This is a genomic window from Niabella pedocola (assembly GCF_021044425.1).
Classification (GTDB): Bacteria; Bacteroidota; Bacteroidia; order Chitinophagales; family Chitinophagaceae; genus Niabella; species Niabella pedocola.
The window spans coordinates 2,191,150-2,248,820 of record NZ_JAJNEC010000005.1; the positions used below are offsets into that span (position 1 = coordinate 2,191,150).

The 57,671-nt window shown below is 41.7% G+C and carries 46 protein-coding genes and 2 pseudogenes (2 of these 48 only partly in view); 34 read left to right on the plus strand and 14 right to left on the minus strand.

Going from position 1 to position 57,671, the window contains the following annotated elements; all coding sequences use genetic code 11:
* The 7 genes in view from traM to LQ567_RS16685 are tightly spaced (at most 32 nt apart) and all read left to right on the plus strand, a layout consistent with a single transcriptional unit that may run on beyond the window.
* On the plus strand, positions 1–571 hold the final stretch of the coding sequence (traM, locus tag LQ567_RS16655) for a conjugative transposon protein TraM (protein WP_231006227.1). It extends 701 nt beyond the left edge of the window; the window shows 571 of its 1,272 coding nt (coding positions 702–1,272); the start codon falls outside the window, past its left edge; its stop codon occupies positions 569–571.
* 32 nt (positions 572–603) lie between these two features.
* Positions 604–1,491, plus strand: a complete 888-nt coding sequence (traN, locus tag LQ567_RS16660; protein ID WP_231006228.1) for a conjugative transposon protein TraN — start codon at positions 604–606, stop codon at positions 1,489–1,491.
* Between the two features lie 28 nt (positions 1,492–1,519).
* Complete coding sequence (locus tag LQ567_RS16665; protein WP_231006230.1) at positions 1,520–2,038, plus strand: hypothetical protein; 519 nt, start codon at positions 1,520–1,522, stop codon at positions 2,036–2,038.
* 29 nt (positions 2,039–2,067) lie between these two features.
* The gene (locus LQ567_RS16670; protein WP_231006232.1) at positions 2,068–2,937 is read left to right on the plus strand and encodes a hypothetical protein; all 870 of its coding nucleotides are present in this window, start codon (positions 2,068–2,070) and stop codon (positions 2,935–2,937) included.
* A gap of 21 nt (positions 2,938–2,958) precedes the next feature.
* A complete protein-coding gene (locus LQ567_RS16675; RefSeq protein ID WP_231006233.1) occupies positions 2,959–4,452 on the plus strand; it encodes a hypothetical protein in 1,494 nt (497 codons plus the stop codon).
* A 19-nt stretch (positions 4,453–4,471) separates the two neighbouring features.
* Positions 4,472–5,452 (plus strand): bifunctional DNA primase/polymerase, encoded by a 981-nt coding sequence (locus LQ567_RS16680; RefSeq protein ID WP_231006235.1) that lies wholly within the window; start codon positions 4,472–4,474, stop codon positions 5,450–5,452.
* Positions 5,452–6,264, plus strand: a complete 813-nt coding sequence (locus LQ567_RS16685; protein WP_231006237.1) for a DNA adenine methylase — start codon at positions 5,452–5,454, stop codon at positions 6,262–6,264. Before LQ567_RS16680 ends, LQ567_RS16685 begins: the two co-directional genes overlap by 1 nt.
* A 13-nt stretch (positions 6,265–6,277) precedes the next feature.
* Here LQ567_RS16685 and LQ567_RS16690 read toward each other — a convergent pair whose 3' ends face one another.
* The 6 genes and pseudogenes from LQ567_RS16690 to LQ567_RS16710 form a co-directional block, all read right to left on the minus strand.
* Entirely contained in the window at positions 6,278–6,631 is a 354-nt protein-coding gene (locus LQ567_RS16690; RefSeq protein WP_231006238.1) for a hypothetical protein, read from the minus strand.
* Positions 6,632–6,703: 72 nt separating this feature from the next.
* A pseudogene (locus LQ567_RS26310) lies at positions 6,704–6,955 on the minus strand (ATP-binding protein); the annotation flags it as partial.
* 25 nt (positions 6,956–6,980) lie between these two features.
* Positions 6,981–7,313, minus strand: a pseudogene (locus LQ567_RS26065) (ATP-binding protein); the annotation flags it as partial.
* A 316-nt stretch (positions 7,314–7,629) separates the two neighbouring features.
* Positions 7,630–8,706: a hypothetical protein gene (locus tag LQ567_RS16700; protein WP_231006246.1), complete on the minus strand. Its 1,077-nt coding sequence runs from the start codon at positions 8,704–8,706 to the stop codon at positions 7,630–7,632.
* A gap of 2 nt (positions 8,707–8,708) precedes the next feature.
* Entirely contained in the window at positions 8,709–10,355 is a 1,647-nt protein-coding gene (locus LQ567_RS16705; protein ID WP_231006252.1) for a hypothetical protein, read from the minus strand.
* 48 nt (positions 10,356–10,403) lie between these two features.
* A complete protein-coding gene (locus LQ567_RS16710; RefSeq protein ID WP_231006253.1) occupies positions 10,404–12,626 on the minus strand; it encodes a S41 family peptidase in 2,223 nt (740 codons plus the stop codon).
* A gap of 124 nt (positions 12,627–12,750) precedes the next feature.
* Here LQ567_RS16710 and LQ567_RS16715 point away from each other — a divergent pair, with 124 nt between their 5' ends.
* From LQ567_RS16715 to LQ567_RS16780, 14 genes are all read left to right on the plus strand, one after another.
* The gene (locus LQ567_RS16715; RefSeq protein WP_231006262.1) at positions 12,751–13,005 is read left to right on the plus strand and encodes a class I lanthipeptide; all 255 of its coding nucleotides are present in this window, start codon (positions 12,751–12,753) and stop codon (positions 13,003–13,005) included.
* Between the two features lie 269 nt (positions 13,006–13,274).
* Positions 13,275–15,440: a lantibiotic dehydratase family protein gene (locus LQ567_RS16720; protein WP_231006264.1), complete on the plus strand. Its 2,166-nt coding sequence runs from the start codon at positions 13,275–13,277 to the stop codon at positions 15,438–15,440.
* A gap of 15 nt (positions 15,441–15,455) precedes the next feature.
* A complete protein-coding gene (locus tag LQ567_RS16725; RefSeq protein WP_231007327.1) occupies positions 15,456–16,331 on the plus strand; it encodes a thiopeptide-type bacteriocin biosynthesis protein in 876 nt (291 codons plus the stop codon).
* Positions 16,328–17,545 carry a lanthionine synthetase LanC family protein gene (locus LQ567_RS16730; protein ID WP_231006266.1) on the plus strand — a complete coding sequence of 406 codons (1,218 nt, stop codon included), beginning with the start codon at positions 16,328–16,330 and terminating at the stop codon, positions 17,543–17,545. The genes LQ567_RS16725 and LQ567_RS16730 overlap by 4 nt, the downstream gene beginning before the upstream one ends.
* 59 nt (positions 17,546–17,604) lie before the next feature.
* Entirely contained in the window at positions 17,605–19,818 is a 2,214-nt protein-coding gene (locus tag LQ567_RS16735; protein WP_262909620.1) for a peptidase domain-containing ABC transporter, read from the plus strand.
* 11 nt (positions 19,819–19,829) lie between these two features.
* The gene (locus tag LQ567_RS16740) at positions 19,830–21,173 is read left to right on the plus strand and encodes an HlyD family secretion protein (protein WP_231006268.1); all 1,344 of its coding nucleotides are present in this window, start codon (positions 19,830–19,832) and stop codon (positions 21,171–21,173) included.
* A gap of 212 nt (positions 21,174–21,385) precedes the next feature.
* On the plus strand, positions 21,386–22,162 hold the full coding sequence (locus LQ567_RS16745; protein ID WP_231006270.1) for a glycosyltransferase family 2 protein: 777 nt from the start codon (positions 21,386–21,388) through the stop codon (positions 22,160–22,162).
* A 119-nt stretch (positions 22,163–22,281) separates the two neighbouring features.
* Positions 22,282–22,881 carry a glycosyltransferase family 25 protein gene (locus LQ567_RS16750; RefSeq protein ID WP_231006279.1) on the plus strand — a complete coding sequence of 200 codons (600 nt, stop codon included), beginning with the start codon at positions 22,282–22,284 and terminating at the stop codon, positions 22,879–22,881.
* 124 nt (positions 22,882–23,005) lie between these two features.
* A complete protein-coding gene (locus tag LQ567_RS16755) occupies positions 23,006–23,329 on the plus strand; it encodes a hypothetical protein (RefSeq protein ID WP_231006282.1) in 324 nt (107 codons plus the stop codon).
* A 226-nt stretch (positions 23,330–23,555) separates the two neighbouring features.
* A complete protein-coding gene (locus LQ567_RS16760; RefSeq protein ID WP_231006284.1) occupies positions 23,556–24,530 on the plus strand; it encodes a TraB/GumN family protein in 975 nt (324 codons plus the stop codon).
* A 148-nt stretch (positions 24,531–24,678) separates the two neighbouring features.
* Positions 24,679–25,242 (plus strand): hypothetical protein, encoded by a 564-nt coding sequence (locus LQ567_RS16765; protein WP_231006304.1) that lies wholly within the window; start codon positions 24,679–24,681, stop codon positions 25,240–25,242.
* 1,073 nt (positions 25,243–26,315) lie between these two features.
* On the plus strand, positions 26,316–27,107 hold the full coding sequence (locus LQ567_RS16770; RefSeq protein WP_231006312.1) for an MlaE family ABC transporter permease: 792 nt from the start codon (positions 26,316–26,318) through the stop codon (positions 27,105–27,107).
* A gap of 2 nt (positions 27,108–27,109) precedes the next feature.
* A complete protein-coding gene (locus LQ567_RS16775; RefSeq protein WP_231006314.1) occupies positions 27,110–27,883 on the plus strand; it encodes an ABC transporter ATP-binding protein in 774 nt (257 codons plus the stop codon).
* 3 nt (positions 27,884–27,886) lie between these two features.
* Positions 27,887–28,906: an MlaD family protein gene (locus LQ567_RS16780; protein ID WP_231006316.1), complete on the plus strand. Its 1,020-nt coding sequence runs from the start codon at positions 27,887–27,889 to the stop codon at positions 28,904–28,906.
* A gap of 61 nt (positions 28,907–28,967) precedes the next feature.
* Here LQ567_RS16780 and LQ567_RS16785 read toward each other — a convergent pair whose 3' ends face one another.
* The gene (locus tag LQ567_RS16785) at positions 28,968–29,921 is read right to left on the minus strand and encodes a hypothetical protein (RefSeq protein WP_231006318.1); all 954 of its coding nucleotides are present in this window, start codon (positions 29,919–29,921) and stop codon (positions 28,968–28,970) included.
* 430 nt (positions 29,922–30,351) lie between these two features.
* Between LQ567_RS16785 and acpA the strand changes: the two genes are divergently transcribed.
* Complete coding sequence (acpA, locus tag LQ567_RS16790) at positions 30,352–31,698, plus strand: acid phosphatase (protein WP_231006320.1); 1,347 nt, start codon at positions 30,352–30,354, stop codon at positions 31,696–31,698.
* Between the two features lie 39 nt (positions 31,699–31,737).
* Positions 31,738–33,570: a cytochrome-c peroxidase gene (locus LQ567_RS16795; protein WP_231006322.1), complete on the plus strand. Its 1,833-nt coding sequence runs from the start codon at positions 31,738–31,740 to the stop codon at positions 33,568–33,570.
* 115 nt (positions 33,571–33,685) lie between these two features.
* Here LQ567_RS16795 and LQ567_RS16800 read toward each other — a convergent pair whose 3' ends face one another.
* Complete coding sequence (locus tag LQ567_RS16800; RefSeq protein ID WP_231006327.1) at positions 33,686–35,869, minus strand: hypothetical protein; 2,184 nt, start codon at positions 35,867–35,869, stop codon at positions 33,686–33,688.
* 469 nt (positions 35,870–36,338) lie between these two features.
* A complete protein-coding gene (locus tag LQ567_RS16805; RefSeq protein ID WP_231006329.1) occupies positions 36,339–37,364 on the minus strand; it encodes an AraC family transcriptional regulator in 1,026 nt (341 codons plus the stop codon).
* Between the two features lie 86 nt (positions 37,365–37,450).
* Between LQ567_RS16805 and LQ567_RS16810 the strand changes: the two genes are divergently transcribed.
* The 3 genes from LQ567_RS16810 (at position 37,451) to LQ567_RS16820 (ending at position 41,598) form a co-directional block, all read left to right on the plus strand.
* Positions 37,451–38,803, plus strand: a complete 1,353-nt coding sequence (locus LQ567_RS16810; RefSeq protein ID WP_231006331.1) for a glycosyltransferase — start codon at positions 37,451–37,453, stop codon at positions 38,801–38,803.
* A 279-nt stretch (positions 38,804–39,082) separates the two neighbouring features.
* Complete coding sequence (locus LQ567_RS16815) at positions 39,083–40,801, plus strand: hypothetical protein (protein ID WP_231006333.1); 1,719 nt, start codon at positions 39,083–39,085, stop codon at positions 40,799–40,801.
* A gap of 53 nt (positions 40,802–40,854) precedes the next feature.
* The gene (locus tag LQ567_RS16820; protein ID WP_231006335.1) at positions 40,855–41,598 is read left to right on the plus strand and encodes a carboxypeptidase-like regulatory domain-containing protein; all 744 of its coding nucleotides are present in this window, start codon (positions 40,855–40,857) and stop codon (positions 41,596–41,598) included.
* Between the two features lie 154 nt (positions 41,599–41,752).
* Here the strand turns inward: LQ567_RS16820 and LQ567_RS16825 are convergent, their stop codons facing one another.
* The 5 genes from LQ567_RS16825 to LQ567_RS16845 are packed head-to-tail and all read right to left on the minus strand — an operon-like array spanning position 41,753 to position 45,630.
* The gene (locus LQ567_RS16825; RefSeq protein WP_231006337.1) at positions 41,753–42,922 is read right to left on the minus strand and encodes a type II secretion system F family protein; all 1,170 of its coding nucleotides are present in this window, start codon (positions 42,920–42,922) and stop codon (positions 41,753–41,755) included.
* A 2-nt stretch (positions 42,923–42,924) separates the two neighbouring features.
* Positions 42,925–43,443: a hypothetical protein gene (locus LQ567_RS16830; protein WP_231006339.1), complete on the minus strand. Its 519-nt coding sequence runs from the start codon at positions 43,441–43,443 to the stop codon at positions 42,925–42,927.
* Positions 43,430–43,834, minus strand: a complete 405-nt coding sequence (locus LQ567_RS16835) for a hypothetical protein (RefSeq protein ID WP_231006347.1) — start codon at positions 43,832–43,834, stop codon at positions 43,430–43,432. Before LQ567_RS16835 ends, LQ567_RS16830 begins: the two co-directional genes overlap by 14 nt.
* Positions 43,822–45,105: a hypothetical protein gene (locus LQ567_RS16840; RefSeq protein ID WP_231006356.1), complete on the minus strand. Its 1,284-nt coding sequence runs from the start codon at positions 45,103–45,105 to the stop codon at positions 43,822–43,824. Before LQ567_RS16840 ends, LQ567_RS16835 begins: the two co-directional genes overlap by 13 nt.
* 3 nt (positions 45,106–45,108) lie before the next feature.
* On the minus strand, positions 45,109–45,630 hold the full coding sequence (locus LQ567_RS16845) for a toxin-antitoxin system YwqK family antitoxin (protein WP_231006358.1): 522 nt from the start codon (positions 45,628–45,630) through the stop codon (positions 45,109–45,111).
* 535 nt (positions 45,631–46,165) lie between these two features.
* On the opposite strand from LQ567_RS16845, the gene LQ567_RS26200 reads away from it, so the two are divergent.
* From LQ567_RS26200 to LQ567_RS16880, 8 genes are all read left to right on the plus strand, one after another.
* Positions 46,166–46,924, plus strand: a complete 759-nt coding sequence (locus LQ567_RS26200) for a helix-turn-helix domain-containing protein (RefSeq protein ID WP_231006364.1) — start codon at positions 46,166–46,168, stop codon at positions 46,922–46,924.
* A gap of 399 nt (positions 46,925–47,323) precedes the next feature.
* Complete coding sequence (locus tag LQ567_RS16855; RefSeq protein WP_231006365.1) at positions 47,324–47,884, plus strand: hypothetical protein; 561 nt, start codon at positions 47,324–47,326, stop codon at positions 47,882–47,884.
* Between the two features lie 46 nt (positions 47,885–47,930).
* On the plus strand, positions 47,931–48,383 hold the full coding sequence (locus LQ567_RS16860) for a T9SS type A sorting domain-containing protein (protein WP_231006367.1): 453 nt from the start codon (positions 47,931–47,933) through the stop codon (positions 48,381–48,383).
* 76 nt (positions 48,384–48,459) lie between these two features.
* Entirely contained in the window at positions 48,460–55,014 is a 6,555-nt protein-coding gene (locus tag LQ567_RS16865; RefSeq protein WP_231006369.1) for an FG-GAP-like repeat-containing protein, read from the plus strand.
* A gap of 13 nt (positions 55,015–55,027) precedes the next feature.
* Positions 55,028–55,867 (plus strand): hypothetical protein, encoded by an 840-nt coding sequence (locus LQ567_RS16870; protein WP_231006371.1) that lies wholly within the window; start codon positions 55,028–55,030, stop codon positions 55,865–55,867.
* 562 nt (positions 55,868–56,429) lie between these two features.
* The gene (locus LQ567_RS26315) at positions 56,430–56,633 is read left to right on the plus strand and encodes a colicin D domain-containing protein (RefSeq protein ID WP_394800400.1); all 204 of its coding nucleotides are present in this window, start codon (positions 56,430–56,432) and stop codon (positions 56,631–56,633) included.
* A gap of 3 nt (positions 56,634–56,636) precedes the next feature.
* On the plus strand, positions 56,637–56,942 hold the full coding sequence (locus tag LQ567_RS16875; RefSeq protein ID WP_231006373.1) for a hypothetical protein: 306 nt from the start codon (positions 56,637–56,639) through the stop codon (positions 56,940–56,942).
* Positions 56,943–57,493: 551 nt separating this feature from the next.
* A protein-coding gene (locus LQ567_RS16880; RefSeq protein WP_231006380.1) for an RHS repeat-associated core domain-containing protein crosses the window boundary here: on the plus strand, positions 57,494–57,671 show its 5' portion. It continues 74 nt past the right edge of the window; only the first 178 of its 252 coding nucleotides appear in the window; it begins with the start codon at positions 57,494–57,496; its stop codon lies beyond the right edge, outside the window.

A 57,671-nucleotide genomic window follows, 5' to 3' on the forward strand; every position in this document is an offset into this window, starting at 1 on the left:
CACTAAAGAAATTAGCGATTTTTTTAGTGGTTCGGATGAACACCAATTAGATGAGCAACAAACCGTCAGTGGTTTTTACGATGAAGAGCCGGATCCAGCCGAGGAGCAAAATGCCCTTCGGGCAGTTGTGCATGAAAGCCAGACGTTGGTGAGCGGCGCCACTATCAAATTACGACTTGAACAGGATGCTTACGTTCAGGGACAACTGATTCCAAAAGGCAGTTTTGTGTTCGGCATCTGTACTTTAAGTGGTGAGCGGTTGGAGGTTGCCATAAACTCCGTAAGAAAAGGGAACTCTATTTTTCCTGTATCCCTGATAGCCTATGATCTGGATGGTTTAGCCGGCATCCGGGTTCCCGGAAGTATTAACCGGGATGCCTCCAAAGAAAGCTCAGAGCGTGCCGTTCAGGCCCTCAGCCTGGGAAGCATGGATCCTTCAATCGGCGCGCAGGCCGCTTCAGCTGGTATTGAGGCTGCCAAAAATCTTCTTTCCAGGAAAGTAAAACTCGTCAAAGTGGTAGTTAAAGCGGGTTATCCCTTACTAATCGCACCAGACAAAACCAACTCATAATTCAATATTCAAGTAAAAAAAACTATTAAGTCATGTTACATTATTTCAAAAAAAGCCTTTTATTATTCATCTGCTTGCCAGCATTGTTCTCTTTACGGGCCCAGGAGCAAGCCGGCTCCTTCTCGCCAATAGCCTCGGTGGAGCTCTCCATTACCAATAGCGAAACAAGCGTCCTGATTTTTCCTCATCCGATAAAAAGTGTTGACCGCGGGAGCAGGGATATCCTGACCAAGACCGTAAAAGATGTCAGTAACGTGTTGAAAGTGAAAGCAGCAACTGAAAATTTTCAGCCGACGAACCTGCATGTATTTACAGGCGATGGTAAGGTCTATGCCTTTGCGCTAAAATACAACCCGACTCCATCCAACCTGACGCTGGATTTAAGCAAGAGCCAAACATACCAGGCCAATACCACTCCGGTCCGGTTTACAGCGGATCGATCTAATGACGCAGTAATTGACCAATCACTGGAAACAATCGCCGAGTTAAAACCGCTACGCAGCGGTCCCCGATCTGCCAAAAAAGGGAATGCGCAGCTTACAATGAGAGGCGCGTATTTACGGAAAGGCGTTCTTTTCTTTCAGTTTACCCTTACGAACAAAGCGGGCATTCCTTACCACATAGATTTTATCCGTGCTTATATACGGGATAAGAAAAAGACCCGGCGCGCTTCTGTTACGGAGCAGGAGGTACAACCTTTATTTACAAAAGTAACCAACGATGCAACAGCTGTTCCCAGTCAGCCAGTGACCATCGTACTGGCATTTGACCAGTTCACGATCGCAGACGGAAAATATCTTGCGATTGAAGCATTTGAAAAAAATGGCGACCGCGTGCTGTCCTGTAAATTAAAAGGAGCCCATTTGCTAAAGGTAAAAAAGCTGGAACCGGCGGTGGCATCCTCCTCTTTCCCAGACTAAATCTAATTCTATCATTTAAAGAACCACTATGGAACAACAAGAACAAAAGAGCCGTATTGAGCGGGACATGGATGCATGGAAACGCATTGAAGATAAGCTGATCAACCGGTATGGTTCTAAAATCGCAAACGACCGGCATTTTCTAAAAGCGAAACGCCAAATTTATAAACACATTCACCGCAAATACAAAAACAAACGCCTGAACCAATATGAAAAGGCCGAACTGCGCGTTCTACGCGGACAGCATCGCCAGCTCCTCAGGCAGGCTTATCCAAACCCGGTTGTCAGGTTGATAAGAAACATCCTTGTATTTGCCGGTAACACCATAAAGCTGACCGGGGACATTGGGTGGAAGGCCGCGCGGTGGCTGGTGCCCCCTGACCGAACACAATCACCAGGCCCACCGGTCCTAAAGAACGCCCAGCAAAAGCCTCAAACGGGCCCAAGGCCTTCCGCAACCCGAAGCCAGGGTGTTGTAAGAAAAATGCCACGGCGACCAAGGGTGCAGATGCCTATGCCCCAGTCAAGGCAGCGAATACGCAGGTAACCTGATTATTCATTTTTAAAACATATTTTATGGAACCTATTCAAATTGAAAACCTTGATGCTGTTACGAAACGAGTATTTAATGCCGGTTTCAATACCAGTGTAGTCGGCGCTATTAGCGAGGGACTTGCCGCTGGTCAGACTGAGATTCGACCGTTTGTTTCGGAAGTCATTGAAAACAGGCGTATGGACTTTGAGCCTGAAATTATAATCAAAGAAAACAAGGGCTATTACAATGGCTTCAAAGCCACCTTCTATAATGAAGATGGATCAACAGTTAACCAATGGTTTAAAGCAGCCGACCGGATCACAATCAACGAAGCTTTTATCCTGATGATGGACCAGCAGCATCCAAGAGCAGTGCACAAAACTTATTATAACGATACGGGAGAAAAATATGGCCAGTGGATACAGCTCGATTTTTCGCAAAAAACCGAAAGCGGCAACTACCTGCTAAAGCGCCATGGAGACTTTGACCAGGTAGCTAAGCTGGGGGACTATGATTTTCTTGAACTGGATAACGAAAAGCAAAAAATCACAGCCGCCACCTATATGGCTGAAGGCAGGGAAATTGAACTCACCCCGGCAAACCAGGAAACCTACCCTAAAGTATATGTGCGGGCAAATCCTGAACGGAATACTTTCACGTTCATGGATGGCAACGGAACACTATTATACCACGACCAATTCAGAACACCGGCCGCCCGTGAGCGTATTCAGCAGGAAAAAAACAACAGGCAATCCAATGTAAGTTTTGTAAGAAAGTCTAAAGAAGGACCGTCCTCTGAGAAGACTGACGATGTAAAAAAAAAGTCTGAACCAGAACGGGAACAATTAAAATCCAGTAAGAAGCCCCGGCAGGTATTAGAAGCGGAAGCTAAAAAAGGAAAAACGCTGTAAGACGCATGAACTATATATGGTATGGAAAATGAATTTAACTATAAACTGGAGTTGGAAGGAAAAGATTATGGCAAACATGAGGGAAGCAACGGTGAGTATGTAGCTCACGTTCCTTTTAAAGAAACGAATTTCTTTATATCGATTGAAGAAGCTGTGGATTCGTTGATACTTAAAGACATTCGGTCCTTTGAAGAAATGTCGGAAAGGGCGCACAATAAGTACCATGAAATAGCATCCCTTCGTTCTTTTGAAAACGATGAACTTCTTCTTCAGGTTATCCGTATCTCGATTAATGAGTCCCCGGATGCGGCTCCCGCAGCCGGAATTTATTTCAGCTTTGACGACCGATCGGTTAAAGAGTTTGAAGCGCTTACCGGTTTTGACTTCACAGGCTTTAGCGACTATGATCCGGATTTCCCTTTTTTACTGTTGGGATCTTATTCATATGGATTTCAGAGCGGCTTCGAGATCGCTATCGACCAGGTTATTACTGATTGGGAGAATAGTTTGAAGTATTACGAGTTAGAGCGGGATTTTAAGGAAGCTGACTGGAAATATAAGGTTGAGATTATAGAGAATGTATTGGATGACAAATTGTGCCACGAAATTAAGCGCTACCATTTTCACGATTTATCCCCGGCTGCCAGGCTTTTGTTAAAAACTGATATCAATGGTTTAGATAAAGATCTTGCGGAGGGATTAGAGAGAAAAACATGGATTTCAAAGGCGAGTTTAAAAGAAAGAGGCGAACGACCTGTTGTTGATTTGATTGCAGTGAAAAGCCCCGACACCAACGAAATGGTACCGGAGCCCGGAATCCATTTGAAATTTTCCGTACCGATTACGGAATTTGAAGAGTGTGCCGATTTAGATCTATCGGGATTGAGCAACTACGGCGATAATGATAATTACTTGTTAATTGCAAATTATTATGTCGATCCTGGGTACAATAGCAACGACCATTTACATTACAGCGATTTATTGCCCCACCCAGGATATACCAGCTTGCTTATTCAACTTAATGACGAAAAGCAACAAGGTATTAGAGCTGAGGAACCTTCTCCTTTTCTTTTAAAGGTAATATGGGAAAAGGCTATCACTATTGGAAAAGATAGTTCCAGCGCGCCGGAACAATTGATGCGGGAAACACCCTATAACTCCCTTGATGAGGGGATCTCCGTGCTACTGGAATTAGAGCATAAATTTTTTGATCCACAGTCAATTGTTGAAAACCAATACCCTTTTTTTATCAGACGAGCTGAAGTTGTTGATAAGAACAAGAATTCGGTAGTGATATCGAAATATCAAAAGATTGGTGAATCGGGAAAGGGAATGTATATGAGCTTTGATAACGCAGACGAGTCGCTCAGCTTACTTCTGGCCTTAGATCTTGCATTTAAAAAGAAATTAGCCATCAAAGCTGATTTGCCTGGCGAAAACACAACACTTAAGCGAAAGTGGGTGCCATCTGAAAGACATATACACCCACCAGGTGCCGGCGGGCCTAAACTATAAACATAATAAATCGCTTACTATGATCAATCTATTGGATATAGCTATCGCATATCGGGATATGGGTCTTTCTGTAATTGCAACCGATGCTTTAAAACAAAGCATCGGAAAATGGAAAACCTTTCAGGAGCGGGTGCCTGGTTCCGAAGAATTGAGAAATATGTTTCACCACCCGGCCGCACAAGGCATAGCCCTTGTGACAGGAAAATCCAGCGGAAACCTGGAAGCTATAGACATCGATACCAAAAACTTCTCTGAAGGCTGTTTGTTTATCAGGTTTTGCGAAGCCATCGCACAGCACGATGCTGACTTATTTAAGAAATTGGTAATAGCGCAGTCACGTAGCGGCGGCTATCATATGTATTACAGATGCCGCGAAATAGAAAGCAATCAGGCCTTAGCCAGGCGTCCCGTAACGGAAGAGGAAAAACGCCGAAACCCTAAGGAAAAAGTAAAAGTACTTATTGAAACAAGAGGGATAGGCGGTTATATTGTTGTGGCGCCCACTCCAGGCTATAAATTAATCCAATCTGATTTTAGCCAACTCCCAGAGATACTACCATCAGAACGCAGGATTCTTTTAAATGCCGCCCGTGGCCTCAATGTAATTCAGGAAAAGAAAATTAAAAGAAGTCCCATCTTAACACGAATAGCTGGTTCGCCGAGCCCCCTGGACGATTATAACAAAAGAGGTGACGTTATTGGATTGTTACAAAAACATGGTTGGACGGTAACCGGTCAAACCAGTACCCGTACCTTTTTGAAGCGGCCGGGTGATACAGATAAGCGTAGTTCCGGCAGCTTTAACCATGAACTGAATTACTTTTCTGTTTTCAGCACCAGTACTGAATTTGTTCCACAGGCAGGGTACAGGCCCTACGCTGTATACGCCATGCTGGAATGTTCAGGAGATTTCAGTCTGGCATATAGGAAGTTGTCCAGCGAAGGCTTTGGTGGCACATCATACCTGAAAACACCACAATACAAACGTTTGAAGATATAATGAAAACACCGATAACCTATTATGGAGGAAAGCAAAAGCTGGCTCCCATTATACTGGACCTTATTCCCAGGCACATACTTTATGCTGAGCCATTTAGTGGCGGTGCTGCTGTTTTCTTTGCAAAAAAGCCTTCCGAGGTTGAAGTGCTCAATGACAGAAATGGCGAACTGATCAACTTCTACCAGGTAATAAAAGATCAATTCCCGGATTTATCAAAAGAGATCGAAAAAACATTGCATAGTCGTAAACTACATCACCATGCCTGGGTTGTTTACAACAACCCGGAGCTTTTTTCACCAATAAAAAGGGCTTGGGCTGTCTGGGTTCTTTCTTCTCAGGGGTTTTCCGGCCAACTCGCGCGAACATGGGGTTATGACATCGAAGCAGACAGTACGTCACGTAAAATTTATTTCAATAAATTGAACTTTACTGAGCTCTATAGTCGCCGGCTTGAAAAAGTACAATTGGAAAGCGCCGATGCCTTATATATTATACGCTCAAGGGATAATGCTGATGCCTTTTTTTATTGCGACCCTCCTTATTTTAATTCTCACCTAGGCCATTATAAGGGATATAGGAAAGAAGACTTTGAAGACCTGTTGCAAACCTTGTCAGCCATTAAAGGAAAATTTCTACTATCCTCCTACCCTTCAAAACTTTTGAAGGAGTACACATTAGAAAACCAATGGTCTACTATTCAGTTTGAACAACTGGTCACGGTAAACGTGAAACACCGAAATGATAAAAAAAAGATTGAAGTATTAACTGCTAATTACCCGCTTCAGCCACAGCCTCAACCGCAACTGTTTTAAGCATCCTAGCCTTTCAAAATATGAGTAGGCTGCAATAGTGTAGCCTTCCATGTTTCTCATCATCCAAGTCCCATAGCCCTCCCATCATTATATAAAATAAGCGCCGTGCCCTTGGTCCGTATTCATTTAGATATGATTGAATTTGATCTTCCTTTTGCTCTGCTTTCTGCTGCTTATCATTTACTTTAGCCTCGATAATAATATCAAATTCAGCAGATTGTATGAATAAATCAAGTTCTATATAGGTTGAATTATTTGTTCCAGCAGGATCCCAGTTTTCCCAGAAAGAGAAGGCTTCAATTTCACCACACACTTTTGGCAGCTTATTGTAACACCACTCAAATTGACCCCCTAAAAAAGGGTTCATTTTCCAAGGGATTTGATCCTCCTATAGATGAAGTAAAGAGCTATTGCAATTGAACAAAAATAAGTAGTAAAATCATGCCCGGATGATTTTACTGTTTTGTGCTGAGCTATCTGTTGTTTTTCCTTTCTTCCTCATGGATTCACAATACAGTTCTATACGGATGGATTGATGAACGATTCTGTCTAAGATAGCATCAGCGAGGGTTTTCTCTCCGATGACTTCATGCCATTTTCTAACAGGCAACTGAGAAGTGATGACCACGCTCTTTTTACCATGACGGTCTTCTATGATATCTAATAAAAAAGCACGGCTACCGGTATCTAATGGTTGTACGCCAAATCATCTAATATCAGTACATCCTGTTTTCGATTCGAGCCAGTTCTTTGAGATGTGTGCCGGCGGCCTTTGCTATCTTTAGCTGGCTCATCAGTTTAGCGGTACTTGCGTAGAGTACCTTAAAACCCCAAAGGCAGGCCTGGTAACCGATCGATGAAGCCAGAAAGCTTTTGCCGGTGTCGGTACTGCCGGTAATAAAGAGGTCTTCCCCTTTGGCAATAAACTCACAGGTGCTCAGCCGGGCAACCCTGTTTTTATCCATACCCCTGTCAACCGTGTAGTCCAGTTGTCCGATAGTAGCCGGGTAACGGAAATTAGCATTTTTGACACCTCGTTGTTGTGTCCGGTATCGGCGGTCATCCTGTTATGAAGTGGTAAAAAAATCTAAGTTTCGATAGTTTCGAAACAATTCTACTCTTCTATGCAGAATTTAAAAGCTATACCTAGTGTCTGTGTTGAAAAGGTAAAAAATTTAATAGCGCCTAAATAATGAAATGTTTAAAAAATGTGCAACTAACTCTCGTTAATATTTATTAATATGGGTAGAGCTCCAAACCATGGGTTTTCGCCAACTAGGATTTCCACTTGCGGGTTTTCGCTTGCTATCACTATCCAGTTTTCTGTAAATAGAGTTCTTTGTATTAAATTTGAAATTTGCAACATCAGTTATATATATATATTGAATTGTCTACAAGTTTGTTTTTAGATTCATGAATCAAGTACATTCCTAAACCGGCTAAACTAAAAAGTACATCAAGTTTTGTTTCATTTTTTGCAGTATTGTTTTGCTCTCTATCATTTAGCAGGTGTTTGATATAGTCGAATTGTAATTGTAATATGTGTAAAATTTCCTGTTTATTTCGAATGCTCGCTTTAATAGCGAGCAAATTCATTATTGTGCTGCATGTTCTACAAATTTTAGAATCTATTTCTTCTTGTTTTGCATGCTCTATAGAGTTATAGGATGAAAAAAAACGCAGGATAAAATCAAACTTTTCTTTTAACCTTTTCGGTGCATTACTGTGAGTCGAAAGCAAACATTTGTAAGATTTAACGAATAAATTTAAAATGTGATCCAAATTTATACTAGAAGAATTATTAGAATTTTTGTCTGAAACTATAGTATAGATTCCTAATATGGTGGATTCGAGAATTAAGTTAAAGCGATTCAGAACCTTTTTAAACTGCTTTTTAGCAAAATTTGCTTCAATAGCTTTTTTTGAAATTTGCGCTGCTAAACAGAGATTTTCATGATCTGAGAATATATCATAATCTTTAATTAAATACTCTTCCAAAGTGTTGCAAAGATTCAATGTTGCATCAAGAAAGTAAAGTAGCTGCATTTTTAATAATAAATCGCTTTCAATATCCTTGACATGAGGTAGAATTTCGAAAATTGAATGGACTAAACAAAACGTATATCGATTAACTTCAGATAAGTCTGACCATTTTAAGGTTAGTAAAAGATTTATTTTATCCTCTAAATAGTTTGAGTTTTCATTTTGACGTAGATTACATGACTGCAGAAGACAGGCGACTATCTCACCTTTGTTACCCTTTCCATGGTCGTAACTGTTCTTAAGCAACGAAGATTGCGTTGACTTAAGGATAGATGTTTTTTCAGTTAAATGAAGGAAACTTAGAATCCCAGTATTTCGAAATAGCGATCCTTTTTCGCTAACAGAATCAATATTTAATAAAATTTCATTTTGTATCTCTGATAAAATATAATTGAACATATTTACAAATTTTCATTCTCGAAATAGGTTATTAGGGTTTTCATTTTCTTTTCATCGATCTTTTTAATGGGGTTTTTGAAACTATATTTGTTTTTGAATATTGGTCCCTTTAGATTGGAAACATAATATTTTGAATTTTTACACAAAAAATAAAACATAATCTCGTCAAGATGAGTACTGGGGATTTGGGTTAAAGCAATCTTATAAAGCACATTTGTTTTGATGGCAAAACAACCAATGGCTGGATTATACTCAACCTGATTATCCAATTTAATTAGGTTAGTATTGATACGTGGGGTTTCATAGAAAGAAACATCTTCCATTGGGAAAACTCTGCCAGAATGTGCGTGGCAGATGTCGGTAAATTTATGTCTAATGGTTAAAACAGCCCTATAAATTTGCGTCGGAATAACAAGCGCTTCGATAGAAAATTTAAACACGATTTTTGTATTTATATTCTGCTGAAGTGTATCGCCTCTGTAAGGTTGAATTGTTTCTGATCGAACAAACAAATGCTTAACACTAGTTTGAAATTTCCAACTGCTAAGTTGAGACCTATCACCAAACTCAACTATTAATATTTGGGTGTCAAAAAATCTCAATATATAGTTTATACCTTTGTCTAAGATAGATTTTCCTTGATTCGTTATTTTGTCTATTACTATTAGAAATGTTGTATCCATTAAATTGTACCGCAGTTTCTTTTCGAAACTCTCTATTTCCGCCAGGTACATATAACTGCAGCTATCTTTTTTTATATGATTTTGATCGTAATAGTATGGATGATTGTCTGAATAAAGAGCTTTGTAAAAAAAGTGATCTTTTGTCAAATTAGTGATTCCTGCATTATGAAAAATCTTTTTGTTCCTCCACATTTCAATGGGATTAATAGGCCAACTGAAGTCTAATTCTTCATGTACTTTGATTTTTACTCCCAATTTTATGGCATTCCACAATAACGCCCACATATCTGCGCACCATGCAGTTATTGGCTTGTACTCTTCTTCAGAACAATTATTTTGCATCGAAAATTCTTTCGCATATCGAGCAGTGCTATTTTTTAAATGAGAATATAATTGTTCACAGTTGTTTTCTAATTTATCCCAAAAGTCATGCTTTACATACTTTAATAATACTTGCGCGCCACCAGCGTTACAGTCATTTTCGATTACTATCGACTCATCAATATCTACGATGGAGCACATCTCTTTTAGGACGCTATTACCGTGCAGCTTAATGTAGTTTGTATCTAAGTAGCTTCTTGTATCTGAAAAGTACCAACTGTCATCAGTAGTAAGTGATTCGAAATCAGGTAGCGCATGTGTAAAAACTATATCACAGTCGTGATAAAAAACGATTTCATTTTCAAGATATTGATGCTTTAAAAAATGTTGTTTAATTATATTTGGTCTAATAGAAGCGGAATATTTTTTTTTTATTCTCAAATCAGGATAACAAAAAAAGCAAGCCATTTGACTGAAGTTTTTAATTAAGTCTAGTGCATCATAACTGAGTCCTAGGTCCTGATTATATCCAATTAGTACATGAATATCCCGCTTACTAATTTTAAATTTTTTGAAATTTGAGAGCTGCACCTGTAGCTGCCAAACGAAGTATGAGTTGTCAGGTTGAGCGGATAGATATAGCATTGAATGTCTTCTTAGGAGATTATGGTAAATATACACTAGGGTAACTTATTAACGCCTGCTGTTGGTTAGGATATCGATAGCCTTCATCAATAAGGCATCCTGCTTCTCGGTAATATCCTTGATTGTTTCAAATACCTCAATATCTGGCTTTACCCCTATACGTTGCGTAGGAGACTTATCAGGATAGTAAACACCTTGGCTGGTAAAGCTGCTAGAGATATTGCCTGGCAATTTTATGTAGCTATTGGCGCCGTCGGCACCAGCAGTATTTCTTCCAACAAAAATTGCATTAGGGTTTAACTTCAAACGCATGGCAAAGTACTCGCCTTTGCTTAGTGTACTTTCGTCAATTAACACTATAATTTTGCCTCTGTAGAGTTTTGAAGAATCCTTAAGTGCAACAAAGCCCTCAGATGGTTCCAGGAATTTGAAAGTTCCGGGATATTTAATTTCCGCCACGGTAAACAACGCAGTCACTTCACTTTTGGGCAATATAAAGGAATCAAAAAAAGAGCTAAATGTCGCGTTTCGGGTTGGATATAATCTTGCATCAAGGATCAGCCCTTGCGTATCGGCAAATTTTTCGCGGATAGCAGGTAACATGGAGTCGGCATAGTTTTCCAAATTTATATACCCTATGCGGTTATGGACTTTGAAATAACTTGAATCTCGCTGATATGTATATAGATGCGCGTTAATATTTTTTTGGGCCGTATACGCTGGTTGTGGCACTACAGTCTGTGAATCTGTAACCTTGCCTCGCTGGTAGACTATTTGAACGGGTTGATTACCATTCGTACGAAGCAGGTTAAACCTTATTTTCCACTTCAAGGATAATCCCGTAGATGCGGAGGTAAACGGGGTTATCCGGTTTATTTTCTTCTGAATATCTTCCCCATCTATTTTTTTTATGAGATCACCGGCTTTAAATCCATTATTGTCTTGAGCCACCACCAAGTCTGTACCAATGAGCCTAACCGTTAGCGGAATGGCATTCATACCAAAATAATTGTTTAGAGTCGGACTATTTATTGATGTATGCGAGTCTTTAATTGTGGCAGTCAGTTCAGCCACAGCCAGGTGAAAATCGGTTGCGTTTTTTGCATTTATAATCCTAGGGATAAAATTGGCTAAAACCTCATCCCATTTAAGGGTTCTGTCCTTATATGGGTACCAATACTCAATTATATTCCAATAATTATAAAGGCAGAGTAACCTTAACATGTTATTGGGGAAATCCGTGGGGTATTCACGTTCATGCTTTTGAAGAAAGTACTTATGCTCCATGTAATAGTGGTCGTTTCCATGATACCTGTTGGTTTTAATAAGAGCCAGTAAGTCCATGACCCCCTTCGAAAATGTAGCACTATTTTTAAGCCAGTCGAGACCAGGACGTATCTCCGCATCCGCAAGAATGGCGTCACCACAATCGGCGCACGTTTCTATTGGTCCTAATTCTCTTATCCATGTTTCTAAAACGAGATTCTTTTCCGTTTTATTTTTTGCCGAAATATACTTGGGAATTATTTCGAATAGCTTATTGTCCCAATTGTATTTCCCTCCTCCAACCTGGGGATGGTAGTATTTAAGAAATCCCCATATCTTTCCCAGCCAGTACATATCCTCCACTTTGGACTTATCCATGCCATTTAAATCCTGTAGTTCATAAGACCTATCTGCAATATCCTCGTCTGCCGGATAAGTCTTGATGAGCGGCGCCTTACTGACATCAATGCCATCAAAGCTCACACTTGTTTTATCAAACCAAACATCCTGACTACCCGTTTTATAAAGTGCAATAATTATCGAACTTGCATTTGCAGGAATTGCTACAGTCAGGTATTTATGTTGCCATCCCTGAATTGGGTCTGGAACAGTTTTTTCTTCCAGAACCCGCGTATTTATCACCCCACCACTCCGATCCAGGAAGAAAACATGACTCCGAACGCCTTTAACGTCACCCCGGCAGAAATATTCAAAGGTTAGAGTTCTTCCCTCATAAATAGCCTGAAATTGTTGTGATAGAATAATTGTATTTTGCTTTACAGTTTCATTGCCATTCAACCGGATTGAATAAGTGCCTGAATATTTGGTTGTAGGGTCCTTTTCAAGATTAAATCCTTCACGAGTTTCCTGAGAACTAATTGTCCACGAATTGGCTCTGAGATAGAATACCTCGCTATCGGTCCATTCTTCAAAATCTAAGTTCTTCTGACCAAAAGAATGATTTATAAATAGGGTCAAAATCAGTAAAATAACAATCTTATTCATAACAGTTTAGCCAAATTTTCATTTTTTAAACAATCTAGATATAATATAAATAGAATAAATATAAATAGAATAAATATAAATAAAATGCCTAAATTCGAGAATTCCTAATTTTAAACATCAGTTCATGAAAAGAAAAAAACTTCAACTCAACAAGAAAATTGTAGCTAACTTATCAAATCTACAAAAAGCACGAATTATTGGTGGTGAAGATACTGCCTTAACAACTTCCTTTTTCCAATGCACCGGAAGAGGATGTTGCGAAGAAACAACTCCTCCAGAAACGAAAGCCAAGTCTTGCGGTGGTAGCTGCGCCCCAGCTGCAACATGCGGAGATCAGCCAACGTGTCCATTAAGTTGTCCACCCGTAATTTGCGTTTAGTTTTGCAATCTACTTGAAATACCTTTCAATTTTTTATTAATTCGTGAGGTATTTCAAGTAGCTTTAAATGCTCCAAACGTAGGTTTTTAACTATAAGATAATCTTTCCAGTTGTAGCTTAATAAGTACTGGTTCATGTGCCCTCTATGGAAACGGCGCTTGTAATATATTCACACTTATTGAATTAATTTTCTCTGGTAATTGCTTATACTGGTGCCTGGAGACTGGACCGTTGAATGAATACCGCCTAACGAAACTGTTGTTTATAAAATGAATATTGATAATTTTTATTCTACCTTTGATACCTTTGTTTTTAGAGCCCCTTTGCTCCCCATTACCGACACAAAACTCCGAAGAATTGACCGAGATATATTTAAGGAGGCTGTTTTCTTAGCGACGCCGGACTTACACGCCACGCATTATTCAAAATCTAACGGATCATTACAGTCAGTAACAAATTCAATAGTAAAATACTACAATCGTGCCTGCACGCGCCCAACGCCTTTCGGAATTTTTGCTGGTTGTGGTGTAGGGCATTTTGATACACACCCTAATAGCGATATAAAATTAGGCGAGATATGTTTACAAAATACTAGGACCAGGCTTGACATGAGTTTTTGCTGTCTTTTATTGGACCAACTAAATAGACAGGAAGAGATAAAAAGCAGGCTTTTATATTTTGTAAACAGCAGCATGTATAAGATTGGTAATAACTATAGATATGTTGAATGTAAAATTGTTGAAGACAAAAATCTATTTTATCAATCAGAAATTGAGTATTCAGTTTTTTTGGAAGATCTGTTTTCTGCGTTAGCAACTGGACTTCAATTGAAAGATATTAGTTCATTGATAAGAAAATATGAATATGAGGAGGAGGATATAAATGAATTCATTGACGAACTAATCTCTAACCAGGTCCTGGTTTCCGAGTTATCCCCCACAGTAATAGGAGACGACCTCCTAGGGAAAATCATCGACATCCTTAATTTGCGGAATATCGATCATTACTATGTTGAAAGGCTAAAAGTTATTGATGCAAAGTTAAAAAACATTGATAGTCAGCAGATTGGAAAAAGAAGTAGGGTCTATGAGGAGCTTTACAACTTGCTGAATAATTTTTCATTGCCTGTAGAAAAAAAACATTTTCTTCAGACTGATCTTTTTTTCAAAGAATCTGAGGCTGTAATAGGAACTAATCTTTTGAATAGCATCAAGGATGGGCTAACTGCTCTTAATAAATTATCAAGTCTGGCTAACCCAGCTATACTTTCATTTAAGGAAATCTTTAGAATAAGATATGAATCTCGAAAAGTTCCGTTAGTTGAGGTCTTGGATCCCGAAATAGGTATTGGATTTGGTGATCTCAACGTTTTGAATAATGATATAAATCCTCTAATTGATGATTTACCGCTATATGTTCAGAATAAGATCTCAGAAACTACGCCTTCGTCCAACAAGGATAAATTTTTGTATCAAAGATTTGTAAAATCTCAAATGGACGGTGCATATGAAATACTATTAACTCAAGAAGAGCTTATAGACCTTAAGGAAGAGTGGTCTAATTTACCCCCGACTTTTGCATCAATGGTATCAGTAATTTCCAATGATGACGACCCGTTGGTTTTTATGGATTCGGCTTGGGGTTCTGCAGGCTGTTTGATCTCCAGATTTGGACACTTAGATAATAGAATTAAAAATCTTCTTAGGGAAATCTCAGATAAGGAAGCCGAGGTTTATGGTCCGGATGAGATTGTCGCTGAAATTTTACATCTACCAGAGTTTAGAATGGGGAATATTTTATATAGACCTTCTTGCAGGGATTATGAAATTCCATATTTAGCATTTCCAACGGTCACCAACGAATTTCAGATTCCAATAACCGATATACTAGTATCAATCAATGGCAACAACTTGATACTAACATCACAAAAAACAGGCAAACGTATCATTCCACGTTTGACCTCTGCCCATAATTTTAGAAGTAGTTCCTTGCCTGTCTACGCTTTTTTAAGCTCGCTACAAAATGAAGGGGAGCGACGGAGCATTTTTTTTGATTGGGGAAATCTCGTAGGTAGTCAGAGCTTCTATCCCAGAGTTGTTTTTGAGAATGTCATAATAAGCCCAGCTACATGGAAATTAAATAGAAGGGAAACATTGGACGCTCCTTTGGATCCAGGTAATTTGGTCGAGTGGTCCAATGCTTTTAAAAAAGAAAAAAAGATGCCATCACAAATTTTATTAGTGATGGGGGACAACAAGCTATATTTCGATCTCGATGATGAAGAGTCGCTTGTACTTCTATTTTCAGAAATAAGAGGTAAGGATGCTAAATTGGAAGAATTTCTTTATAAAAGTAAAAATAATCTTGTAACAAACAGTGACGGCGATTATTTAGCTAATGAAATTATTATATCCTTTTACAAAAACAAAAAATAAATAAGTCCATCCGTGATGCGAAATTTTGAAGGTAAGACGGCCTATATTCCAGGTTCGGAATGGTTGTATTTTAAAATTCATAGTGGCCCAAAATTCCAGGAAGAATTTTTGATGGAACATTTGAGTGATCGAATTATCAACTACAAAAAAAGGGGGATGATTGACAAATTCTTCTTCGTTCGTTATTCAGATGAATATGGCCCTCATCTAAGATTAAGATTCAAGATATCCAATTCAGGGCACCTGTTGAATATTATCGAAGATATAAGTAAAACCACTGATTATTTTTTAAGTAATGGTTTGATCAACCGAATGAGCATTGACACTTATTTTCCAGAGCTCGATCGATACGGATCGAATAGTATGCAATTTGCAGAAACTATATTTTCTGTTAACAGTTTTTATATGCTTTATCTATTTGGAAAGACTCGTGATTATAATGACATTTGGCTCTCAAGTGTAAAAATTGCTGATAGCCTCTTAACGCAGTTTGAAATGTCATTACAGGACAAACATGTGTTTTATGAAAAGTGCTTTAAAGCTTTTGCTTTGGAAGCTAATTATAGAAAACTACCTAATGAATTAAAATTAAAGTTTCGAAATAATCGAAATTTAATAGAAATGATATTTTCCGAACACGCTGAAATTGATTGCTTTCAAAAAGAGCTCGCCATTGAGGAGAGCAATGCAGTTCAGGAAATACTTAAGTTAAAAACTGATGGTTGTTTGGAAATAGGCATTGAAGATTTACTTATGAGTTTGATTCACATGCACAATAACAGAGTGTTTCGAACTAACCCAAGATTGCATGAACTCGTAATATATTACATGATGAGTAATTATTATAAATCGAACGACGTCAGGGAAAAACAAAAAATGAGGAATAAATGAATAATAATTTAAAGGATCTGGTTTTCGAAAAAACCAGGATTCTAAATCAATATTACAATAATAGTGTTGAGCACTTGCTTAAACGTTTTTCAAGTATGCACACCGGCTCCCCGTATTCGGTGATGGTAGGGGTAGCTGGAGCTATTTTGGTTAAATCCGCAATTTACCAAATTGAACCAAATGAGACCGTCAAAGACGCGATTAACAATGACGTAGATTACCTGTTGCAAAAAATTTCAGAGAGTAATTCCTTAATCCCACACCATTGTGGTGGGATGTCCGGTTTTGCAACTTTATTACTCTATTTAAAAAAAATAAAATTAATTGGATTGAATAGAGATTTTTTTTATGAATTGGATATTTTTTTAGAAGATGAATTGGACAAGTGTATAAGAGGAAATAATATCGATATTCTGCATGGAGGTATGGGAATTGGATTGTACTTTATTCATAGACGGAAAAAACAGCCAATAAAGAAATTACTCGATTATTTAGATGATCATAAAGATAATTATAATGGAGCCTATATCTGGCACAGATATGATGAATATAGAGCAAAAGATTATATCTACGATTTAGGACTAGCTCATGGAAATGCCAGTGTAATGTATTTTTTGACACAATGTATTAAGTCCGGTTTATTCAAAAAAAAGAGCACCAATTTATTAAAAGGGTTGATGACGTTTTATCTTCAAATTGCAGAACCAGAATCGATGTCTTCCTTCCCGTCTTTTATTCTTAAACAGTCTTTTATAAAAAAGGTAAAAGATTACTCTTCGTCTCGTATCGCCTGGTGTTATGGTGACCTCGGCATTTTATACTCGATGTATTTCGCATCCGATATACTCCAAGACAACGATACTAAGAATAAATCAATAGAAATGTTGATAAAATGCTCTAAACGGATGGGAAAGGATAGTGGTGTTATTGATGCTGGATTTTGCCATGGCAGTATTGGGCCTGCTTACATGTTTAAAAAACTTTACAATGCATGCAATGTAAATGAGTTTAAAATCGCTGAAGATTTCTGGATATCGAAAACATTGGAATTTGGTACGGAACCTGGTGTTTTCGGGAATTATCTCTTTTTGACGGACAAAGGAGGAGCAGAACAGCATGACTTTCTCCAGGGAGTGCATGGTATTTCGATGGTTTTAAATAGTTACGTGTGTGATATTGATTCACATTGGGACAGTATGTTATTTTTATCTTGATATGATGTTCTACCAATTAGCCTGTTTTAAAATGACCTGTTTTTTTCCCCATTACTAGTATGAGCTCATTTCCTTTTTATCGACAATTAAATGCAATGGATTGTGGGCCGACGTGTATTCGTATGATTGCCAGATATTACGGAAAGGTTTATAGTGGCGAGACATTGAGAAATATGACTGGCTTTAATAGGGGTGGTGTCTCTTTGCTTGGCATAAGTGACACTGCTGAAAAAATTGGGTTCAGGACAACGGCCGCAAAAGTGTCTTTTGAACAGTTAGAGAGTGCTATATTTCCAGCGATAATTCATTGGAATGGAAATCATTTTGTTGTATTAACAAGTGTTGGCAAAAAAGAAGTGAAGATTGCGGACCCAAGCAAGGGTATAATAAGTTATACCGTTTCTGAGTTTTTGAAACATTGGACATCCTCAAAGGATAGAGATGGCATTGATGTAGGAGTTGTTTTATTGTTAGAGCCCACTCCCATATTTTATGAGTCTGAAGCGGAGAAAGAGCAAAAGCTGAGTTGGACAGTTGTTTCAAAATACCTACTTACAGCCAAATGGCAATTGATACAGGTGTTTATTGCCTTTATCATTACGTCCTTATTGACACTTATAGTACCATTTCTCACGCAAAGTGTAGTAGATGTTGGAATTAATGCGCAAAACCTTCAATATGTTGTTATCGTGCTCATTGCACAAGCAATGCTATTTTTTAGTCAAACGATCATTGGACTGATTAGAAGCCGTATTATGTTGCGGATTTCCAATATTCTGAACATCCAAATATTGTCAGACTTCTGGATTAAACTTACAAAATTACCTGTTTCTTATTTTGACATTCATCATACTGGAGATACGTTACAGCGCATTGGGGATCACGGGAAAATACAAGGATTTCTCTTGGGCACTGCACTATCAACTGTTTTCTCATTTTTCAATTTCATTATTTATGCAATTGTATTGATGATCTATAGCATCCAGTTATTTTTTGTTTTCAGCGTTGGAAGCATTCTATATTTTGTATGGGTTCAATTGTTTCTAAAAATAAGACGCAAAATAAACTATGAAACTTTTCATTTATCGGCTAAAGAGAACAACACTACTTTGCAGATGATACAAGGAATGCAGGAAATACGTTTGAATAATGCTGAAAAACAAAAAAGATGGGAATGGGAAAATATACAGGCCAATGTTTTCAAACTTGGATTTAAGAGTTTAAATTATAGCCAGATTCAATCAGCCGGAGCAATTCTTATTAATAATGTTCAAGGCATTGTAATCAGTTTCATTGTAGCAAAACTGGTAATCGACGGTAAACTTACTTTTGGTTCTATGCTGGCAATTCAATATATCATCGGTCAATTAAGTGGTCCTATACAGCAATGGGTGGGCTTTGTGCAAAGTTTTCAAGATGCCAAAATAAGCATGGAGCGCCTAAATGAAATTCATCAATTAGATGACGAAGAGGATAAAAACAAAAGTTATGTAACTCAATTACCAGAAGACAAAAGTATAGCTATTAACCGCCTTTCTTTTACCTATCCTGGCGCAGGCAATGAACCGGTGTTGGAGGGTATAGATCTGGTAATACCAGAGAAAAAAGTCACGGCAATAGTGGGAAGTAGTGGAAGTGGTAAAACTACCTTAGTGAAATTATTGCTAAAAGTATATGAGCAATATGAAGGCGAAATAAGAGTTGGATCTTCAACGGTCAATAGCAAAGAAGGCTTAAAATTCAACTTTCTCAGTCATCCTTTTTGGAGAAGCGAATGCGGAGCCGTTTTACAGGATGGGTACATTTTCAACGAAAGCATTGCCCGTAATGTTGCGGTAGGTGATGAAGAAATCGATTATAATAAACTAATTAAAAGTTGCAGTATCGCAAATATTCATTCTTTCGTCGAATCACTTCCCAACGGGTACTATACAAAATTAGGTGCGGAAGGCACAGGCATGAGCCAGGGACAAAAGCAACGATTACTGATTGCACGTGCCGTATATAAAGATCCAGAATATTTATTCTTTGATGAAGCAACCAATGCATTAGATGCCAATAATGAAAAAGAAATTATTGAGAACCTCGATCTGTTTTTTAAGGGTAGAACTGTAGTGATTGTAGCCCACCGATTAAGCACAGTAAAGAATGCTGACAAAATTGTTGTATTGGAAAAAGGAAAGATTGAAGAAGAGGGCACACACGATGAGTTATCTGCGTTAAAAGGCAAATATTACGAGTTAGTAAAGAATCAATTAGAGTTAGGCAATTAAATCTAAAACCTATGAGCGATAACAATGCTAAATTGCATGAGATTTATTCGCAGGATTTACAACATGTCTCGGTTAATAAGTCATTTGATGAACGATCCGAAGTGGCACAGGAAATCGTCAACCGAAAACCCGACTTTTATGAAAAATGGGCTCTATTGGTTTTTTTATTTTTATTATTGTTACTAGTGACCGGAACATGGTTCATCAAATATCCCGACATCATACAAACAAATGCTGTATTAACTAGCTATAATGCTCCTAAAGAAATTATAGCTAACAAAACTGGTAAGTTAACCGCTTTATTTGCTAAAAATAATCAGCAGGTAAGAGAGGGAGAAATACTAGGGTGGATTGAATCGAATGCTGATACTCAGGAAATAATTGAACTGTCAGGAAGATTAGATAGTAGTATAAGCATGTTGAAGAGTGTCAGGCCCGAACTAATTGTTGGTTTATTCAGCAAAGGTTTTTCTAGTCTCGGCGAATTACAGTCCAATTACCAAACCTTTATTACAGCTCTACAGCAATATAACGATTACCTGGTAAACGGGTTTTATTCAAAGCGCAAACAGCTACTAAACGGGGATATTGTAGCGTTGCAGAGTATGAGAAATAATGCTACCCAACAAAAAAAAATCACGTCAGAGGATAACGAACTGGCAAGAAAGACATTTGAAATGAATGAGATGCTTTACAAAGAAAAAATAATCTCAGCCGAAGAATATCGCCAGGCACAAAGCACACTGCTCAATAAACAAAAGACAGACCCTCAAATGGAAATGAATATCATTGCTCAACAAAATCAAATACGGGACAAACAAAAGGAAATAGACCAATTAAACCACGACATATTTCAACAACAACAAACGTTTGAGCAAGCATTACGAACATTGAAAAGCAATGTAGATATCTGGCTGAAGCTGTATACCATACAAGCACCTGCTGATGGCGTTGTGATTTTTGCTCTGCCTGTTCAGCAAAACCAATATTTACAAACAGGTAAGTTATTAGGTTATGTGAATCCACCTGATAATAAATATTATGCTGAAATACGGCTTCCACAAAATAATTTTGGAAAAGTAGATACAGGCATGAAGGTCCAACTACGATTCGATGCGTATCCTTACCAGGAAATTGGCTTTATACCGGGAACCTTGGATTACGTTTCCAATATAGCGGTAGACAGCTCCTTTCTGGGAACTGTGCGCCTAGATAACGGATTGAATACTAATCAGCATAAAGCAATACAATACAAAAATGGATTGAAAGCACAGGCTCTTATTATTACGAAAGAAATGAGACTTTTGCAAAGACTGTACTACTCTATTGCAAAGGCGACATCCTTAAATAAATAACTTATCGCATGAGATGTTTTAAGCGTGATTTACAAGCCATCAGTTTATTTTTAATGCATAATAGGGAGAATTTATTGTAATCGCGTGTAATATGTTTTCGCAGTTTAAAAATTGAGCCACTATTTAAAGTAACGTCGTAGTCTAAAGTGCATTTAAGGGTTCTACTTGCAAACTTTAAGATAGTATGAAGTAAGATTGTCAAACAATTTAAAATGAAAATATTGACCTTCAGCAATGACAAAGAAAAATTTGTAAATAATAAGATAATAGTGTTGGTGCCTTTTAGAAATGCAAGTTGGTATCTCATGGATTGCGTAAATTCAATAGTTAGCCAGCTATATTCGAATTATAAAGTGTACTTGTTGGACGATGGTTCTGAGGATAATTCAATTGATTTGATTGAACAAAATTTCGAAGGTGTTTATTTAATTAGACGTCAAACTAGGTTAGGAGCAATGGAAAATGTTTACCGTGCATTGACTGAATTACCCATTGGCGACGACGATATCATTTTATTAGTCGACGGGGATGACTTTCTTATTGGAGAATATGTTTTTAAAATAGTAAATGAAATTTATAATAGTAGGATCCTTCTTACTTATGGCCAATATATCAACAACTTTGGTTTAATAGGAATAGATTCTCCTTATTCAACTGAAGAGTTTAATAATTTGAGAAAAGCTCCTTGGAAGGCAACACACTTAAAAACCTTTAAATATAAACTTTTTAAAGCCTTGCTAGCACAGGATCCCAATGCTAAAAGCTTTAAATGGGATAATGACCGATTTTATACGACTACATCTGATCAGGCTATCATGATTCCATTAATGGAGATTGCAGGATTCGAGAATACAAGTATGATTTCAAATATCGTTTACTGCTATAGAATACATAGTAATAATGTTCATGCCTGTTCAAATAACGGCGCGCTTCAAAGAGAAGCAGAATTGCATATAAGAAATCGTCAACCCCTTGAAAGAGTATTTTAGGTAAAGTTTAAACATATGATAGCATGAATAAGGTCAATGGTAGCGGACGGATAGCAATATTTCACCCCCTGGATTTATACCGGGTTATCTATCCAATAAATTTCTGAAAAGTCTATTTTATGCTAAAATTAAAAAGCTACTGCATTAATCTTGTAAGAGCAAAGAAACGCTTACAACAATTTGAGGAACAATGGAGACCTATTTTAGGTGATTCTCTGGAGTACGTTGAGGCAATAGATCGCCGAGATATACAGGCCAGCGAATGTTTAACAGACGGGCAATTGGCGTGTCTTAGAAGTCACATGAAAACTATGAATCGAGCCCTTGAAACAGAGTTCGATTATTTTGTAATTTTTGAAGACGACGCCATTCCCGAATATGAAAACGTCCTTGAAATACTTGAAATGGTATATCAGAAAACAAAATGTGATATTATACATTGTTGTCTAAAAAAACATTTCTACAATATTGAAAGTATAAAAACTGATGAAATTGTAATTGTTAATGGCATGCCGCCCGAAGGCGCCTTTATGGTATTTTATACTAGAACAGGAATTAATCAATATCTCAGCACATTTTCATCGGAAAGGTATCCTGCAGATTGGTTTCGAAAATTGGATCTTGATGTGAAAACTTGTGTCATTATTCCTCCTTTAGCTACCCATATTAACGAGTACAGTTATATAAGTACCAACTATGGTAGAAGATTTTTACCATAGTTGCATCCTTGAATAAAACTCCTACATTTTGATATGAACACCTTGGTTTTTCAAAATGTAAGCTAAATTAATTCTAACTTTAGCCAAACGTAAAAGTGCTTAGTACAAATGCAAATAATTTTTTATGAATGAAATAGTTGCCCAGAAATTGAAAAAGACAAGATTATTAATTGGTGATAATCAACTAACTGCAAGCAATAAGAGAGGTGTTAGGCAAAAGGATGTTTCATTGATGAGTCAGGAAAAAAAATACATACCTATTGAATACCTGGTTTACATGCTAAATCATAAAATAGACCTTAATACTTTGGTAAACGAAAACACAGAATTAAAAAGGATCCAAAATTATCGACCTATTGATGAAATTGAAATCAAAATAAAAGAATTGTCCGAAGTAATTAATAACGTCATGGTAAGTGAACACGATAATGTACCCGGAACAATTTAATTTAATCCTTGAATTCTTAGGATCTGCTTAATTTACATTATTTATAGCGTAACCTTCGTTATCCCATATATAAAGTAATTATTAATCAAAACTTGGTTCAGGTAGAAATTAACATGCAATTAAATAACTTTATGTGCAATTGATAGATTTCTCAAATCAAACTCTTATAAGAATGCTATATGAGTCCTTGCATTTTTACTAACATCAATAATTTAAGGTAATAAAAGTGAAAATTTTTTCTTTAGTTCTTATAATAATCTTTTGCCAGCAGCTTTCTCTTGGCCAACAACCTAAGAATATTAGGTCCGTTTTATGGAAGATCCAATATCCCGGAGCTCGACATACTTCATATTTATTAGGCACCGATCATTCTTTTGGCCAGGAATGGACGAACAAGTTTCTCATAGTAAAAGGTTTAATTGCAACCTCTGATATTTTTTATAGCGAGACGGGCAATTCGACGGCCGAAGATTCTATATTGTATAGTGCAAACCTGCCACCTAAGAGGTTTTCTGATTTTTTCGGGAAATATTCAGATAGGATAGACAGTTTTTTTCTTTCCTATTTAAATGCCCCCTTTAAGCCTTCTGTGCTTATCAATGAAATGGATAACTTAAATAGGCAAAGGATGTTTATAATTGCCTTTTGTTCCATAGTGGAAAAAAAATATAAAGAGGAACTTTTGGGAATCCCCGTGTCCAAAGATTTTGAAAAGGATGCTTATGAAATCATGTTTTCCATGGACAGGGTACTTGAATTGTTTGCAGACTCCTCCAAAGTAAAAATAAGAGGTTTGGATGATCAACGATACAATAAGCAACATATTGTAGATAACGGTTCCGCAGACACCGCTTTAATCCAATTTGTAAATAGAATAATTACCTTTAAAAGCGGAAATATTTCGAGTGAGATATTGAAATCTCAAGAGAGGTATAAACGCTATTACGATGGTTTGTTGAATATGGACTACTTTAAGGCAGGCCGGTCGGAAATAGATTGGCCTACCAATGTTGCGAGAAATCGGCGATGGGCAAAACTACTTTTAGAAAATTTAAAAAATCAAAACTGCTTTATCGCTGTTGGTTTAGGGCACCTATTTTTAAACAATAGATACGGCCTTTTGGATCTTTTACAAAGAAGCGGGTTCAAAATAGCTCCTGTTTCCTTGGATAGTAAGATCAACGAGGCTGAAGCTATTTAATGCTGGAATAATTGTAAGGGCGGAAAATTTGAAGAACAAGAAGCTGTTTCAGTTGAGACTGTTTGCTTTGGGTAAGCGACAGGAGATATGAAGCGGCCTTCAACATAGTTAAATAATACCAGCCCACCTATTCCTAAATCGTTAGAATATGTATAAGAAAATATTTTGGTTATTCCTCATCGTCGCCATTACTGCTATATTAATCTCTTGTTGGAAAGAAGATTATAAAATCACCAATGTTCGGTTTTTAGCTGCTGACACAACCACCATAGGCAAAATCCTTTACTACAAGCGAGCAGACACGTTGAAAAAATCATTCAACTTCGCTATTGAAGTAGAAGGTGACTATGTAGCTCATAACAATGATGTTTTTATAACATCAGCTCACGCCATGAGAAGAGGTAAAAATATTCTCAATGACATTATTCAAAGCTCTTATACGATTTCACTCGACAAAGACTTTATCTATGCAGGCACCGTAATCAAAGCCAATACTAATTTATTCTCTATTCCTTCCATAAACAAAGAAATATCAGTCAGTAAAAATGAATGGGCTTACTTATTTTCAAGTCAGCACCGAGTTTTCAAATTTACAAGAACTTTTAACGACAATATTGCGATTGCCCAAGGGATATATAAAATTTTCTTCTCGTGTCAAACCACACAAAACGAAATTTTCAAAGATTCGATTCAAGTTTACATCAATCATTAAAAAGCATAACTGATGCAGGCCATTCGCCAGCATGCTAATCATACAAGAATCTCATTTAGTGTTTAAAATTCGCTCGCGTTTTTTGATTCAGATTTCGTTTCCCCAAAAAGGTAAACATTGATATTTAGGCATCTTGAATCCTGGTGATTACTAAAGACAGATTTTGGGCGCATACAAGTTTGGCTCCAATCTTTTTTTAAGTTACCAAGATTTTGGAAGTCTTCATGCGACAAATCAAGGCCTATACCACTAATGCGCTTGCCTACACAGAAAGCCGGGTTGATGCAGAAGAAATTGTTTAGGACATCTTTTTAAGGGCATGGATGAACCGACATAAAATCCCGGAAATAGAAAATATCGAAGCCTGGCTTCACACCATTGCCCGCAACAGTTCTGACGGTACTAAAAAGGATTGCAAAAGAAGGAAGGAGCAAGGTTAAAAACCTGGCTATTCAAACTGTTGTGTTTACCGAGATATTTTGTTTACAACTTGGTTTGAGGTTGGATACGGTAAATAAACGACAATTGTAAAGTATACCGACATGGAAGAGCAACAACAAATTTAAATATTTGTGAGAAATGGATGGCAATATGGACATTGAATATAACGGCCGTCGTCTTTTTACCGGAGCCTCATCGGGTGTCTGGTATTTCGGAAAAATCCAATAAATCCGCTACAATTTGGTTAGATAATTGTCCAGTAAGGGGAGCCTCACTATACAGCCTCGCAATTTTTGCGGGGCTTTTTTCTTGCAAACCCTTATCCAGACTGCATATAAGGCCAAAGGGAGCAAGTGAAAAAGTTGAGGCCATAAGTGTTGTGTTTTCGAGCGTTTGCTATAGAGAGGAACCAGGAATCTTTTGATGATTAAAACACCTCAGGCTCCGTCAGTCACCGCTACTTTAACAGCTCAGCAAAAAGTAACCCGGAATTAATTTTATTCTTGGTGCCGGTTGTGCTAAATTCACTATTGAAATAATAGCTATTCAGCGAATTGTACCAAGGTGCCGGTTCTTAGTGTATTTAATCAGGAAGCGTATCGTCCGCTGTTTTTTTAAGTTAAAACCAGGTAATGGAACCTATTGAACAATCAAAGAAACCGGTTATTTCGAGACAGGTCGACGGTTTCTTTATTACTGTTTACGAAATCTTCCGGTTTATCAGCCGGTTTTTCCGGGAAGTGCTGCGCCGTCCTTTTGAAACGCGGGAATTCATCCGCCAGTGTTTTTATATCGGCAACAGATCGCTGCCGCTGATCAGTCTTACCGGCTTTATTACCGGGCTGGTATTCACGAAACAGTCACGTCCTTCCCTGGCAGAGTTCGGGGCTACATCCTGGCTGCCTTCATTGATATCAATTGCTATCGTGCGGGCATTGGCTCCCCTGGTAACGGCGCTGATCTGTGCCGGCCGCGTAGGATCGAGCATGGGTGCGGAACTGGCTTCCATGAAAGTTACGGAGCAGATCGATGCCATGGAGGTTTCGGCCATCAACCCCTTCAAGTACCTGGTGATGACGCGGGTGCTGGCTTGTACTATATGCCTGCCGCTGTTGATGTGCTATAACGGGTTGATAGCGCTTGTTGGCGCTTTTGTGGACATTCACCTTAACGAGCAAACCAGCATGGAAACGTTTATACAAAATGCCTTTACCAATATTTCGTTCCTGGATCTTGCGGCCTCGCTGGTGAAAGCACTGGTGTATGGGTTTACGATCGGCATTGTTAGCTGTTATCAGGGTTTTCATGCCAGCCAAGGTACGGAGGGCGTCGGGAAATCCGCCAATGTATCGGTGGTGGTTTCCATGTTCCTGATCTTTATAGAAGAGGTGATTATTGTTCAACTCGTGAATACGATACGATAGCTATGAAATCTTTTATTCCCAATATAGACAAACAGCAAACGGTGATCTCTATCAGAGGCCTGTACAAATCGTTTGGCAGTAATCATGTACTGCGTGGGGTAGATCTGGATCTGCACCGGGGCGAGAACATCGTGGTGCTGGGGCGTTCCGGAACAGGGAAATCTGTTCTGATAAAAGTGATCGTGGGATTGCTGTATCCTGATGCCGGCACGGTACGTGTACTGGAACAGGAAGTTCCGGAACTGGGTGCCCACGCGCTGCGCAACCTACGCCTGAAAGTGGGTTTTTGTTTTCAGCATGGGGCATTATATGATAGCATGACGGTGGGCGAAAACCTGGCCTTCCCCCTGAAACGGAACGAACCGGGCATGACCCGTAAGGAGCGCGATAAACGTATAGAAATGGTACTGGAAGCCATCGGGCTTTCCCATACCATCCACCAGATGCCGGCCGAGCTATCCGGCGGGCAGCGCAAGCGCATCGGCATCGGCCGCACGCTCATACTCCGTCCGGAAATCATGTTATATGATGAGCCCACGGCCGGACTGGATCCTATCACCTGCACGGAGATCAATGACCTGATCAATGAAGTGCAGCACCGGTTCAAGACCAGCTCCATTATTATTACGCATGATCTTACCTGCGCGAAGTCTACGGGCGACACGATCGCCGTACTGAAAGAAGGGTGGTTTATACGGCAGGGCAACTTTGACGACGTGTTCAGTTCTGATGAAGCGCTGATCCGCGAATTCTATGAGTATAACTTTATTCAATAATGTATGAAAACAACTGATTCAAGAAGGGCAACTACCGTTGGCATCTTTATCATCTTAGGACTGCTCATTTTTGCCGCTGCCATCCTGTTTTTGGGCGGACAAAAGAAAGCGTTCATACAGTCAGTACAGGTAAAAGCCATTTTTCATGATGTGGGGGGCCTTTCCAAAGGCAACAACATCTGGTATTCCGGTGTAAAAGTGGGCACGATCAAAAAGATTACTTTTGTCGATCACAACCGGATCGAAGTGCTGATGAATATCGATAAGAATGCCCGGCCGTTTATTCACAAAGATGTTAAGGCTCGGGTAAGTGCGGACGGACTGGTAGGCAATAAGATCATCGCTCTCGACGGTGGCACCGCTCAAACAGCACCGATCGAAGACGGAGACGTGATCATCGTGGAACCCAGTATCAGTACCGACGAGATCATGAATACCCTTCAGGTGAACAATAAGAACCTGGTAGCTATTACCGGTAATCTCAAAGACATCATGGAAAATCTTGCTGCGGGCAAAGGCTCGCTGGGAAAGCTGATGAAGGATTCATCCGTTTACGAGCAATTAGACCGTACCCTTACCATACTGCATAAAACAGCCGGGAATACCCAACAGTTCACCAGGGACCTCACGGGATACACCGCCAGATTGCAACGCCCCGGCGTACTGGCCAATGACCTGGTAAGTGACACCATTGTATTCAGCAGACTCAGAAGTACCGCAAACCAACTCCAGGAAGTGGCAGCGCAGGCGAACCAGGTTGCGCGCAATCTTCAGTCGGTAACCACGGATGTAAAAGGCCGTCTTAACAGCAATGAATCAGCTGCCGGCGTGTTGCTGAACGATTCTGCTACAGCCCGGGAGCTGCAACAAACGATCCGCAACCTGGAAAGCAGTACCGGTAAACTGGATGAGAATATGGAAGCAGTGCGGCACAATTTCCTGTTCCGGGGCTACTTCAGGCGACAGGAAAAACAACGCAAAAAAGAGGAAAAACAGCGGCAAAAAGAACTGCAACGACAATAGAAAAGCCGCATCAGGCAAAAACACGCATAACTTTTTTGGGGTGTTGAAGGGTTCGCGCTTTTCAGGATTTAATTGGCCCGATGTATCTTTTGGCAATAACGAGGTTGGAAAATTTGATATGATGAGATGCACCTTTGGGTGTGGTATCGTCGTAAAATTCGATCCAGATATAATTGAGGGTTAGCTTTTCATTTGTTCTCCAGCGGAACCCTTCAAAGGGCTGCCCTGTTTTGTTATTTATCCAGGAATCAGCCAGCCATTTCCCGCGGGGAAAACCGGGCCCCCAGTGCCCAACCGCCGCCCCATCCTGCCAAACCTGCAGCTCACCGTTTGATGCGGTTGCGGGGTGGTTGAGCCGGATCATCAGTTCAACGCACATCCATGTATCCCAGGAGATCTTTTTGGATTGCGGACTGCCGTTGACCAGGTCATTGCCATAGCATTTTCCCCGGGCACCCGCCCGCATATCGCCCCAGTAAAGATAGGTGTCCATATCATCCCGGCTGCCAACGGGTTCATAGGCGATGGAGATCCGCTGATCTCCAAGTGCACAGGTGCCGGCGCGGGGATGCGGATACCGGGTGGCGGGATCATAGCCGCCGATCCAAACCGATTCATGATGAATGTACCCTTTCGAATCTGACGGGTATTTTACATAATATCGAATGTAGAGGACACTATCGAAACCCGGGTCAAACTGTCTAAATAAATGCCCGCCGTCGTTTTTTCCTCCCAGGTTGGTCATTTTAAGCGCTACGCAACCGTTGGCCGGAACATCTACGCTATCCAGGCTCATTCCTTCGCGGTTAAGAACATCGGTATACCGGGCCAGTATATTGGGCATACCATCATTAAATTTTTCGGTGTAAAGCACATCAGGGTCCTGCTCAATGCCGACATCATTGGGATATAGCGTCGCAAGGGCGTTGGCCGGGGGCTGCCGGATTGGCTCGTGTAGCGGCTTGAATCCGGCAATGCCGGCCAGTACGATCAGGATGCAGGTAAATTGTTTCACTGTTATAAATAGTATCGGAACTTCCGGGGGAAGTTTATACCGGCTTTCTAAATATACATAAAAATCCAGTGGTTGAATCCGGCCTCTGCGGCAATATTACCCGTTGCCTCCTGTCATGGATTAAAGCCGTAAAAATATTTACTACTGCGTATGCTCTAAAATGGCGTTAGCTGATCATGACCATTTATAAAAAATATGATAAGTTTGCAGCGAATATAACGGGAAGCGAGTTTTTAAGAACGATTGTGAGATGCTTCATTTAAGTGATGTGGCCTGTCATCTTCGATGAGCAAACCGCTTAATGGAGATCGTTGCTTCGTCTCAACTTCATTTTTATGCCAACGCATCAGCTCTTTGCCCTCTACCTGGTTTTGATAGTCTGGAATAAGAGGTCTCCCGATTTTTAATGAATTTTCAAAATGAATACAGCATGATGATACAGCGTCTTTTTTTTATTGCTATGGTTATTTTAGGGATCAGCAGTTGCGGAACCAGTAAAAAAGCACAGCGACAGGAAGTGCCGTTTGATGAAGGGATCCGCCGGATCAATCACGTGGTGGTTGTTTATATGGAGAACCATAGCTTCGATAATCTGTATGGTGAATTCAAAGGCGTGAATGGTATTAAAAATGCCCAAAGAGGCAATTTTGTCCAGGTTGACGAACAGGGCCGGGCGTACAAGTATCTCCCCGAAATTCCCCGGAACAATGCCTTTCCTACCAATTTGCCCAATAAGCTTTTTAATATTGACCAGTATGTTCCCTCCGATAAAAAAACGCCGGATGTGACGCACCGTTTTTTTCACAACCAGTTGCAGATTAACGGAGGCAAGATGGATAAATTTGCGGCCTACAACGATTCAAAAGGACTGGCAATGGGCTATTACACTACGAAGAAGCTGCCGCTGTATCCCATAGCGCAGCAGTACACCTTGTGCGATAACTTCTTCCAGAGTGTTTTTGGCGGTTCCTATTTTAACCACGTGTATTTAATTGCTGCTGCTGCTCCGGTATGGAAGGATGCCCCGAAATCAATGATCGCGGAAGTAGATGCGCAGGGAAGGATGACAAAAGACGGGATCGTTACTCCTGACGGGTATGCGGTAAATCATGTGCTTTCCCGGAATAAACCCTATCCGCCTAAATCGGATGTTTCCAAATTATTGCCTTCGCAGACCATGCCAACCATCGGTGACCGGCTGAGCGAAAAAGGAATATCCTGGGCATGGTATTCCGAAGGATGGGATGATGCGGTGGCAGGAAGGAAAAATAATTTTGCATATAACCATGAGCCCTTCCTGTATTTTGCCAACTATGAAGAAGGAACGGAAGGAAGGAAACATCTGAAGGATCAAAATGATTTCCTTAAGGCGGCAAAAGAAGGAACGCTTCCCAGCGTTTCTTTTGTAAAACCCGGTGGAGGAAATGATGAACATCCGGGCAGCTCTGATGTCTATTCTTCGGAGCAGCTGGCTGTGAAACTGATCAATGCCGTACTGGAGGGGCCGAACGCAAAGGATGCCCTGGTGATCCTGACATACGATGAGTTTGGCGGATATTTTGACCATGTGGCTCCGCCGGTTATTGACCGGTGGGGGCCGGGAAGCCGTATTCCTGCGATTGTGATCGGGCCGTTTGCAAAAAAAGGCCATGTTGATCATACCCAATATGAAACGGTGAGTATTCTTTCGTTTATCGAGCGCAGATGGGGTATTACGCCATTAGCCGAGCGGGACAAAAATGCAAGCCCGTTCAGGAATGCCCTTATTTTTAAATGATTACCGTTATTTTGAGGGGGATCGGTTATGCATAACAAGATGCGAATAGTGACGGTGCTTTTTACAGGTCTGTTTATTGCAAGCTTCACCCCTTTTTATACGGCGCATACAGCACAGGTACGTTCCAGTCTGCGTGCACAGAAGATTCAGCGTGCGGTTTCCGGTCAGCTTGTATCTTTTCGCAATTATGTAAACGACACGCTTCTTTTAGAAGTCGGCAAAACGCATGTAGATACCCTGGCGGTGCGCCGGTCGTTTTTAAGGTCACGATTATTGTTTAAGGAATTTGAATGGGCGGCCACGTATTTTGCGGCTGATCTGACGGAACGATTAAATGGTGCACCCGTACAGGAAGTTGAGAATGCAGATCTGCTGGATCCCTCTTTGGCCCGGGGTGTTGATCCGATGGGCCTGCAGGTAATAGAAGAAGGGCTCTTCCCAAGCTATGATGCAACCCGTAAAGAAACGCTGGTCAGTGAAATTGGTCACTTAATAACAAATACGGACTACCTGATCGCCTATTTCGAGGACCACCCGCTTGCTGACTGGCGGATCCTGGATGCTGCCAAGCTGGAAGTATTCCGGATCATCACATTGGGCATTACCGGCTTCGATAATGCGCTTTCGCTAAACAGTATGGAAGAGGCTGCTGTTGCCTTAAAAAGCCTGCGGGAGCTGCTCCCCTATTATACCGGTAAAAATAAGGAAGCGGATTTAGTAAAGGATCTGGATGCTGCTATCGGGTACCTGCAGCAGCATCCGGATTTTGCCACTTTTGACAGGGCCGCATTTATTACCCGGTTTGCAAATAAAATCAGTGCTGGCATTGCACAATTAGAACAAAGCTTGCCGGGCCCCAAAATTAAGTACAACCGGATGCTGAAGCAGAATATCAGCACGCTGTTTGATGCGGCTGCTTTTAATGCGGATGCCTTTTCTCCGGGCCCGGAATTTCGTACTACAACCGCTAAAGCCGAGCTGGGAGAAAAGCTTTTTTACGACGCGGCCCTCTCCGGTACCGGTACAAGAAGTTGTGCTTCCTGCCACCGCCCGGATCTGGCGTTTACGGACGGATTGGCAAAACATCCGGATATTCATGACCCGGCAAAACTGCTAAAAAGAAATGCGCCTACCCTGCTTAATGCGGCGTTACAGTCTAATTACTTTTATGATATGCGGGCCTTAACACTGGAGGACCAGGTGCGCGATGTTATTCATAACAGCTCGGAGATGGACGGTTCGATGGACGCGGTCATAAAGCATGTTTCTGCAAACGAATCATACAGGTCGTTGTTCGCAAGGGCCTTTCCTGCCACCGCTGAAAACGGGATCGGCGCGGATGACGTAACGAATGCCCTTGCTGCTTTTATTCGCAGTCTTACAAAATTAAACAGCCGGTTTGATGCATATATGCAGGGCAACGAACGGGCCTTGTCGGACCAGGAGTTAAAAGGATTCAACTTATTCATGGGGAAGGCCAAATGTGCTACCTGTCATTTTTTACCGTTGTTTAATGGCTGCATGCCTCCTAAATATGTAGTGAGCGAAACGGAAGTGCTGGGTGTTCCGGCATCCCTGGCAGATTCTGTCCTGGATCCGGACCGGGGTTATTACGATGTAATTGGGGTTGATGCCTATAAACATGCGTTTAAAATACCCACCATCCGGAATATCAGCAAAACGGCGCCGTATATGCATAACGGCGTTTACCAGACCCTGGACCAGGTAATGGAATTTTATAATAACGGAGGCGGGGCCGGGTTAGGCATACATCTCCCGAATCAAACGCTGTCAGGAGAAAAACTTAACCTTACAGAGAAGGAAAAGGAGCATATTATTGCGTTTATGAAAAGTTTGGAAAGTAAAGAATAAAAGAAGACCGCGCTGGTTGCGGAAGACGCGGCGCGTATCATCCTCAGCAGCTTTCCGGCTTTAGAACTTCCTACACTTTTTTGTCAGATCTTAAAATCAATTTTCCCGATCATCCTCAGCGGGGTTCAATGATCTTTTCCAGCATCAGCATACGACCATCGCTGGCAATGCCTTCCGCAACGATTTTAAACCGTTTGGTCTGGTCGTTATTGTAAAAGGTAACCGGTATGATTGTATTTGAACCATTAACAAAAATATCGGGTACCCATTGTAATGTGATCCTGTGATCGGTGGTATTATTCACGGGATTGCCGGTATATTCAGGATTGAAAAATTCTTTTACAATGGTATATCCTTCATAGGTAATGATGTCAGCAGATGCTGGTGCCGGGACCAGTAAATCCTTCCCTTTTTTTGTATATACGGACAGCACGGCACCACCGCCAGCAGCAGCGGTTGATGTCGGAAATAATTTCACAAGTGCGATATCACTTAACGGCACTGTTTCCAGTGCAACCGGATTAGATGGCATTTCGTTCAGGAACAAAGTGACATTCCCCGTGTTACTGTGAGGGTCTGGTTTTTTCCTGGCCTCAACTTCCTCGCCGTTGGCGATATAATAAAGGACGTTACCGCCCCTATAGTGTAATACATAATCGCCTGATTCCCCCGAAACTTTAAGACCAGACACCCGCTCCCGTAAATATTGGAAAATATCCCCTGCATGACCTTCGTTTCGGAGATCCAGGCGGATGCTGTGTGTGGCTCCGGAAAAGAGCCCGCTTGAATATTCCGCATCCAGCTGATCCAGCGGAGATCTTGCTGTTGAATGTACATTTATATTTTCCAGGGTAATGCCTTCGGTATTCATATACGCATTGTAAGCCGCCTCCATTTTTTCCTGGACAGATGCATTGGTTGTTGTATGAAAGGGCATTGAAACCGGCGCTACGGGGTACCTGCGGTTCAATGAATCTCCATCTAGCTGCACCCGGATAACTGCATTTTTTTTACCGTTTATCGAAGAAAAAAGCAATTGTCGTTTTCCATAGAAAAAGAGGGAGTCTGCCTCAAATTGACCCAAGGAATCGGTATAAAGCATACGGGATATACTGTTGTTAAATCCGGTGGAGTCTGGGGGTGATATAAATAGCATAAGGGCATTGCCGGCAGCTTTTTTTTGAGGTCCTTTCACTTTCCCGCGTATTTTAATGTACCCCGGATCTTTATATAGGGGCTGGGGAAGCCTGTTCTGAACAATATCAGACCAGCGAAACCGCGTCCAGCCGTTTGTCATCATTACCAGATCAAGCGCCTGCCTTGCCGAATCGCCGGAAGTATTGAAATAATAGGACGGGTTATGTACATAACCTTTGATATCGCTGCTCAATAAAAAGGATGCATATATATTACCGGGTCTGTTTTCTTCGGTTCCATAATCCGCATCGGTAACCGATAAAGAAAAGTTACCAATTACGGTATCCGGCAACGTAATCGTAAAATGATTGTGTTTTCTTTTACCAGTATCCAGCGTATCTGCATGTATTGTAACAGGCAGCATATATTCTTTATTATCTACAAATGTGATCCGCTCCGCGAGTGGTATATCGTCCTTATTAAAGAGGGTCAGTTGCAGTATGCCCGAATAAAAATCACTTGTTTTTATAGAGCCGGAGATCTCTTTCCGATCACCCTGCAGCAATTGCCTGAATATAACATGGTTTTGTACCTGGCCAATCATATAGGCCGGCTTAAAAAGATCGTTGTCATCACCTTTTGTTATTTTAAACCGCTTCATGCCCGGCGCATCCGTGATATTGAATACGATGCCCTCATCTGCCTGCGGCGGAAGAAAATATTTTTCCCCGGACTGGTTAACAGTGGCATAATAGGTTTCTCCTTTGACGGGCACCATAGAAAAAGATCCCATGCCGTCGTGCAGGCTTTTGAGGGCGCAGATGCGTGCTCCTTTGCTGTTTCTGACGGTACCTTCAACAGGTACGGGCATACCGCCTTTATCTACTGATTTAAATGCTACGGTATTTAAAATGCCGGCAATGAAGTTTCCTCCTTCCGGAAAGAATAAGAGTTTATTTCCCTTTTGTGCTTCGTCCCTGTTTATTCTTTTTTTTTCTTTTCCATAAACGGTTATGCTCCGGTTAAAGGTAAATCCTGGCTGGTTAAGCATAAGCGGTGCATATGCCCTTATCTGATACGATCCTGTAGATAAGCTATCCGGCAATGTGAACTGTGCGGGCGCCATTCCCCCATACACCGGAAATATGTTTCTCTGAACCATTTCTGAGTGGCTGTTGACTAGTTCAATATATAATACGGTGCTGCTTACTGATGGCAGGAACCCGGACATGAAATATCCTTTACACCAAACGGATTCACCGGCAAAATAATGGTCCCTGTCCATATGCAGGTATAATTTTTCTACCGGGTTTTGGTTTGACCAGGCCGTTATCATGTTTTCCACCTGCTGGGCGGGGGAAAACAATGGCAATGCAAATAAAATCCCACAAAAAACAATCCACTTTGTTTTCATTTTTCTGAGACTTGTACAGATCAAAGGTAGGCTGAAAACAACATTTTCAAAGGTTCAGTATGCGCAGCTTTACCCGCTCATCCGCATTAAACCCGGGAATGGATCCACCGGTATGTATTATCCGTTTTTCCATTCAGGGACCGGTGTAAGTAAAACGCGGAAAGCACAGATGACGGCAATAGCGGTCAACTATACTATTCATTACAGTTCCCGCGGCTTAGTGCACCGGTTCATATTCCTTCGTCAGCTTTTTTTTTATTTCTTTAGGAGTGGCTTTTGTCCATCCTTTAAAGGCGCGCCTGAATGCCGGCAGGTCGTTATACCCCAAAACCTCGGCTACTTCTGTAAGGGTGCCGGGGCGGCTCTTTAATAAATGCAGCGCCAGTTCTTTTTTTACTTCGCCGGCGATTTCTCTGAAACTGGTTTGCTCTTCGGTTAATTTTCGCTGCAGGGTACGTACGGTCATGTTAAGACCCGCTGCAGCATCATCAATGGTAGGGATCTGGCCTTTGTATTGCATCAGCAGCAAATGTTTTACCGTATCCCTGCAGCTGGACTGTATGGCCAATGATTTTTTTTGCCCCAGGATATTATTGAACATTTCAAATAGCGAGGCGTCACTCGTAAGAACGGGTGTGTGCACATCGTCGGCCAGGAACAACATGCGATGCAACGGTGCATTAAACAATACCTGACAACGCAATACATCATTGTAGGTTCTCACGGCGTTTTTTGCATACTCCACTTCCACCGCCTGCGGATAGATGCTTTTGCCGCAAAGCGCCTTTATAAAATGAAGCGTTGAGGATAGTACAAAGTCGATCGCAATTCTGGCGTTGCGGGGATACATCGATTTCCAAAGCGCATTCTGGTGCAGTTCTATTATGGCAAATTTTCCTTCTTTTTTATACGTGTATGTAATCATCGGGCAAACCATATGCCCGTATTTACAATATACCTCAATGGCATTTTCCAGGTTTTTACTGGCCTGCATCATAAACCCTACCATACCTGTAACGGCAATGGTAACATCGCTTCCCATCGCCAAACCAATCTGCTCATTCTGCGTAACGTCCGCTAAGAGGTCGTACAATTTTGCGGCTTTTTGCCACTCCACCACCTGGCTGGAATCGCTTATTTCTTCCTGTGTAAAGCCGGCCATTTCTCTTAACGTATCGTAAGCCTCACCATATGTAGCGGCGGCATGCAGGATGTCTCTGATAGCAGTTGCTTGTAATCCCATGGCGTAAAATGACTCTTTTAAGGCACAAATTACACTTTTTCTGCCATTGATATCCGAGTTCCTTTGCATTCAAAATAATAAATACGATGTACACAAAAACAACAAACAGCATCAATGCCGACGTAGCATCATACGGCCACCGGAGAAAAAAAATATTATTTGCCAATATTCCGGCAGATGGCCATTTCGGCCCGCTGACGGGTCTGGCGGTTCAGCTGAAAAAAGCGGGGCATGACGTACGGTGGTATACCGGGCCCAGTTATGCGTCCCGGATCGAAGAACTGGGAATTCCCTTTTATCTGTTTGCCAAGGCAAAGGAGGTAACGGTGCACAACATTGATGAAGTATTCCCGGAACGGAAAAAAATCAAAAACCATGTAAAAAAAGTGATTTTCGATATCTGTACTTACTTTATAGAGCGCGCCACGGAATTTTATGAAGATATAAAGGATATCAACAAGAGCTTTGATTTTGATATTCTTGTGTGCGACAGCGCTTTCACCGGTATGTCGTTTGTAAAAGAAAAACTGAACAAGCATGCCGTGGCCATCGGCATCCTTCCCTTATGCGAATCATCAAAGCACCTGCCGCCACCCATAATGGGACTGACCCCTGCGAAAACCGCTGCAGGTAAGGCTTTTCATGCGTTCCTGCGCTTTCTAACAGACAAGGTGCTGTTTAAAAAGCCCCATGCACTGATAGAGCGGCAATACCGGAATGCAGGCATGAGCCGGCATGGAAAAAACCTGTTTGATGTGCAGATTGATAAAGCCACCTTGTTTTTACAAAGCGGTACACCCGGGTTCGAATATAAAAGAATGCATATGAGCAGCCATATTCATTTTATAGGACCGCTGCTGCCGTATAAAAATAAAGCGCCCCAGCCGTTGAGTTTTGAAGATAAGCTTCGCCGTTATGAGAAGGTGTTGCTGGTAACACAGGGGACCTTTGAGGGAGATGTGAACAAATTGATTGTGCCGGCGATAGAAGCCTTTAAAAACAGCAATTACCTGGTGGTGGTAACTACGGCAGGGTGGCATACAAACAGGCTGCGCGAACGGTATAAGGAATTTGACCATATTGTTATAGAAGATTATATCCCCTTTGACCAGGTAATGCCCTTTGCGGATGTATTTATTTCCAACGGCGGGTATGGGGGCGTGATGTTGAGCATCAACAATAAACTGCCCATGGTGGTAGCTGGTATACACGAGGGGAAAAACGAGATATGTGCCCGTGTAGGCTATTTTAAGATGGGGATTAATTTGCGCACCGAACATCCCAAACCCGAAACGATAAGGAAAGCGGTAAAAGAAATCCTGGATAATCCCGTTTACCAGAAGAATGTTGAGCACCTGTCTGTAGAGTTTTCCCGGTATCACCCGTTATCCCTGTGCGAAAAATTTATTGACCAGTTGCCGGCTCTTCAACGGCAATAGCAGGTCAATAGCTGTTAGCGTTAAAAGTGATCATTGATCCGGCTCACGTTATAAACAATCCGTTTGCCGTATCCCGGTATCCACGGTCCCGGCAGACATTTGCGCCACATTTTAAATCAAATCGGTTTTTGAAAAGATCGCCGGACAGATCAGCAGGCACCATTTAACAGATCGTTCGAAACGCTTCCGCGGCTGATTTCAGGAAGCGGGGACCGTTATGTAAGTGCGTACTGAAGCCGGCATTTTCAAAAACGCTTTACCTCTCAAAACAAATTATTTATGAAAAGAATGAATTTTTGGATGGGCCTCGTCCTGTTCCTGTTTACTTCCGCGTGTAGCAAGTCGGATCCCACATCCCCCGATTTGCCCGGTGCATTGGTTACCACGCATGGAACACCCGATGGAGCGGCCGTTACTAAAACCATCGGCACTGCAGGCGGCTCCGTTACAAGTACTGATGGCAATTTCAGCATTACCATTCCTACCGGAGCACTCGCCGGCGACCAGGAGATATCGGTGCAGCCGGTGATGAATCAACTGCCCGCCGGTTATGGCAGGGCTTACCGGCTAAGTCCGCACAATATCCAGTTCCTGCAACCGGTAACCGTCCGTTTCCGTTATGATGAAAACAGTATCCGGAATACTGTGCCTGAATTACTTGGGATCGCCTACCAGGACGGGGAAGGTAAATGGTTCCATGCAGGAGAACCCACGCTGGACCGGGGGAGCCATATGCTTTCCGTTGCCACCACGCATTTCAGCGACTGGGGCTATTTTCCCTATTTCTACATTGATCCCAGTGAAGCTCTTGTAGATCCAGGAGCACAGCTGGACCTGCGTGTAATGGCGACGGTGCCCGGTAATCCGGATTTTGTTCCCCTTCCCGGTGAAAGCCCCGTGCTTCAACCCTATCAGCCGGATAAGAGCTACCTGGGAGCCTGGAGTTACTCGGGTGATGGGTCGCTCAAGGGCAATGGTAACAAAGCCCATTATCAGGCCCCTAACTCGGCGCCCAGGGCCAACCCGGAGGCTGTAAGTGTAGCGGTAAAAATGCAGCGAAAAGGACAGTTCCTGTTGATATCAAATATTACCATCCGCACGGAATTTCATATCGATTATATGCAGGTGGATGAAACGGAAATGTATGCGGGAGGGCTTAACTATCCGAGCCGGCTCTGGATCTATGGAAGTTTTGGAGAAGACCCCGGAAAGGAAAAGCGTTCGGTAAAGATCAACAACACAGACGTTACCGTTGCTTTTTGGACACCCGGGATGATCGCCTGTGATATTCCAACCGCCGGCCCCTATGCCTCCGGTGTGGTAGCCGTATCAACAAAAGCGGCTACAGCAACTAAAACACTAAACGAATGGCTGGTTAATATGTACTATGATAAAGTGGAGAGTCCGGGCGGTGCGCTTACCAAGAAAGTAAAACTCATTTTGCGCTTTCGCGGGGATGCCGACGGATTCTTTAAAACCGGGCAGGTGCCGATGGTAACGGAAACCAATCTCCATGCAAGCAGTAAAGGTATTATTGACATGGCTACCGGAAGCTTCACCAACCATGTTACGATGGATGGCTGCGGCGATTATACCGTAAAATGGGATGCCATTCATAACCTGGAGGTGGCCCGGAAGAAAAACACAGAAGCGGGTGGCCTGAGCGGCCGTGTGGTAAACAGATCCGGTGGCTTCGACCTGAAGATCCGGTTCATAGCAGATGATGTGCTCATGACGCACCGGAAGTTTGTGGATTGCCACAGCGGAGGATCCAACGATGATGTACCCGATGCCATCGAGATCCAGGGGTTTCATGAAACCGTTATCCCGCTCCGGTTTTCACTGTCTGGCAGTAATGCCTCCATAAAGGCAGGAGAAATGCCGTTGAAGACGGGAACCGGTGTGGCATCCGGCCTCTACTTCGATGCGCCCGATTATGTGCCCGGTAATTTTACCACCCGCCTGCATTGGGACGAAGCCCGTCCGAAATACGAATAATTAAAAATTTAAATGAAAAATCACCCGCAACTGCGGGTCCAAAAAACAGACCAATGAAACAATTATTATGGATGGCGCTCTTATGCTGCGCCTGCACGAAATCAGAGTCCGCAACAGACGAAACGCCCAACACAGATCCCGGTCAGAAGTATGTTCAGGGGAAGGTTACCGATACCAATGGCAATGCCATAAAAGGGGCAAGAATTATTGTGGACAATACTATTTATTACAATTCGGGAACCACCGGTACAACAGATGCCAATGGCTACTATAAGATTCCGGTGGAGATCGGATCCTGGCGGGTTTATGCCGAAATCGACCGCACATTTAATGAGCAGACCTTTAAAAAGCTGGAATTGTTCCCGGATAAAGACAATGCTTTTGCAGGAGCTGACGGGGCTACGGTTAATTTTAAATGGAAGCTGGAAGGCGAAAAGCCTGCACCGCTTGTTGGGTTTTTTGGCGGTACGGCCTACCTGTATCCCGATTCGGAGAGCGATATCCGGGATTCAGAGAACATTGAGTTTACGTTTACGCCGGTCGGGAACCTGATCGACGGAAACCCCGGCCATGTTCTGGTGCGTAAAGGCGGCAAACCACAAACGAGCACCTATTCACAGATGCCGGATATCCCTATTGGAAAATACAATATCACGGCAAAACATGTTCCCTCCGGTAAGGTATTGAAATTAAGAACGGCCTACGAAGGCAGTTATACCTCCAATATGATAGCCGGGTTTGACCCCGAATTAAACTTCTGCTCCCGCTGCCTCACCATTCAGTTTACAGACCGGTAACGCATAAAAGGAAAATGATGGCTACTCCTGAGGAATGTACTTTCAGCAAGCAATTCCTCCCTGAGAAAGGCTCGTGTACGCACGAGCTTTTTTTGATGTGCGTCCGGATGTATCACTTTGGTCAATGACCGGATTACGAACGATGCAGGGCCACTTACTGTATCGTATTCCCCATATTGAACATGGGCAGGTACATGGCAATAAGCACAACGCCAACGACCAGACCCAATACAATGATGATCACCGGTTCAATAAATTTGCTCAGCTGTGTGGTTTGGTAATCCAGGTCTTCGCTGTAGCGGTCGGAAAGATTTTTAAAAAAGAGTTCAAGCTCATTGACCTCCTCTCCCACTTTTACCAGGGCCGTCATTTTAGAGGGGAAGATCTTTTTGGTGCTCATGCTTTCATGGAGCGGAAGCCCTTTCAGGATGTCCTGCTCCATTTGGTCAAGTGCATGTTCCAGCGGGTAAAAGCCCATTACCTGTTTGCTCAGGCTCAGGGCCTGTACCAACGGTACCCGGGCACCTAACAGTAACTGCATGGTAGAAGCAAACCGTGCCAGGTAGATCTTGGAAACAATATTTTTTACCACCGGCGTTCGCTGCAATAAAAGATCTTTATATTTTTTATACCAGGGCTTGTTGCGGTTAATACTCATAAATACGATAACGGCTAGGAGTAGCAGGAATAGTTTGCCGGCAGCGGCCTGCATGAAATTGGAAGCATTTAACACCTGCCGGGTAAGAAAGGGCAGGTTTCCGCCAAAACGCTGGAACACGTCGGCAAACATGGGCACTACATAATTCATCATAAAGAACACGGAACAAAATGCTACAGACAGTACAATGAGGGGGTACGTAAGCGCCCCGATGATTTGCCGCCGCTGTTTGATCTTGGCTTTGTAATAAACCGACAGCTGTTGTAATACCGTGTTCAGTTTGCCCGTCTCCTCTCCGATCTCCACGGTAAAATATTCATAAGGGGTAAAATTTTTGTTTTCACGCATGGCTGCCGAAAGGCTGCTGCCATTCACCACTTTTTCAAGAACCGTAGTGAGAATGGCCCTGGGCGCTTTCTTGGTTTGCTCGTCCCGGATCAGCTGCAGGGCGGTGCGGATATCCAGGCCCGCGTCCATCAGGCTGCCCAGTTCCAAATAAAAAGACTCCTTGATCTTATCGGAAAACGGTTTTCCAAACAGGGAAAACTCCCGGGTGAGCAATCCCTCCAACTGCTTCATGAAAGAAGTGGTTTCCTTATTGGCAGCTGTTTGCTGCTCCTTGCTGCTCTGCTTTTTAAGTGTATGTATATCGATGGGTTGGTGCATGTTTATGGTGCTGTTTGGATCGAGTCATTGAGTATATCTGCCCGTGCATAGCGTTTCTGAAGATACGTATAAAAATATTGCTCCCGATAGCGGTGCCGTAGTTTTAAAGTGGCAAGCAAGGGCGTACTGTCGTTCACGTTGCGTTGTGCAGCGATGCCCGCGCCCGGCCGGAGGGTATCGGCCCGGCCCGGTTCGGTCCGCACTATAAATGCCGTATCCAGCTGGTAAACCGTGGTCTTTAACGCGTTGCCTGTTTTTGTTTGCAGGATGATCTGGTTACGCTCCGGATCCAGTTTTACGGTACGGGCCTTTTCAAAATCGCGCTGCAACAACTTTTTGGTAATATAATAATCGGTGAAAAAGCGGTTCCCGGCAAAATAGTGCGCAGATTGCCGGGAAAGGATCATGTACACCGTTGCAATCACTCCAAAAAGGATGGCCATCAGCAGCAAACCGATTACCAGCTCCGGAAGCGTAAATGCCGGGATTTTCCGGCCATATGTTTTTTTAAGGCTGTGCATCGGGGAATGATTCAGAAGCGGTTTGAGATCCGACCAGGAAGGTGCGGGTTAAGAACGGAGCACCCAGGCTGTCTCTTTTATAAACGGTAAAGCGCACCTGCAACAGGGCGGCTTCTTTGGCGTCCGGACTGCTTTCCCGGCTGACGGTCCAGTTATTGACAACCTCTTTTTTAACGCTGAAGTCTTTGTGCAGAAAGGAGGCCTGTATATACTCTTCCAGTGTGCTGGCGGCGCTCATGCGTTGCATGCTGAACCCCGATTCCTTTACCGATACAAAAAAATGGATACTGATAAAGAATACCAGCAGCACAAGAACCAGGGCCACGATCGATTCGATCAGGGAAAAAGCCGCGATGGGTTTTTTGTATCTGTGGGCGTTTACTGGAGCCATTTCAAAAGAGTTTGCCGGGAGGCGCCTGTAAAAATAGAGAAATAACCGGCATGTTGAAACCAGCCGGAAGGAACAATCGTAGCGTCGATAAGAATATTTTCCATACTCATCGGCCCGCGCTGTTCAAAAAAGAAATGTGTAAATACCGCACCTTCCATACGCCCGTTAAGGTAGGTGTAGCCTTCATTATATACCAGTCCTTTTACCGTGGCGCCGGCTTTTACCTTTACTACGGGTTTGATGTTGGAATGATTGTTTTCGGCAAGGCCGAGGACCATGCCATGCAGTGTAACTCCGTCATGCAGGGTTACTGTGGCTCCGGTATTGCCGATGGCATTGCTGCGCCCGATTCCCACCATTGCCGAAGGGTATTCAAAAACGCAACCGGTTTCTGCAGTAATGCTATCGAGCGCGATGGCCTGAACGGCTCCTTTAAAGCCGCTGGTGAAATGGATAAAAGGAGCAACCAGCAGCACATCTTCCAGGTAGGCTCCGGGGCCTATCTCAATCAGCGAGTCGGACAATACGATCAGCTTGCCCTTCAGGTACTGATGCGTCAGTATGCCTTTCCGGGGTAAAACAAGTTGTTGCGCTGCATTTAAAAAAGAATGTTCTATAGAATCTGCAGCATCGCCGGAGGCTGTGAGCAAGGTATCCGCAACCCGGTTGCCCAGGCTGCGCAATTGCTTTCTGAGTGCTGCTTCCAGCGGTGGTAATTGTTTGCTGCTGCTGCCGATCGTACCCTCAATCAGGTTTTTACGGGAGAAGCCCTTCTGTTGGAAAAAGCCGCTCCGCAGGCCGGATTTGGGCAGGTAGGCCTTGCCTTCAATATAGGTATCGCCGGTTAACGACAACGGCCGGTCGTGATCTGCAAGATAGAGGCTGGCATCTTCGTAACGGAAATGTTCTGCACCGTACAAAAAGGACGTGGTTTTCATACGGCCTTTATAAGTCACTTTGATTCCGGATGCCTGGAAGCAGCCCCAGGGCTCATTCCGGTAATACAATGAATCGGTGATACCCTCAAACAGCAGGCTGCTGTCCTGCTCCGGCGTTGCTGTAATGCGTTCCAAAGCCAATACCCGTTCAATACCCGATTGCAGGTCATCATCCAGCCGTTGGTCCAGCTGGTCTTTTATTTCAAAATATTTAAAATGATAGAGTGCCAGCAGCAGCATACCACAGGTAATAAAGATCACGAGGGCCAGCACCAATGTAGCAATCAGTGAACCGGCCGGAAGCCTCTTGTAAAAAAAAGCACGGATGGGCACAGGTTATTTTTTTGCAGCCGGCTGTCGGATGCCCTTTTTATACAGGACCACCACGGCACTGTCTTTTACCATTTCCACCTGGCGTCCGGTAAACTGGTTGTTTTTTTCAACTCCCTTTTTTATGCGCTGGCCATCGGGGGCGTACGCATCTATGCGCCAGGCACCGTCCCAAAACCGTTTGCGGGTGATGGTTTTGAGTCGCCCGTTCTCATGCCAGGTACGCCAGGCACTGACTCTCCTTCCCTGTTTAAACCTGCCTTCTTCCAGCAGGCGGCGTTCTTTATCTACCACTTTATAATAGCCATGCAATAATTTTCCATAATAGCCACCCTCTGTGGTATGGATACGTCCGGATTTAAACCAGGTATAAAAACGGTGGGCATGCAGCCGGGGTGTGGCATCGGTAACCTGGAAGAGGAAAGAGCGATCCAGGGAATCAATCCGTACCTGGCCGTTGTAATATTGCGCCGCCGTATTGAGGGCAGTGAAAGAAATAATGATCAAAAGAGGGAGGATGCGTTTCATTTTCTCAGGGAGTTTATGTTCAAGATAAAGGTAAGCGGTTATCAGAAAAAAATTTTTCTTTATTTGGAAATAATAATTGAAGTTTATTATATTTATGTAAACAATCTAAACTTGAAGAGCAAATGAAAAACGAGAGAACCTAAAACTACTAGGATTAAGAATGGCCTGGTAAAAAACCGAATCAATTGAAAGGATACCCAAAGACCAAGTAGCTGCTGAACCCCTTTTAACTACTGTGCCTTTTATCCGGTAAATTTATTTAATGCCGCGAGTTTGAAACGACAGAGGTTGTGTAGGATAAATTTATGTTTCTCTAAGGAACTGTGTGCCCACGGTTATTTGGTTTACCATCAAATTTTTAGCGCCAACCTTACTGTTGACTAGATTTTGAGTTAAAAGAAGGAGTAACTCTATATGGCTGGCTGCTGGTCGCCATTGGATTCGTGTGTACTAACTAATTGAAATACGAACCATATTGAAAATTAGTTAGTGTGATTTTCTAAGACTATTTGATTAAGCATTAAAAATATTTAAAGTGGAAAGCGATAAAACAATCGAAGGCCATTCTGCTGTAATGCCTTATATCGAAATTGCAAAAACTTTTAGCCGATTTATTGATCAATGTATTTATATCTCTGATCAACGAAATTCAAAGTTTTTATATATTTCAGATAACCCTCTTCTTTTTGGTGGGTACAGTATCAACCTGATTAAGGAGAAAGGATTCGAGTTTTTTATTAATAGTGCTCCAAAGGAAGAGGCTTCGATCCTGTTAAAAATTAGAGACGCGCATTTCGATTTTTTGGAAAACTTATTACCAGATGAAAAATTAGGGCATTCCATTTCTTATAATTTTCATCTTGAGCAAAAAAATAAACAGATATCAGTCAATCATAAAATGACACCTATACTTCTTGACAGATCAGGGCACGTTTGGATGAATATGGGTTTTATTTCAATTACTTCGGATCATAATATCGGCCAGGTTCAAATTAAGAATGAGCGGACAAAGGAGTCATACTTTTATGATTTTGAAAAATCCGAATGGTTGTTGCAGGATATTGTTTCGCTGTCGGATCGGGAAAGAGAAATAATAATTCTCTCAGCGCAAGGATTGACAAATAGAGCGATTGCAAAGAAAGTCCATCTCTGTGAAGCCTCAGTGAAATTTCATAAGACGAAGATTTTCAGAAAATTAAAGGTCAATAATATCGCGGCCGCAGTTAGCTATGTTTTGGGGGCCTATCAAATTGTAGTATTCTTATGCGAAGCAAGCATTCTTCTTATTGAGTGAAACTTTTGGTTGTGTTTTTTATACTAAAGTATAAAATTTATAAAATAAAGAGGGTTGGTTTTATGTTGGATCGAGCAGAATTGTAGTTTTATGAAGAGTAGTTTTTTAAGTCATGAGAACGTTGGTAACTGTATGAGAAAAATAGTGCAAGTCCTGTGATCCCTTCGAGCGAGATGTTAAGCCCTGAGAACCTGACGAAGACCAAAGAAGCGCTGTTTTCCATTAAAGAGTTGAGATTTATTTAGCGTTGCAGACAAGAGCGGTATTGCAATACGTAGCGTATTGTCACCTGGTTCTGTGTGAGCCAGGGTTGTATTTTATTGTTGCTATTGTATCGCCAGCAGAGGTGTAAGGTGCTGGGAGACCATATGTTTATTGATCAAAGTAATAAAAACCGATATGAGAAAGTTTGTACTAACTGTTGCCGTTTTACTGTTTATGGGTGTGGTATCCTACAGCCAGGATAGTGCATTAACGAGGGTGCGGACCGTGATGTTTGCGAAGGCGGACGGGACCCCACAAAAAAGTAGTATTACGGGAGTCAAAAGTGATATGTTTAGCGTGGTAAAAGTGTTATCGCGGGAAGACAGTATTGCCCGGGATGCCCTTGATCGCAAGACAGACAGCCTGAATCTTTTGCGGTTCAAAGTGGATTCAGTGAAGTCTGTGAAGAACGGAACGCTGTTTACCAATGAGTTTGTCAAGCAGTTGGGGTTAAAAAAGGGGCAGGTAGACTCATTACATAAGATTAACTACCGGTTGGAGATGGATAAGAATGGGGCTAAAGCTACTATTGCAGATAAGGGGTCGCTGTTTAAAGAACTGGCGCTGATTGAGCGTCAGCGGGATGTAAGCTATAAAGAGGTGCTGAATGAGGAGCAATATAAGAAGTACCTGTCTATAAAACGAGTCCTGCTTAATAGTATATATGTTCAGGAGGCCGGCAAGAAAAAACAGTGATCTGGTCAATACAAAAAATCAAAATTCTGTTCCTAAAACATTGTTTATGAGAAACAAACAATTTCTGTTACTGGTTGGTATGATGATTTTGGGCATAATCGGTTACAGCCAAACGATACCGGTAGGCTCTTGTGGTTTACAATACACCTATGATGCTTCGGGTAATCTGACGAGCCGACAGTATGTATGTGTCAACGCCCGGATCAAGAGTTATAAAAAGGCAGACGCTGTAGAGTATGCTAAAAAGAGCAGTACCGAGATGCAAAAGGTGGATGTTGTATATACGCAATCGAAGAGCGGGCTTGTTTCAATACAGTTTATAAGCCCGTTAAAGAATAATGCAGTACGCATTGTAGATGCTGCCGGTAAGGAAGTTCAGACATTGATGCTGACCGGAGATAAATTGAAAATAAATCTTGCCCAGGTACCCAAGGGGAGTTATTATATGCGCCTAAAAAGTGGAGCAGTAAATATTAACCAGGAGATCGTAAAACTGTAAAGCAGAAAGCCCGGTAAAGGTGGGATGCCCTCAAACCAAGTCCAAAAACTTAAATCAAGTCAAAATGAGAATGACTATGAAGAAGGTTGCGTTATCAATCAGCCTGTTAATATTGTTGGTCTCAGGTGCCGTTGCTCAGATTAATTTATCAAAGCCTGTAGGCGTGCTGGATGGCAAGCCGGAAGTATCGCTGGATGGGGCTGCTACGTATAGTGTTCCGGTGGAGGTGCCGAAGGGTGTTGCAGGCATGCAGCCAACCCTGGCGATCAGCTATAATTCGAGGACAACGGATGGGCTGGCAGGTTGGGGCTGGAACCTTTCCGGCCTGAGTGGTATTACGAGGGGTAACCAGACAAAGTATCATAACGGTTTAACGATACCGGTCCGTTTTAATGCCGATGATAATTTTTACCTGGATGGGCAGCTGCTTATGCCGACAAGTGGTACGAACGGGGGCAATGGGACGGTGTATGAAACAGAGGCAAAAACCTATAGTAAGATCGAGTCCTTTGGATCGGTTAACGGGGATCCCGATTGGTGGCGTGTTACGTCTAAAGATGGCTCTGTAATGGAGTACGGCGTGCAGACAAATGACCGGTTACGATCTACGGCGAACTTTTCCTGGTTTATTTCTTCGGCAAAGGATGTCAATAACAATGCGATTACGTATAACTACTACCAGTATGATAATGATATCTATCTTGATAACCTCACATATTCCAATATAACAATACAACTGAATTATGGATGGAAGCAGAATACGAGCGTTGCATTTGTGGGAGGCGTAGGCTTCAAAGGTTCCCATATTTTAACCATGATAACCATTAATATTGATGGTGTTCGCCAGTTAGATTATAAACTGAACCAGGAGGTAAAGCTGAAGCGCCATTACCTGAAGAGCATAGAACTGGTGGGGACAGATAATGTAAGTTCGGTGCTGACAAATTTTGACTATGGTAATGTGGATGGAGAAGAAGGTTCTTCTATGACTTCGGGTTATTACAGTACTTTAAATAGTTATGGTGTGACATTGGTTCCGGGGGACTATGACGGGGATGGCCGGACCGATTTATTGGTGGCAGATAAACAGGCGCGCCTTAATAAGGATTACACTGTAATCGACAGTGTAACCTCTCAGCGGTATGATATTATTACAGATATCCTACCGGGAAGTGGGTTTTCTTCCCAGTTAAAATGGAGCCAGAACCTGCCCCAGGCCTCCTATGTAAAACAGAATGATCTGACGAGCCCCTATGCAAGCTATCCAACCGACTTTAATGGTAACGGCCGGGAAGGGTTGATCCGGTCTCAGAACATCAATCATAAATTTCAGGATTCGAGGGGTGATTGGCATGAGGATGGAATGAGCTATACACAAAATCTGGCCATAGATAAATTTGAACCCAATGGTTCGGGTGGGATAACGGGTGATACGACACATCTTTCTTTACCGTATTCGATGGGATATACCTATAATTTCTATTTAAAGGATGCAAATTCCTTTGTTCAGGGCGATTTTGATGGAGATGGAAAGGGCGATGAGATCTCGATTATGGGGTATAAATACCAGAGCGGTGAGCATATTGAAGAAAAAAGAGACTGTTTTTTCTGCGGTTGGTATGTTTACCGCAGAACACCGATATATGATTATACCTATAAGGCCTTTTTTACCAATACATCAAATGGTTATTATAATAGTGAGATCCTGGGGTTGGGCAATGAGGCAAAAGATGCAAAGGCTATTTATGCTATAGATTTTGATGGTGATGGCAAACAGGAGTTGATTATTTTTAAGGCGTACAGTTATCTTGTATATGCAATAAATCCGATTTCAGCGACTTCGGGATATAGTTTCCAGGCAACGCAGATACTGAATGCAAGCAATATCTCATATAATAGTTATAAGCAGGTAATGGCGGGGGATTTTAATGGGGATAAGAAAACAGATGTTGCTTGCATCAGTAACAACTCAAGCTATGCTACAGTATTTTATAGTTCTGGTACGGATTTTAAATCTGCGCCACTCTATCTTCAGTATACTCCTAATTTTGATTACAAGTTTGCAAAACTACCCGGCGCAATACCTCGTCCGGCAAGATTTGTGGCAGCAGATCTAAACGGAGACGGGTTAACAGATATATTTCAGTCTGATACCTATACAGAATCTTATTCGATATATGTGGGCGGTGGAGGATCTTATTCATCTTTTAACGACAACGGCGGGTATGAATGTAACAATGGGACCTGTACCTATTATAATGTAAAGCAGCGCCAGGCGGTGTACTACTCCAAGGGGCTGGATTATTATGAAAATTATCAGCCCACCCAAACTACCTATGTATGTGCAAGTGACTGGAATGATTTCTCATATCAGCACCCTGATGCAATGATTGTATACTCGGATTATGGGGGTTGTTACGATCCCTATACCGGTCAGCCGACAGACAACTATTATGTGGAATATGATTATCAGCCGGTAACCAACTACTACGCCATAAACACAATAGTCACAAGCGCTTACAGTATTAATAATACACCATATTTTCCTTTGAGTATCGGTGATTTTGACGGCGATGGTAAACAGGAGTTACTCCAGGGAGACCGGCAGCAATATTATTTGGTTAATGGAACCAATGGCATTGGAAGTTTGGGCAATGTGAGTTTATTGAATAAGGTAACGGATGGTTTTGGCAATGAGACGACCTTTACCTATGGGTCGCTGGCAGAGAAGAGCAGCAGTCCGATATATACAACCACCGGCGCGTTAACCAACAACTACCCTATTAATGTAATGGCCGTGCCCGTTAAAGTAGTAAAAACGTTTCAATCTCCAGATGGCATTGGTGGTGCTGTAACGCGAAGTTACAAATATGAGGATCTGGTATTAGACCGGCAGAAAGGGCTTTTGGGCTTTGCTAAAATGACAACGTCATCAACTCTTGGTGATAAATCTGAGTCAATAAGTCTGTTGAATAGCTATTATCGGTTGTTACTATCCAAAACCAATAATACATACCTCAACGATACACTGCTCAGCACATCGGTTATCACCAATACCATTGTGCCATTGAGTACTTCAGCTACAAGGTATTATACTTCGTTTAATCGGGTTAAGGTGCAACCCTCGGTGAGCGTTGAGCGTAATTTGATTAGTGGTGCCGCAATTAAGAGAGAGTTGAGTTATGACAGCTATGATAACGTGACGCAACAAGTGATCAAGACCGGTTACTGGAACGGTTCGGATGTAACAGAACTAGAAGCAGAAACTACAACTACCCAATACACGCAGACAGGCAAAGCGCTGGTACCCATTTTCGCCACCCAGGTTACTGTCGGCAATACAAAAGGCAGTAGTACGTCCAGTAAGATCAGTACAATGGCCTACACGTCGGATCGGGGGTTATTACAAAGTAGAACCGAATGGGCTACCACGCCGATAGCGGCTACAACCTCGTATACCTATAATAACTATGGCAATGCCACACAAATGGTAAATGCAGTGCCAGGCAAGCCAGACCTAACGACAACATATACTTATGACGCTGCACAGAAGTTTGTAACCAACACAGTTGCGAGTTGTGCCGGCATCGTTAACACCAGTTCGACCACCTATCATCCACTATGGGCTACGCTGTTGACAAAGACAGAGGGTGATGGTACAACGGGAAGCCTGACCACAACTTATGAATATGATGCAACAGGAAAAATAAAAAAAACTACAACTCCCCTTGGACATATTATCAATGAAGGCGATACATGGGATGTAGATAATAATGTTGGCGGAACTCGAATCTATTATCACTTTATTGATTACCCAGATGGTGTGAAGGCTGACCAAAAAGTATGGTATGACCGTCTGGGTCGGCCAGTCAAAACTCAGGTATTGGGCTGGAATAACCAATGGACTACACAAACACAAAACTATGATAGCAAGGGTAGGGAGCTGTCCGCAACATCTCCATACTATGTTGGTGAAGATGTGCTTACAACGACCAATGTTTACGGAGGACCATTCGGTCAGTTATCAGCAACGATTACCCCCCATGGCACCTCGACTTTGGCGTATAGTTATCCAGGATCCGGGCAGATCATCATTACTCAAACCAATCCTGCTGGTCAGGTAATTAGCAACAAGAAGGACGCAATTGGACTGACAACTGAAACCACAGATCATGGAGGAACGATCATATATGATTACAATGAAAAGGGAGCCTTGCGTGGTACCGCAGTCAATGGGACAACAATGCAGACAGTGACCTACGACGCTTATGGTAGGAAAATTCAACTTGCAGATGCCAATGCAGGGACTTCGACTTATCAATATGATGCCGCAAACATGCTGACCCAACAGACTGATGCCAATGGTAAAATGACCAGTTTTACATACGATGGAGTAGGGCGAATAACCAGTAGAACTACTGTAGAAGGTACCATAACTTATCAATATTACAACACATCAAATAACAAGGCACTTTGGAAGGCATATAATGCGAATCATATAAAAGAAATCGTATACGACAACTATCGGCGTGTTAGCACGGAAACTGAGACAATAAGCGGCGAAGGCAACTTTACAACCACGTATAACTATGATGCTAATGATAATCTGGCGTCGACTACATATCCAAGTGGTACTATCGTGCAGCAAACCTATAATAATGCAGGTATGCTGGCTACTGTAACGAGTGCCGGACAAACGCTTTATAATGCAACGGATTATAATGGTTTTGGTAAGGCTTCTGGATACTATTTGGCAAATGGTTTGCAAAGTACAATAACATATACAAAAGGGTTACCGACTAAATATTATACTTCAGGCATACAGGATCTGCGTTTTGACTTTGATCTTGCAACCGGGAATTTAAACTCTCGCTATGATGCCATGCGCGGCCTGACTGAAGTCTTTACTTACGACAATCTCAATCGCCTCACTACTGCCGCGGTAAATGGCACACAGCAGTTCGCCATTAGTTATGATGGTTCGGGCACGTCACAAAGTGTTGGCAATATAGTTTCAAAGTCAGATATCGGAAGTTATACTTACATGACGGCCAAACCAAACGCGGTTGCCTATGTAAGCCCGATGGCGGGAGCCTCTCCTTTAATAAATGATGCCGCATTAAGTGTTAGCTATAGCAGCTTCCAGCGGCCTTTGCAAATAGTAAAAGGAGCAAACACATTGGATCTTACCTATGGCGTAGATGACGAACGTATAAAGACCGTGCAGAGTGTCGGCGGTGTGTTAGAAACGAAACTGTTTATAGGAAACTACGAAAGGCAGGTGCTGAATGGGGGAAGTACAGTAAATCACATAATATATGTACAAGGAGGCAACGGTCTTTGTGCAATGATCGTAAATGGTGCGCCGCATGCAGTTTATACGGATTATCTGGGAAGTATTTTAACTGTGACTGATGCCAGTGGAACAGTGGTTGCCCAGCAGAATTTTGACGCGTGGGGACGAAAGAGGGATCCGAATAACTGGACATATGCAGGAGTATCATCAGTACCGGCATGGCTATATCGAGGTTATACAGGTCATGAGCAACTGGAGGCATTTGAGCTGATTAACATGAATGCACGACTGTATGACCCCTACACGGGAAGAATGTTAAGCCTGGATAACTATAGCGGATACCTTGCCGGAACTCAAGGATTGAATCGGTATTCTTATGCCAATAATAACCCGCTTAAGTTTATAGATCCCTCCGGTGAAGTATTTGGTATCGACGATGCGCTTATTATCTTGGCAATGGCCTATTTTGGAGGTGTACAAGCAAACTTTTTTAGTGCGTCTGAAAATGGTGGTAATCCTTTTAATCCTGGTGATTGGAATTGGAAAAGCCCTAGTACTTATATCGGCATTGGTTCTGGTGCGCTGTCGGGGATGGGTATGGCTGGAATTCAATTACCAACTCTTTTCCCTCAAATTGACGGTATCATACCCAGAGGTCTCTTTCAAGCCGGCGAGAATGTATTAATAAATGGCATTGCCAATACTGTTACTGGAGAACCATTCTTTAAAAATTGGGGAGGGGTAGCACTTTCTGGTTTTGTTTATGGGGGAATTTCTGGGTATAATTTGGCAAATGAACACAGCAAAAATTTGTGGTGGGGATCTGACGTAGGATATAATAGAAATAAATGGTCTTTTTTTAATAGTGACATTCCCGATGAAACGATTGATTTTCGCATTCCCAGTGTTGGTTCGAAACTGGAAAACGATTGTGTTCCAACCACGTTTGCTGAAATTGAGACAAGACGAGGAGATGCGAGAACCTATGAGAATTTTAAAACACTCACAAAGTATCAGGATGATATAGGCGTTTCGACATCTGGGGTATCATATCGAAAATTGGTTAATGGCACGTTTACCGATGTTAGCCAGCTAAAGCCTAACGAATATGGTAAGTTGTTTGATGCAAACTACATGCGTAATGCCGCAAATAATGGAGAGGTATTTTCGGTGCATTTTGGAGGGGTTACAACTGCACATGCAGATAATGTGAGGACCTTGCAAGTTTTTTATGGAAATCCTACAAAAAATAGATTGACGTTTAGGCAAAGTAGTTATAACTTTACTAATTCTACTAAAGGCCTTTCTATTTTGAGTATATTTAGGTTCTTTTAAAAACAGATTGTTTATGAAGATCAGGTATTTATTTTTCTCTTTGCTTACGATTTTGCCTTTCCAGAAGTCGAAAGCACAGGCCGTTGTCGAGCAACTGAAGCGATTTTATAAGAAAGCGGATGTTAATTGTTATTTGGCGAAGATTGAGAAAAATGTAAACGATTATTTTGTTTTAGAAAATAAAAATTGGGGGCGGGATAAAAATGGCATCCCTCCAGATAAGGTTGATTTACATGATAATAAAATTGTTTACTACCGATATGGCAATGGGGGTAAATTAAGCCATAAAGATGAATACAAAGTTGTTCCAATGTTAACTGTTCAATTTGTAGATACTGAATCTTTAAAAGAAAAGGAGGACATCTACAAACACATAACTATCGACAGTTCAATAATTTTTACTCTTGCTTGTGTTGATGATAAAATGAAGACAATGGCATTTGCTAATTTTTATGGGGGCACATTTGGATATCTCGATTTAGAACAGGGATTTAATCGAAAGGGATCTTTAAATATCCCTAATCTTAAACAGGTAATAAATAACATAAATAAACATAATCCTGAGTTGATACTATATAGTCAAGCTTTAGCGACTCATAGTAATGGAGTTACTGGAACTTCTGACTCTAATGGCTTCATGTTTATTAAAAACGGGAAAATTTATGTATTTAGGGTTAATGAAAGGGATGTTTATGAACTGAATGATTTTATTAATAAATTTTTTACCTTAAATAGGATTCGAGATCTTAACGAAGCTTCTGTTCCTTTGATTTATCAAAAGGGAGAGTTGACTCGACGAACAGGAAATACACCAGAAATGGAAAAGCTAAGCTGTCCGGAAGTTTCCAGGTAAGAGGAACAACGTAAAGTTGAATATTAAAACAATTGATGTTTTCGACAAGAGCCCTTTTCAATTATTCAGAAATTCTTTTAATTTCTTCGAAAAGAGGTGAGTTTATACCATCAAGCGCTGGATTGAAAATTGTGTTCACAAGGTTCCAATATTTTCTTGTGTAGGTTTCAGAAGTTTAGTTATTATCAGTGATAATCGATAAAGAATACAATGAAGCTGCAGCATACTCAAACAATGCCCTTTGCCTATAAAGGCTCAAAAAAAGTACATGCCTAACATATTTTTTTATTTTGTTGGGCTGATGGGTTTCTTGAGCGACAACTTTAAATTGACAAGTGTAAATAGACCATCAGCGAAAGGATTTGGCGTGTTACCCTATAAAGAATAAAATCCCCCTCTGACGCAGGTCTGTCGTCAGGGGTTGTGCATGGCTACCTGTGCTCTCCTATTACTTATAGTGGTTACCAAGGGGGACGCATGCTATGGCAACTATAGTAGCAGAAGGTGGAGGCGAGATCAGCAAGGTGTTACTTCGTACCAACTCACAATTGCAGAAAAAATTATGAAGCATGGTCCTGGCTTCGGAGTGTTTGGCAAATGGAATCCTGCCAAAAACGCGGAATTTAATGCGGCTATTCATCGGCACATTAACGCTACTGGGGTTCGGATGATAAATGGTATATATGAGGAAAAAGCTGTAATTCATTACGTGAACCCTAGTACAGGAGTAAATGTATTTTCTTCACCAAACAGGAAACTTCATTAGCGGTTGGAACTAAATTCTGCACAATTTGATAATGTTCTAACACGGGGGAAGGGTATAGATATGGAAAATAATAAAAACAATGAACGCATTCTGTTACTTCAGTTGAGTAGTGATGAAGCAATAGTCTTATTGGAATGGTTAATTAACTTTAATCAAAAAGAGCATAATGAACTTTTTGAGGACCAAGCTGAAAAGAGAGCTCTTTGGAATTTAGAAGCACTTTTGGAGAAAAATGTTCCTGAGATACTTAACCCTGACTATCTGGAAATTCTTGCCAAAGCTAGAGAAAAATTGAGGGACGATGTCTAACTCAGCACATTAGTGGAAGTATTGAACACGGAGCGTTCTAGTGTCGGTCTGTAGTTAAGGTTTTGCATGGCCGACCTGCGCTATTCGTTACTTATTTTTGCCATTTTAATTTTCGCCCGTTTAATGAGTGGATGCAATTAACGGAAATATTAGTCAATAAACCTTCTTTGTCAGGCCTATCGCCCGGTGTATGTGCGGTGACCGAGTAATGTATTAATCGTTACTCTTTTACTGCATTAGTTTTTGTTTCATTTCCTGTCGAAACAAAAAAGCGCCAATGAGTTTAGAAGCTTCCGTTTTATTTAGTACGGAGTAGCATTGAACTAGCGTAACAGTGTACTGTTGTTAGTGCATTCAGTTGCCAGATAGGGTTATCCGGCGAGAACAAGGATTGCATAAAGCTCTTTGAATTATAGAGTCAGATATTTCCGAAGTACCCTTCAGTGCCGGCGGCCGAATTGGCATCTATTTCCGGCAAAGCAATGCCTACCGCTTCGAAATGCAGGACCACCTGGGCAATGTGCTGGCCGTATAGGTAAAAACAAGTCCCGATGGCCATCGGGAACAGCACAGATTATGTGGTCTCCCGGGATTACTATCCCTTTGGAATGGAAATCGCGGAGAGAAGTTATACCGATGCGGATGGATACCGCTATGGATACCAGGGAAAATATGCAGAGAAGGATCCGGAAACGGGATGGAATGCGTTTGAGCTGAGGATGTATGATA

Coding starts and splice junctions, on each gene's coding strand:
- traN (WP_231006228.1), top strand. CDS start 604: ATGTTACATTATTTCAAAAAAAGCCTTTTATTATTCATCTGCTTGCCA.
- LQ567_RS16665 (WP_231006230.1), top strand. CDS start 1,520: ATGGAACAACAAGAACAAAAGAGCCGTATTGAGCGGGACATGGATGCA.
- LQ567_RS16670 (WP_231006232.1), top strand. CDS start 2,068: ATGGAACCTATTCAAATTGAAAACCTTGATGCTGTTACGAAACGAGTA.
- LQ567_RS16675 (WP_231006233.1), top strand. CDS start 2,959: ATGGAAAATGAATTTAACTATAAACTGGAGTTGGAAGGAAAAGATTAT.
- LQ567_RS16680 (WP_231006235.1), top strand. CDS start 4,472: ATGATCAATCTATTGGATATAGCTATCGCATATCGGGATATGGGTCTT.
- LQ567_RS16685 (WP_231006237.1), top strand. CDS start 5,452: ATGAAAACACCGATAACCTATTATGGAGGAAAGCAAAAGCTGGCTCCC.
- LQ567_RS16690 (WP_231006238.1), bottom strand. CDS start 6,631: ATGAACCCTTTTTTAGGGGGTCAATTTGAGTGGTGTTACAATAAGCTG.
- LQ567_RS16700 (WP_231006246.1), bottom strand. CDS start 8,706: ATGTTCAATTATATTTTATCAGAGATACAAAATGAAATTTTATTAAAT.
- LQ567_RS16705 (WP_231006252.1), bottom strand. CDS start 10,355: ATGCTATATCTATCCGCTCAACCTGACAACTCATACTTCGTTTGGCAG.
- LQ567_RS16710 (WP_231006253.1), bottom strand. CDS start 12,626: ATGAATAAGATTGTTATTTTACTGATTTTGACCCTATTTATAAATCAT.
- LQ567_RS16715 (WP_231006262.1), top strand. CDS start 12,751: ATGAAAAGAAAAAAACTTCAACTCAACAAGAAAATTGTAGCTAACTTA.
- LQ567_RS16720 (WP_231006264.1), top strand. CDS start 13,275: ATGAATATTGATAATTTTTATTCTACCTTTGATACCTTTGTTTTTAGA.
- LQ567_RS16725 (WP_231007327.1), top strand. CDS start 15,456: ATGCGAAATTTTGAAGGTAAGACGGCCTATATTCCAGGTTCGGAATGG.
- LQ567_RS16730 (WP_231006266.1), top strand. CDS start 16,328: ATGAATAATAATTTAAAGGATCTGGTTTTCGAAAAAACCAGGATTCTA.
- LQ567_RS16735 (WP_262909620.1), top strand. CDS start 17,605: ATGAGCTCATTTCCTTTTTATCGACAATTAAATGCAATGGATTGTGGG.
- LQ567_RS16740 (WP_231006268.1), top strand. CDS start 19,830: ATGAGCGATAACAATGCTAAATTGCATGAGATTTATTCGCAGGATTTA.
- LQ567_RS16745 (WP_231006270.1), top strand. CDS start 21,386: ATGAAAATATTGACCTTCAGCAATGACAAAGAAAAATTTGTAAATAAT.
- LQ567_RS16750 (WP_231006279.1), top strand. CDS start 22,282: ATGCTAAAATTAAAAAGCTACTGCATTAATCTTGTAAGAGCAAAGAAA.
- LQ567_RS16755 (WP_231006282.1), top strand. CDS start 23,006: ATGAATGAAATAGTTGCCCAGAAATTGAAAAAGACAAGATTATTAATT.
- LQ567_RS16765 (WP_231006304.1), top strand. CDS start 24,679: ATGTATAAGAAAATATTTTGGTTATTCCTCATCGTCGCCATTACTGCT.
- LQ567_RS16770 (WP_231006312.1), top strand. CDS start 26,316: ATGGAACCTATTGAACAATCAAAGAAACCGGTTATTTCGAGACAGGTC.
- LQ567_RS16775 (WP_231006314.1), top strand. CDS start 27,110: ATGAAATCTTTTATTCCCAATATAGACAAACAGCAAACGGTGATCTCT.
- LQ567_RS16780 (WP_231006316.1), top strand. CDS start 27,887: ATGAAAACAACTGATTCAAGAAGGGCAACTACCGTTGGCATCTTTATC.
- acpA (WP_231006320.1), top strand. CDS start 30,352: ATGATGATACAGCGTCTTTTTTTTATTGCTATGGTTATTTTAGGGATC.
- LQ567_RS16795 (WP_231006322.1), top strand. CDS start 31,738: ATGCGAATAGTGACGGTGCTTTTTACAGGTCTGTTTATTGCAAGCTTC.
- LQ567_RS16800 (WP_231006327.1), bottom strand. CDS start 35,869: ATGGTTCAGAGAAACATATTTCCGGTGTATGGGGGAATGGCGCCCGCA.
- LQ567_RS16805 (WP_231006329.1), bottom strand. CDS start 37,364: ATGGGATTACAAGCAACTGCTATCAGAGACATCCTGCATGCCGCCGCT.
- LQ567_RS16810 (WP_231006331.1), top strand. CDS start 37,451: ATGTACACAAAAACAACAAACAGCATCAATGCCGACGTAGCATCATAC.
- LQ567_RS16815 (WP_231006333.1), top strand. CDS start 39,083: ATGAAAAGAATGAATTTTTGGATGGGCCTCGTCCTGTTCCTGTTTACT.
- LQ567_RS16820 (WP_231006335.1), top strand. CDS start 40,855: ATGAAACAATTATTATGGATGGCGCTCTTATGCTGCGCCTGCACGAAA.
- LQ567_RS16825 (WP_231006337.1), bottom strand. CDS start 42,922: ATGCACCAACCCATCGATATACATACACTTAAAAAGCAGAGCAGCAAG.
- LQ567_RS16830 (WP_231006339.1), bottom strand. CDS start 43,443: ATGCACAGCCTTAAAAAAACATATGGCCGGAAAATCCCGGCATTTACG.
- LQ567_RS16835 (WP_231006347.1), bottom strand. CDS start 43,834: ATGGCTCCAGTAAACGCCCACAGATACAAAAAACCCATCGCGGCTTTT.
- LQ567_RS16845 (WP_231006358.1), bottom strand. CDS start 45,630: ATGAAACGCATCCTCCCTCTTTTGATCATTATTTCTTTCACTGCCCTC.
- LQ567_RS16855 (WP_231006365.1), top strand. CDS start 47,324: ATGAGAAAGTTTGTACTAACTGTTGCCGTTTTACTGTTTATGGGTGTG.
- LQ567_RS16860 (WP_231006367.1), top strand. CDS start 47,931: ATGAGAAACAAACAATTTCTGTTACTGGTTGGTATGATGATTTTGGGC.
- LQ567_RS16865 (WP_231006369.1), top strand. CDS start 48,460: ATGAAGAAGGTTGCGTTATCAATCAGCCTGTTAATATTGTTGGTCTCA.
- LQ567_RS16870 (WP_231006371.1), top strand. CDS start 55,028: ATGAAGATCAGGTATTTATTTTTCTCTTTGCTTACGATTTTGCCTTTC.
- LQ567_RS26315 (WP_394800400.1), top strand. CDS start 56,430: ATGAAGCATGGTCCTGGCTTCGGAGTGTTTGGCAAATGGAATCCTGCC.